Origin of the sequence: Halanaerobium sp. DL-01 (assembly GCF_003338615.1) — a bacterium.
Lineage (GTDB): Bacteria > Bacillota > Halanaerobiia > Halanaerobiales > Halanaerobiaceae > QPJE01.
The window spans coordinates 57672-115342 of sequence record NZ_QPJN01000002.1 but is presented as its reverse complement, the minus strand read 5'-3'; the positions used below and the strand labels follow the sequence as shown (position 1 = coordinate 115342).

Genomic DNA, 57671 nt, shown 5'->3' with positions numbered 1-57671 from the left:
AGAAGTTCCAGAGGGAATGTATCCAGAAGCAGTTAAAGAACATGCTGTTTTAGAGGGCATTGAATATAAATGGCCTATGCTTTTAGGGTATAATAAATTTGCTGCCGATGAAAAAGGAGAAGTACTTGTTGAATATGATGGAGATCCTTTGGTAGTTGTAGGAAAATATGGAAAAGGTCGTACTGCTGCCTTTGCATCTGACTGTGCACCTCACTGGGGTTCACCTGAATTTGTAGAATGGGACAACTACGGCAAATTCTGGGCTCAGCTTATTGGATGGTTAAGAAAAGATATATAAAGATATGATATCTAGAATGAAAATAATATTGTTAAAATGCTTCCATGTTCACAGTTTGCTTTCCCCGGCAAACTGAACTTAAAAAGCCTGGATGATTTATATCCAGGCTTTATAAGTTATATTTTATTCATACAAATTTTTAAAAGATTTTACAATATTTCTAATTAAAACCTGATTTGTTACAGTACCAACTCCACCAGGGACAGGTGTTATCATTTCTGCTTTTTTGCTGGCAGATTCATAATCAACATCGCCCAGCAGTTTTCCATCTACAAAATTTGTTCCGACATCAATAACAACTGTATTCTCGCCCAGCATATCACCGGTAATCATTTCTGGCCTTCCAACAGCTGCAACAACTATATCTGCATGTTTTAATTCCCAGTTTAAATCTCTGGTACGTGAGTGGCACATTGTGACTGTTGCATGCCTCTGCTGAAGAAGAATAGAAACAGGTTTTCCGACAATATTACTTCTCCCTACAACAACAGCTCTTTCACCTTTGAGTGGAATATCATAAAAATCAATAATTTCCATACATGCCTCAGCAGTACATGGAATTAAAGTATCCAGTCCAACAAACAATTTCCCAAGTGAAGCAGAAGTAATACCTTCAATATCTTTCTTGGGATTGATCATTTCAATTGTATCTTTAAGTGAATCAGGTAATGGCTGCTGAACCATTATTGATGTAATTTCATCACTTTCATTTGCATCTTTTAAAGAATTCACAAAAGCCTGTTTATCATCAGTAAATACTTTGTACTCGAATTTTATTCCTGCTTTTTTGCAGTTTTTTTCTATTCTTCCAACATAAGCTTTGCTGGCTGCGTCATCACCATATTGAAGAACACGCAGGTGAGGTACAGCATTTTTTTCTTCTTTAAGTCTTTTTACCTCCGCAATACACCAATTTTCAATTTTCTCTGCTACTGGTTTTCCTTGCAAAATTTTCATTTGAATATTCACCTCTATTAAATTAATTTGCTAAGTTAACGATTTCTTTTTTAAGTTCATCACTTTTTTTGCTCAGCATTGTGTATTCTTTCTTAACTTTGTTTACAAATTTTTTATCATCAACACTGCCGAGATTTATCTTAACATTTGCTATTGCACTGTTAACTGCAGCATCTCCTATGTAAGCTGCTACTTCAAAATCGCTTTTAAGCATTCTATTACCGATTTTGCTAATGGAAAGTGTAAGGTTCATCAGTTCAACAGCTTTTCTGGCCATATCCATAGAAAATTCTACTGCATCTCTACATATTTCTTTTACTTTTTCCTGACTGCCGGATTTGTAACCTTTCAAAATATCTGCCAGTATTTTACTGTCCTTATCTATCATTTCCAGCATTTCTTTCTGTAGTGCAGAAGACTTTTTCAGTATTTCTTTTGCCTCATCCTCTACATCCGCATACTTTTCTTTACCAATTGTTAGGTTGGAAATAAAGCTTACTACAGCAGCATTCAGTGCTCCAGAAAGAGCAGCTGCACTTCCACCTCCAGGGATAGAATTGTTTGAACTTAAATCATCAAGAAATTCATTAATACTTTTTTTTGAATACATAGTATTCTCCTTTCTTAAAAGTTTTAATACTAAAATTTTGCATTTTCCCTACTTAATATCCATTATAACAGAATAAGCAAATATATTAAAAGATTCTGACGATATTTTTAAAAATAATTTAAAAGATTAAATAAAAATTAAAATTTGTCGACTGTATACCACATGCAAAAAATGCTGATTTCTTACGACAAATAAAGGGAATAAAGCAACTTTGTTGAATTTTATACATAACAATAAACATTTAGTTTATTTTTAAACGTATAAGAAATTATAATTGGATGATTTATTGTAGATAAAATTTATGGATTCATAATTTTTGACATCAACAAAATTTTTAATCTTACTGTAATAAAGAAGTCATAAGTAATTTTGTTCTTTTAATATAAGCTGACTATTTTAAGGCGGTTAATAAAAAATGAAACCAAAATTTCTGCACAACATACAGAATAAAATATATTTTATTCCCAGCATTTATGCTGTGTCGGCTGCATTCTTGTCACTATTTGTTATTATTATTGATCGCTATTTTAACACTGTTATTATAAATTATTTGCCTGGATATTTTTTTACTTCTTATGACCTGGCTAAAACGATTTTATCTACACTTGCCGGTTCGCTATTTGCTATGATTACAGTATCTTTTTCTACAATTATGGTTGTTTTGACCATGTATTCTTCACAGTTTTCTCCCAGAACTATGCAGGATTTTCTGAAAAACAGAGTTACATTAAAAGTACTGGGAGTTTTTATCGGTGGTTTTATTTATTCTATTTTAACTCTTTTATTTTTAAATGATAATCTACAGGGAGAACAGGAGGCAGCAATTTTTTCTCCTTTAATTGCGGTTATAGTTGCCATTATTTGTCTTGGCTACTTTGTTTATTTTATACATCATGCTGCTAATTCGGTTCAGGTGAATTTATTAGTAGAAAATCTAAAACAGGAAATAATAGATATTGTTAATAAATTTGAAGAAAGAAATAATAGTAATGATAAAATAAGGAATGTTCCTCCTCCCAATCTTAAGGAGATTACAGAAAAAGAATCTATGACCTTTAAGGCGGACAGAAGTGGTTATATACAATATATTTATGATATTCAGCTTACCAATCTGGCCGATGAACTTGACCTAATAATTAGAGCCGAAAAAATGATTGGAGATTATGTTACAGAAAATACAATTGTATTTTCTGTCTGGCAGCTGAATCCATCAGAAGAAATGAAAGAAACAAAGGAAGTTATTGAGAAAAAAATACTTGATCATCTGGTGATAGATAACGAAAGAAGCAACAAAAATGATATTGAATTTGGGCTTCTCAAATTAACAGAAGTTGCACTGCGGGCTATTTCTCCAGGTATTAATGATCCAAATACGGCAGTCTTTTGTATTAATCAGTTGGGCTGGGTATTATCCAGAATAGCGGTTGCTAATATAGAGAACACTTATTATTATAATGATAAGGACGAATTGTGTTTTATATTAGAAGATATATCTTTCTGGGATCTTCTTTACAAAACTTTTTATCAGCTGCGTCATTATGGGAATCAGGATGTTTCTGTTGCAGGATCTATATTGGATGCTCTTTTAATAATAGCTGAAGGCAGTTCTGAAAAAGTAAAAAAACAGGTCTGGAATTTCAGCCATTATATTTTAGGTGGTTTTGATATAAAAGTACTGGAAAATGAAGATAAAAAGTTTTTGAATCACAAAATATATAAACTGGCTAAAGAAACTAAAAATAGTGATAAAACTGATAATTATTTTCAGGTATAAAATAACAGTTTTGTTGATACTATGGAAGAAATTACTATTATGCAAAAATATTAAAGAATTATTTGATGAATTAAATAAATCAAAAGGTGGTTTAACTGAACAAGGAACTCAAAAACTTTAAAAATACGGAGAAAATAGAAAAATTTTTAAAAAAGAAAGGGGGCGGTTTAATTTGTTTAATTTTGAACTTGACAGGAATGCTGAGCAGAGCCTTTACAGACAGATTTATGAAAAAATAAAAGAGGAAATTCTTGAAAATAGGTTTACACCTGATACCAAAATGCCCTCCATAAGAAAACTTGCATCAGAACTTGAGGTGAATCCTGAAACTGTAGTAAAAGCTTATAATATACTGGAAGCAGAAAATTATATCTATAAAAAAGAAGGAAGCGGAAGCTTTATTTCTCCTGCCAGCTCTGAAATAAAAGAAAACAAAGATATAGACAGAAGATTAAGGGTTCTATCTTCTAAAGAAGATGGGGAAAAATCACTTATAAACTTCAGCGGAATCTTCTCAAATGAAGAAATAATTAAATCTTATGACATAAATACTATTTTTGAAGAAGTTTGGTTTTTAAAATCAGGTGGGATCTTTTCTGCATTAAATTCAGAAGAAAATGAATTGCAGAAGCTGATAGAACAGTTTCCAGTAAAAACAGGCTGTCAGAAAAATCAATATTCTGGGACAGATCAGTTAGATTTAATATTTTTTGATCTTTTTAGTGAAAGTGATTTTATTTTAGTTGAAGAACCAGGAGAAATAGATCTTATTAAAAGACTGTCGAAACAAAATAAATCGCCCAGTATTGAGGGGATTGAGGACATAAATTTTGATAAGTTGATGAGTTATCTGGAAAACAATAAGATTGATTATTTATTTTTAAACAGTGTTCCTTCTTTTGAAAATGTGTGCAGCTGGAGTGCAGACAAAAAGAAGTCACTTTTAGACCTGGCCCACATGCTGAAATTTAAAATAATAGTTGTAGACAGTTATTATTTTTGGGATGAGGATAAGCCAAAAGATGAGAGCTTTTATAAAATAGACAAAAAAAATACTGTTATTCAGATTGTTAGAATGACAAGAACTTTATTTCCCGGGCTGGATATCGGACTGATTGTTTTTCCGGACGGACAGACACAGATAGAAAATAAAGAATTTAATTTAAATTCTGCTGGAGACCATTTAATAAGCCATCTGCTGTCATATTATATTAGTACTTCTTACCTTCAAAAAAGAATAAAAATATTAAAACATACATTAAAAAATAGATCTATCATAAGTAAAAATGAGCTGCTTGCACATATGCCTGAAGAAATAAAACTTGAGACATCTGATTCCGGGTTTTATATAAAGATAATTCTGCCGAAAAAAATTAATATTGAAAACTTTTTAAAAAGAGCCAAAAGGAATGATATTTTGCTTGCTGATCAAAATAACTTTTATTATAACAGGAAAGAAAATAATAATATAATCTTTTCTTATGCAGCTGTAGATGAATTTACAATTAGACAGGGGATTATCAGATTTGCAGAAATTTATAGAAAATTCATTAAGGAAAACAGTATTTAGACTTATCGGCATCTATTTGATGTTAATTTGCAGTTTTAAAAAGTCCTTTTATATACCTGTCTAGTTCTTTTAAAAAAGTTAATTTTTTGGTACAATGTGATTACAGTACTTATGTAAGGAACAGACTTCAATTAGGGGGTTGTATTAATGGATGAAATTAATCTTCAGACACTAAAAAAATTGATAAGTTGTGAGGATGAGCCTTGTATATCAATTTACATGTCAACACAGTCTGTTAAAAAAGGTGAATTTACAAAGCTGAAAATTGAATTTAAAAACTTAATTCAGGAAGTAACAGAAAAATTGAAAAAAAGATGGAGGTTTAACGAAAGAGAAATTAAAAAAATGCTGTCTCGGATAGAGACTTTGGTAGAAGAAGTAGATTTCTGGCAGAATCAGAAAAGTGGATTGGCAGTATTTTTAAATAAAGATATTTTTGAGTATTTTAAACTGCCGGTTGATTTTTCAGATAAAACACATGTAAGCAGATATTTTAATATAAAACAGCTGATTTCTGTTCTCTGGGATAATCCTAAATATTATCTTTTAGCTTTAAGTCCAAATTACAGCAAATTATATAAATGTGATAGAAGTGAAATAAATGAGCTGGAAATAAATGGCCTGCCCAAGAATATAAAAGAATTTCTCAATCTTGATGAAGAGGCTGCTGAATCACCCCTTTCCATGAGCAAAGCAGGAACTTCTTCAATCTATCACGGAGGTGGAGGAGGGGAAGAAGATAATGAAGACCTTCTTCATTATTTGCGTAAGATTAATGAAGTAGTTAATAACCGACTAAAAAATACGAAAGAAAAACTAATTATTGCGGCAGATGACAGTTTGTTTTCTCACTATCAGAATATAAATACTTACCCCCATATGTTAAATAAAAATGTTAATGGTAATCCAGAAAAAATCCCTTCTGATAACTTATACGAAAAAAGCTTACAGTTAATAGAACCACATCTTCATGATTATACAGATGAAGTTCTGGCAAAATACGGTGAACTTAAAAACACTGATAAAAGTTCAGAAGATCTGGAAGATATAATTGAGGCTGCTTATTTTAGTAAGGTAGATACGCTGCTGCTGGATAAAACAGCTAAAAAAGAAGGTTTTTTTGATAAGGATAATAATAAAGTCAAAAAAGACAATTCAATTAGAGACTATGATCTTTATAATTTTGCTGCTCTCAATGTTATTAAAAATGGAGGAAAGGTTTATTCTTTAAATTCAGAAGAAATGCCAGATGGAACATATATAGCGGCAATATACAGATATTAATATTTAGAGTATAAGTTTGAAGATGGAAATAGTCTGGTATTAATACCAGACTATTTCCTCCTGTGATTTTTCTAAAAATATTTAATCAGCTTGATACTACAGAATTTAAATTTTTTGCTTTTTTGAAGGGAGCTTTTCATGAATTTATTATCATATTTACCTTCTGGAATAATAATTTTAAATATAATATTTATAATACTACTTATATTTTTTGAAAGAAAAGACCCAACAGCCACCTGGGCCTGGCTTTTAATTTTAACTTTGATTCCAGTGCTGGGTTTTATACTTTATTTATTTATTGGATTAACGCCAAAAAAGAGAAATCATTTTTTGAGAAAACAGAGAGAAAACGATTTAAAAGAACTTAACTTTGGCGGCGAAACAGGAATTATGGATGTGGATAATTTAGATTTTGATGATCTCGAAAAAAGTGTTATTAGAATTGGTCTCAGATGTGAAAAGCCATCTGTAGTAGGATATAATAAACTTGATATTTATACAAATGGTAGAGATAAGTTTGCCGATTTATTTAAAGATATTGATAATGCAGAAAAATTTATACATGCCAGCTATTATATAATTCAAGATGATAACCTTGGAGACGAATTTATTCATCGTTTGGCACAAAAAGCAGCTGAAGGTGTAGAAGTAAGACTATTATATGATAAGATGGGGTGCAGAAATTTATCCAGATATTCTATTCACAAACTTGAAGATGCAGGTGGAGAAGCTGTTCCATTTGCACCTTTTGTTTTAGATATTAATTACCGCAACCACAGGAAAAACGTCGTTATAGATGGTCAGATAGGATATCTAGGGGGAATAAATGTGGGTAATGAATATTTAGGTCTTTCTAGTCGCTTCGGTCACTGGAGAGATACCCATTTGCGTATTAGGGGAGAAAGTGTTGACAGCATGCAGTACCGCTTTCTTTTAGACTGGAATTTTGCTTCTGGGAAAGATATAAAGAGGGGAGAATATTATTTTCCAAAAAAAGAATTTGAAGGTCATTCACCTGTTCAAATTGTCAGCAGTGGACCGGACTCTAAAGAAACCGAGATTAAATTCTTTTTTCTGAAGATGATTTATGAAGCTGAAAAAACTATTTTTATACAGACACCTTATTTTATACCTGACCAGTCTATACTGGAGGCACTTCAGCTTGCATCAAGATCCGGTGTTGATGTAAGAATTATGATACCAGGCCACTCTGATCATCCTTTTGTATATGGAGCCAATAATTCATTTGTAGGTCAGCTTTTGGAAGCAGGTGCCCGCTGTTATAGTTACAGCAGAGGTTTTCTTCACAGCAAGACTATAAGTGTAGACAGCAGAATTCTATCAGTTGGGACTACAAATATGGATGTGAGGAGTTTTAAACTTAACTTTGAGATAAATGCTTTTATCTATGACAGCGAAATTGCCAGGGGTTATGATGAGATATTTTTAAAAGATATAGAACATTCTAGAGAAATAACTACTGAAAAATACAAAAATAGAGGCTGGACAATGAAGGTTCGAGAATCTATATCCAGACTCTTATCTCCTATATTATAAAATGATGTATAAGAGAATAATTGGCAAAAGAAAGCCTATCTGCTGAACAGATAGGTTTTTTGTTTTAAAAATTAGAATAATTTTTCTGCAATCTGATATACATAAAAAGAATTTCTACTTACCTTAATTTGTAGGTTACTGAGTTAAGATATATAATAATTATGTAGAAAAATTTAACTCAAAAATAAAATAATAGGATTTTATTAGCAAAAAATAAATCTTCAGAAAAGTTAAGCTGAATAAAAACGAATGCCCTGGTATTATATATTGTTGGTAGATAATGACATAACATATAAAAGAGAGACAAATAAAAATTGGATTTAATTCAATTATTGGAGTTGATTTTATGATTAATATAGAGCTACAAAATGATTTTAAAACTTTATTTTTCTTAATCCATGGTTATACAGGAAGTCCAACAGACTTTAATGGTTTACCAAAATATTTATGTAATACTCTTGCTGTAAATGTTAAAGTAATGCTTCTCAAGGGACATGGTAGAACAGTACAGGCCCTTGATAGTACAGGTTTAAAAGATTTTATTAATCAAATTGAAGCTGAACTAAAAAGCGATTTAAAAAAATATGATGAAATTATTCTCGGGGGGGTTTCTTTTGGAGCTCAAATGGCACTGCATTTTGCCAGTAAATTTCCTGTAGATGGAGTGTTTAATGTCTGCTTACCATATAAATTAAAATTTCCCTTTAATATTCCTGGCTTATCACTGCTTGGTTTTTTTAAGAAGTACTGGACAAAACCATTACCAGATGAAGAGGAGAAAATCCGCCAAAACACATTTTATTATAATCAAATGCATGCAAATGGATTAAAAATTATTAAAAAGGCAAATAATTTATTAGAAAAAGAACTCTCTAAAATAACATGTCCAGTTTTTACAATTTATTCAAAAAATGATCCAATAGGAAATTATAAAGCAATTGGGTATATCAGCCGTAAAATTGAAGCTCCTCATTATATAGAAATTATAGATAATAAAAATCATAATCTATTTTTTTCGAAAAAAAGTTCCGAAATTTACAAAAATATTGCAGATTTTTATCAAAATATTAATAAAGAAAAAAATAAGAATGAGGATACAACAGCTGCTATTATTCCAGCTTATAATGAAGCTCAGAATATAGATCGGGTTTTGGATGTCTTAACTCAGGCTGAGCTTTTAAACGAAATTATTGTTATTGATGACGGCTCAACAGATAATACTGCAGAAGTGGTGAGCAGATTTGAAAGAGTTAAATTGATAAAAAATGATACCAACAGGGGGAAGGCTCAGTCAATGCAGCAGGGAGTTGAGAATACTGAGGCAGATATATTATTCTTCTGTGATGCTGATCTAAAAGATTTAACAGTTGAAATTGTTGCTCAGATTATTCAACCTGTTGCTAAAAGAAAATATGATATGTATATTGGGGTAAGAAATAACTTTATGCAGAAAGCAGTAACTTTATTTGCCCTAAACTCTGGTGAGCGTGCGGTAAGGCGTGAACTCTGGAATAAACTACCGGAAAATTTTAAATATCGTTATCGAATAGAAGCAGGCCTTAATTTTATTGCGAAAAGACGAGGTAATGGCTATGGATGGGAGAAATTTGAATACTATCAAACTCTTAAAGAAAAAAAGTACGGATTTCTAAAAGGTACTCTACTGCGCTGGTGGATGAATCTTGATGTTGCTTATGCCTATCTGCTGACTATTTTACAAAGGTTAAAGAGGTAATATTTATGATAAAATCTCTTTTAACTCTAAAAATAATTTTGGGGAAACTCTATTTAATATTTATACTTGCTTTTTTAAAAGTATGGGGCAGGGGATGTTGTTTTGGGAAGACTTATTGGTTGAGTCGGGCTAATTATTCCCTAAAACTAAAAAAATCTCCCAAAAGGAGACTTTAAAAAGTGCTATGATCTCTATTATATAAAGATGGTGCCGAAGGTGGGACTCGAACCCACACGCCCGTGAAGGCAACGGATTTTGAATCCGTCGCGTCTGCCAATTCCACCACTTCGGCATTTATTAACATAAATCATATTATCATAAATTTATTTTAAAAGCAAGATTGATTTTTCAAGAAGTTTCCTGTTTTCATTAGAAATCTTGAAATAATTTGATATAAAACTAATATGTGGGTATTATGAGTAATATTTTTCCAGCCTCATTAACCATAATTATTTTTAGAAGCTTATTAAAAACAGCAAGTACAGAAAAAAGGAAGATAATTTGAACTTTTTATATTTTCATAATATAATATATTTTATAAAACACAATATAATGGAGGTGGATAAATAAAAAATTAATTTAATGTGTTAAAACAACTGATTTTAGATTACACTTGATTTAATTAAAGATTCGAATAAACTCGGTTTAATTATATTTGCTAATATGGAGGATTTACCTCTGCTGACTGAGTTCTATATCTCATTTGAAAGAGAAGAAATTAAGAAAGATGCTCAGAGTATCAGTTTGGATTATATTGAAGTTAAAATGTATCCAAAAAATTATAGAGGTAAATTAACTGCAGTTAATAACCGAAAATATTTAGAAAATTATTTATTTAAAATAATTGCTGGAAAAGATATTAAAAATCATATATTAAGTAGGGAGGAGCTAAAAAATGAGCAAGAAAAATTTAGACTGGGAAAATCTTGGTTTTAAATATCATCAGACAGATAAGAGGTACATAGCAAATTATAAAAATGGTAAGTGGGATAAGGGTAAATTAATTTCTGACCCTAATGTAGTAATCAATGAGAGTGCAGCAGTCTTACAGTACTGTCAGCAGGTATTTGAAGGGTTAAAGGCCTATACGACAAAAGATGGAAGTGTAGTAACATTTAGACCGGATTTAAATGCGGAGCGGATGCTGGATTCGGCAGAGGGATTACAGATGCCGCCCTTTCCTAAAGAAAGATTTTTGGAAGCAGTTGATCAGGTAGTTGAAGCAAATCTAGACTGGGTGCCGCCATATGGCACAGGAGCTTCTCTTTATCTGCGGCCATTTATTTTTGGATCTAAAGAGGTAATTGCTATTAAACCAGCAGAAGAGTTTCAGTTCAGACTTTATGCAACTCCAGTTGGACCCTACTTTAAAGGAGGAGTAAACCCTATTACCATTAGAGTTAGCAAATATGATCGGGCAGCTCCTCGCGGTACTGGCCATCTTAAGGCTGGGTTAAATTATGCAATGAGTTTAAAGACTACTGTAGAAGCTCGTGAAGAGGGATATGATGAAAATCTATTTTTAGATGCTGCCACCAGAACTTATGTTGAAGAAAGTGGTGGAGCCAATATTATTTTCATTACAAAAGATAATGAGCTGGTGTCACCAAAATCAAGCTCAATTTTGCCTTCAATAACTAAAAGATCTATTCTTTATCTGGCTGAAAATTATCTTGATTTAAAAGTTACCGAAAGACCAGTAAAGTTGGAAGAAGTCAAGAATTTTGCAGAGGCAGGTCTCTGTGGTACAGCAGCCGTAATTTCTCCTATTGGTAAGATAGTTAATGGAGATCAGGAAATTATTTTTCCTAGTGGAATGGATGATATGGGCCCAATAATCAAAAAATTATATGAAACCTTAACTCAGATGCAGCTGGGGGTTATTGATGCTCCTGAAGGTTGGATCAGAAAAATAAAATAATAAATTGAAAATTTTCAGAGTTAGAGTAATGAAAATAATTAGAAAACTGGATTTAATTTTATCAATAACTATAGGATATTTAGCTCTATTTTTAGATAAAAAATGAAAGACAAAACTAAGAATCATATTTCAAAAATGGGGGAAGTCTTTTTAGTTAAAATAGGAGTTTCCCCAAAATTTATTTTCAAGCTGCAAAAAGGGGGCTTTAGTCATCAACGAAATTTTTAGATTTATCTAAAACTCAATTCGGGTGTGAAATAGGGCACACTAATCAATGAGTCCTCCTGACTCATGATTAGCTCACTCCATCCTGCAGTTCAACCCTATTTCTTCCTTCATTTCGTTAAGATTCATTGACTAAAAATTTCAATATTCCTGCATCTCCCCTTTTTGCAGCAGTATATAAAAAATGGGGAAAGTCCAGTAGTTAAAAAGTTTGACTTATTTAACGAATTATGATATATTATATTTGCTGGATAGAAAAAAATAGTTTCGTTTATCCAGGTTTAAAATTTAGGAGGAAGATAAATAATATGGTTTACACAGGAAAAGTAAAATGGTTTGATGAGAAAAAGGGTTATGGATTTATTGAAAGAGAAGATGGCGACGATGTATTCGTGCATTTTTCTGCTCTTCAACAAGAAGGTTTTAAAACATTGGAAGAAGATCAGGAAGTAGAGTTCGAAATTGTTGAAGGAGATCGTGGACCACAGGCAGAGAATGTTGTAGTTATATAATTTTCAGTAAATTTTAATATTAGGAAATCAGCCCCTGGCTTTACTGTCGGGGGTTTAATTTTGTTTAACTTGAGAAAAATATAAATAATGATATAATTATATAAAGTAATACAGTATTTTGCTTATAAAATTCTATGAGGTGGAGGTTATCTATCTAATGAATGCAAAAATCATTGTAGACAGCTGCTGTGACTTAACAGAAGAAATTAAAAAAAGATTTGATATCAGTATAGTACCTTTATCCATAAATGTTAACAACAGAACAATAGTTGATGACGAAAAAATGGATAGAGATTATTTATTAAATCAGATGAAAAATAGTGCTGAGGTCCCTAAAACTGCAAGTCCTTCTCCCGAACTTTTTCTGGAAGAATATAAAAATCATGATAATATTTTTGTAGTAACTATTTCCAGTAAATTAAGCAGTTCTTACCAGAATGCCGAACTGGCAAAGAAGTTATTTTTAAATGAAACTGAAGACAAATTTATTCATGTATTTAACTCATTAAGTGCATCTGCTGGTGAAACTATGATAGCAGTTAAAATTGGTGAGCTTATAGAAAAAAATCTGTCTTCAGGAGATATTGTGGCAAAAGTAGAAGAATATATTTCAGAAATGGAGACATTATTTGTTTTAGATTCACTGGATAATTTAATTAAAGCAGGACGTATGAATAAAGTTAAAGGCAAAATAGCATCTTTTTTTAGCATAAAACCAATACTGGGTGGAAATGAAGGGGCTATAGAATTATTTGATAAAGTAAGAGGTTCCAAAAGAGCTTTTAGAAGGCTGGTAGAAATGATCGGGGAAAGAGGTAAAAAACTGGAAGATAAAATATTGGGAATTGCTCACTGTAATGCTGAAGAAAGAGCAGAATACTTGAAAGAAGAAGCAGAAAAGCTGTATAATTTTAGAGATATTGTAATAGTTAAAACAGCAGGAATTAGTACTGTTTATGCAAATGAAGGTGGAGTCGTAATAGCTTTTTGATATTAAGCCGGTGTAGCTCAACTGGTAGAGCAGTGGTATCGTAAACCACAGGCTGCAGGTTCAATTCCTGTCACCGGCTCCATTGATATGAAAGGGATTATATCACTTATAAAAAGACCATATTTAATTATTGACAGCGATTTTACTTCAGTGTCAGAAATTGCTTTTATTTTTGTCCCAGTCTATTAGATTTAAAAACTGATAAAAGGGATTTTTTTGCTTATATAGAATTAATAATATAGGGGTAATTAATAGAGTAATACGGTAAGATATCAAGAGTAAAAAAGATAACCAGATTTAGTCCCTGAAAAACTGAGAGATGGGCAGCCTCGCCATTAGTGTTCACCAGTAAGTTTTGAGTAAAGAGGCAGCTGCCTGCAAGTATATTATACGAGGAGGGGTTAAAATGAAAAAAATCCTGGTAGCTGTTGATGGTTCAGAAAGTTCTAAAAAAGCTGCTCAAAAAGGTGCCCTCATTGCTGAATCTCTGGGAGCTGAAGTGACTTTGATAAATGTAATTTCAGAGGCTGTCACAACTCCGCTAAGTGGTGTTTCGTCCTCGATGCCTATTGAAACGCTGCAGGACCTAATGGAACAAAAAGAGCAGGAACTTAAATACAATGCTGAAAAAATTTTAAGAGAAGATGCACAGTATTTTAAAGAACGCGGAGTAGATGTAGAGAAATTAATTCGTTATGGAAATCCGGCAGATGTGATCTGTAATTATGCGGAAGAAAAAGATTTTGATATGATTGTTATGGCAGATAAAGGTCATGGTGGAGTCAAGCGTTTTCTGCTGGGAAGTATAAGTGATAAAGTTGTGCGTCACGCGCAAATATCTGTACTTGTTGTTAAATAAATACAGATAAGAATATAGATATAAATATAATATTTTGTTTGTTTTAAACCTATCAGGATGTTTTCTGGTAGGTTTTTTAATAGTAAAGATTTTTGATAATAATTTAATAATTAAAATAAGGGAGGAATATTTGTGAAAAAGAAAATTGGTGGAGTAATTGTGGAAATTACGGAAGGAAATATTACAAAACAGCCTGACGTGGAAGCAGTAGTTAATGCTGCCAATGCTCAGCTCAGAACAGGTGGAGGTGTGGCTGGAGCTATCCACAGAGCGTCCGGGCCAGAATTGGCTGAGGCGTGCCGTGATTTTGCTCCCATAAAAACAGGAGAAGCTGTTATTACAGACGCATTTGATCTTAATAATGATTATGTTATTCACTGTTTGGGACCTGTGTATGGAGTTGACAGGCCAGAAGATCAATATTTAGCAAAAACATATAAAAATGCTTTAAAAATTGCAGAAGAAAATAATATTAAGTCAATTGCATTTCCTTCAATATCAACCGGTGCATTTGGATATCCAATTAAACAGGCAGCAGTTACAGCTCTGCGGACAGTAAAAAGCAGTTTAAAAGACTTACAGAGTATAGAAAAAATCAGATTTGTTCTTTTCAGCAGATCAGATTACAAAATTTATAAAGATACAATGAATTCAATATTGAATTTAGAAGAATAATAGGAGTTTCCCCAAAATTTATTTTCAAGCTGCAAAAAGGGGGCTTTAGTCATCAACGAAATTTTTAGATTTAGCTAAAACTCAATTCGGGTGTGAAATAGGGCACACTAATCAATGAGTCCTCCTGACTCATGATTAGCTCACTCCATCCTGCAGTTCAACCCTATTTCTTCCTTCATTTCGTTAAGATTCATTGACTAAAAATTTCAATATTCCTGCATCTCCCCTTTTTGCAGCAGTATATAAAAAATGGGGAAAGTCCAGTAGAAGAATAAATATTGAAATTCAAAAACCGTTTGCTGTATTATTACTTATGCAGGCAGATTTCTATTTATTAATATAAATATTTTTGTTCATTTTTTTGTACAATAGACTACAGAATTAAAAGCAGGTATTAAAGAAAAAGTCAAGAAGATGATAATAAATAAATAGGGAGGAGAAGATTGGTTTGAAGAAAATATTTTATTTAATAGTTTTAATTTCATTCATTTGTTCTTTAAATATTTCTGCTGAAAAATTACCTGCCCTTGTAATAATGTATGATGATGGGTTTAAAGAAGACATGGAACTGGCATATCCTGTGCATAGGGAAAATAATATTCCTGCTGTTGCTGCAGTAAATACTTCAGAAATTGGAGAAAAGGGACGCTTAACCGAAGAAGATATAATTAAACTTTCAGAAAGCGGATGGGAAATTGCCGGACATGGACATTATCATACTGCACTGATATTTCATTCAATAAAAGAAAAAGTAAATTCTGGAGAAAAAGAAATAGCTGTCAGAAATTCTTTTTTAATGGATAGAAGATATGATTACATAATTTTTAATGTATATAGTTCAAAAGGTGAAAAAATCTCAATCAGTAAAATAGAAAGAAAAAATAATAAAAATTATATTATATTAGATTTACCGCTTAAACTTAATTATCCTAAGGAAGGAAGCTATGTCAGGATATCTGATAATTCAATGAAAGATGAGATATTAAAGCCAAAAAATATTTTAAAAGATATGGGACTTGAAGTTTCTACATTTGTTTATCCCTATAATGGGCATTTTAAACTGGCCCAAGATTATGTCAGTCAATATTATGCAGCCGCTAGAGCTGGGCATAGAAAAGGACAAATATTTCCAGAAGCTTTTTTAAATAAAAGTCCTTTTTCTAAATATAATTTAAAAGGAACAGGATTTGAAAAAAACTTGATAACAGATAAAGATTTAAATTATCTTCTTGAAAAAACGGCAGAAGAAAAGGCACTTTTAATATTATATGGACATCCTAAAAATGAGTTTTTTAGTGTAAAAAGGCTCAAACATATAATAGATTATTCCAATAAACTCGATATCAATATTACAACTTTAAATAAAATTTTTAATTGATATCATTTTCAGCGAAAAATCACCTATAGAAATGAATAGATAAAATTTATTCAAAAATTTAAAAATATTTTGTTATAATAATTTTAGGAGGTAAAAATATGTTTTCAATTTGTGCCTGGTGTGAAGAAAAATCATGTGAAAAAGAAAATGAAAAATATCCAGAATGGTGTATGATTCCAGGAATAGTATACTGCCAAAACAGCTATTACAGTGATTTAGACTAGAAGATAATATATTTTGGGTGGTGAAAAAATTGTTTATAGAAACACTTAAAGACCGCTGTCATGAATGTTATGCATGTGTACGCAACTGTCCTGTTAAGGCCATAAAGGTAAGCGGCGGCCAGGCAGAAGTAGTGGAAGAAAGGTGTATTTTCTGCGGGAAATGTGTGGAAGTATGTTCACAGGGAGCAAAAAGAATAATAAGTAATGAAAAACAGGTAGAAAAATGGCTGGAAAATAGTGAAGATGTTTCTATAGGACTTGCACCCAGTTTTCCGGCTTATAAAAAGGAATGGATTTACGGTGATTGGGGAAATTATTTATACAGTTTTGGATTCAAAGAAATTTACGAAGTGTCTTTTGGAGCAGAACTTATCAAAAAAGAATATAAAAATATTTTACAGAAGACAGAAAAGACTATTATTAGTTCTACCTGTCCGGTAATTGTATCATTGGTAGAAAAATATTATCCAGAACTGATAGATAATTTGGGGAAAATAGTTTCTCCTATGCAGGCATTAAAAAAATATTTTAAACACATTAAAAATAATGATTCAAAACTGGTGTTAGTTGGACCATGTCATGCCAAAAAAATTGAATTCCAAAATGACAGCTCAACAGCTGTACTTACTTTTAGTGAACTGTTTTCTTTAGGAGAAAAACTAAAAATAGAACATGATAATATGGCAGATGATCATAAAAATGATAATACACAAAGCCATAAAGCTGATGAAAACAATACAGTTATAAGTTATGAAGCAAGAAATCTTCCTATTGCCGGAAATCTTCTTAAAGCAGTAGACAGCAGCTCAAAAAAATCTATAAATGTGGAAGGAGAAAATCATACTGTAGGGCTTTTAGATCTTCTTTTAAATCAAAAAATTTCTTATAAATTTGTAGATATTCTTTTTTGTGAGGGATGTATTGATGGTGTAGATTTAAAAAAAGGCAACTACTACAGCAAAAAATCAGCTGTAGAAAATTATACAGAAAAATTCAAATATTTTTCTCAATATAATTTGGAAATTGCTGCTGACCTTGATTTAAGCAAAAAATTTACAGAACAGGAAATAAAAGTTAGTATTCCAGGCGAAAAAGAGATATGGAAAGTTTTAAATAAGACTGACAAGTATACAGAGGATGATCTTCTGGACTGTGGTGCCTGTGGTTACAAATCCTGCTGGGATAAAGCAGTGGCAGTTTGTCAGGGGTTGGCTGAGGTAAATATGTGTCTTCCCTATCTTTTAAGTGAAAAAAGATCAGAAGTAAAAAAAGAACAGGAAATTAATAAAGAACTGGATCTGATAATAAACTCTTCTTATGATGGTATTATGGTTGTAAGCAGGAAAGGAAAAGTAGAACAGGTAAATGAAGCATATCTTAAAATGCTAAATATGGAAAAACAGCATCTTTTAGAAAAATCTGTATCTTATCTGGAAAAGAAAAGGATTTTATATCCATCAGTATCTCTGCTCAGTTTAAATGAAGAAAAAGAGATGACAATAGTTCAAAATACATATACAGGGAAAAGATTACTGGTGACAGCAAATCCAGTAATTAACAGCGGTGTTCTGGAGAAAATAATTATAAATGCAAGGGATTTAAAAGAATTAAATCAGGTGATAGAAAAAACAGATTATAAAGATGAAGATATACCAGGACACATTATCAGCAGATCTGAAGAAATGAAAAATATACTAAAACTGGCACAAAAAATTGCTAAAACTGATTCCACCATTCTTATTACCGGAGAATCTGGAGTTGGAAAAGAAGTTGTGGCCAAATATATTCATGAACAGAGCGAGGAAAGGGTAAAATTTGTTAAAATAAACTGTGCTGCTATACCAGAAACCCTGCTGGAATCAGAACTTTTTGGTTATGAAAAGGGTGCATTTAGTGGTGCCAGAAAAGAAGGTAAACGCGGACTTATAGAAGAAGCTGATCAGGGAACACTTTTTCTGGACGAAATAGGTGAACTGCCTTTAAACATGCAGGCAAAGCTGCTGCAGGTACTTCAGGAACACAGAGTGAGCAGAATTGGAGGAGTAGAGTCTAAAAAGGTCAATTTTAGGCTGATAGCTGCCACAAATAGAGATCTGCATAAAATGGTGAGAAATGGGGAATTTAGAGAAGATCTTTTTTACAGATTAAATGTTGTTCCAATTATGATTCCACCACTAAAAAGCAGAAAAGAAGATATAATTCCGCTAATAAAGCATTTCACCTCAATCTTAAATGAAAAGTATAGTAAAAATATTAACTTCAGCCGCGAATGTTTAGATTATATGCTGAGATATGACTGGCCCGGTAATGTACGGGAGCTGAATAATATCCTGGAGAGGCTTATTCTAACTGCAGAAGAAAGCTTAATTGATAGAGAAAACATTAGAAAATTGATAAACATAAAAGAACAAAAAAATAAAATAGAAGTAAAAGAGATTTTGCCTTTAACAGAGGCAGTGGAAGAAGTGGAGAAAAAAATTCTCATGTTGGCTAAAGAAAATGATAGGTCAACATATGAGATGGCAGAACTGCTGGGAGTTAATCAGTCAACTATTGTAAGAAAACTTAATAAATATTTTGGCTAAAACTGTTTATAATGCATTTCCGCATTAGAGCAATGCAGCAGTGCATTATTTTAAAAATCTTAATTGTGCAGTATATCACTAAAGATAAAAACTAATTTCTAACAATAAACAGATATTTTTTAATGCAGTACTGCATTGGAGAGGGATATTTATACCCTCTCTTTTTTTATTTATTTATTTTAATTTTTTAAATTATCCCTTTTATGGCCGCGATAGTAGGATTTTATAAAGAAAAATAATAAAGTGGAACAATTAATGCATAATTATATACGTAGAAATATTGTGAAATATTTCTCTATATTATGGGTAAAAAGGAGATGATAATACTGTAAAATCTAAAAAATGCAAAAATTAGAGAAAAATATCACATTTTATTTTATTAAAAAGGAGGGCAATTATGAAGGTTGTTGAGAAGAAAAATGAATGGCAGGAAAAAACAGAAGAGATTGATAATATTCTAAAAAATTATAAAGATGATTCATCTTCACTAATTGAGGTTCTGCATAAAGTACAAAATTTAGTTGGTTATTTGCCCAAAGAGCTGCAGAAAAAGGTTGCCAATAGTCTTAATACAGTACCAGGTGATGTAAGCAGTGTTATTTCTTTTTATTCTCATTTTAGTGAATTTCCCAAAGGGGAATATCAAATTGCTATCTGTAAGGGAACAGCCTGTTATGTTAAAGGATCTCAAAAAATAATAGAAAAAATAGAGGATAAATACGGTATTTCTGCCGGTGAAAGTACTGAGGATGGAAAATTATCTCTGGAAGTAGTTCGCTGTCTTGGTGCCTGTGGACTGGCCCCCGTAATGACAATTAATGGTAGAGCACATGGATTATTAAATCCAGAGAAAGCAGTTGGAATTATTGAAAAATATTTGAATGGAGAAATGTAAAACATATTTTATATAAAAAGGAGGTAAATAATGGTATCATATCATGAACTAAAAACTATGCAGAAAGAAATGGCAGATAAATATTCTCAAAATGAGAATTATAGAATAATAATAGGTATGGGGACCTGTGGACTTGCTGCAGGTGCACAAAAAGTATGGGATACAGCTGCAGAAGAATTAAAGAAACTGAATCTGGACAAAGAAGTTGATCTTGATCATACTGGATGTATAGGGTTTTGTGCTAAAGAACCTCTTATGGAAATTAGAGATAAAAATAAAAGATATATTTATGCCAATGTTAATTCTGAAAAAACAAAAGAAATAATAAAACAGCATCTAAAAGAGGGAAATATTATCTCCAGATGGCTGGTAGATTTAGAAGGTGATTTTTTTTCAAAACAGGAAAGAATCGTTCTCAAAAACTGTGGGAATATAAATCCAGAAAATATTGAAGAAGCCTTGGCAAATGGTGCCTATCTTGGGCTTGGTAAGGCAGTAGAAAAACTTTCTCCAAAACTGGTAAGAGAAGAAATATTGAATTCTAATTTGCGCGGCCGGGGTGGAGCCGGTTTTCCAACAGGGTTAAAGTGGAAGCTGGCTGCAGAAGCATCTGGAACAGAGAAATATGTAATATGTAATGCAGATGAAGGTGATCCTGGAGCATTTATGGATAGAAGTATTTTAGAAGGTGACCCACATAAACTGCTTGAAGGAATGGCTATAGCTGGTTATGCTGTAGGTGCTGAGCAGGGATATATTTACTGCAGAGCAGAATATCCGCTGGCTATTAAACGCCTCAAAAGAGCAATAAAAGATGCAGAAGACCTGGGAGTTTTAGGTGATAATATTTTCGGTTCAGATTTTACCTTTAAAATAGATATTCGCCTTGGAGCTGGAGCTTTTGTCTGTGGAGAAGAAACTGCACTTATTGCGTCTATTGAAGGAAGACGTGGAGAGCCGAGAGCAAAACCTCCATTTCCTGCTGATTCTGGACTGTGGTACAAGCCAACAGTTATAAATAACGTAGAAACACTGGCAAATGTAGGAGAAATTATTAGAAATGGCAGTGAATGGTTTAATAAAATAGGAACTGAAAAAAGTTCTGGCACAAAGGTATTTGCGCTGGCCGGGAAAATCGAAAATAATGGTCTGGTAGAAGTTCCGATGGGGACAAAAGTGGGAGAAGTAATTTTTGATATTGGTGGTGGTCTGGAGAATGATGGTAATTTCAAAGCAGCTCAAACCGGTGGACCATCAGGAGGATGTATTCCCATTCAGCACCTGAATGTACCAATTGATTACGATTCTCTGCAGGAGCTGGGTACAATTATGGGGTCAGGTGGAATGATAATTATGGATGATCAGACATGTATGGTAGATCTTGCAAAATATTTTATAGATTTCTGCAAAGATGAGTCATGTGGCCAGTGTACTCCCTGCAGAATAGGTACAACAAGAATGCTGGAAATTCTTAATAAAATTGCAGTTGGTAAAGGGAGTATGGAAGATCTCAAACTGCTTACAGAAATGGGAGAAAAAATAAAAGATTCTTCCTTTTGTGGATTGGGCCAGACAGCTCCCAATCCGGTATTGAGTACTATAAGATATTTTAAAGATGAATATATAGATCATATTAAAAATAAGCACTGCAGTTCATCTGTCTGTGCAGCACTATTTAATTCTCCATGTCAGAATGCATGTCCTGCAAATGTAGATATTCCAATTTATATAGATTTAATTAGGCAGGGAAAATACAAAGAAGCATACAAAGTAGTTCAAGAGGAAAATCCACTTGTCTTAGTATGCGGCCGAGTGTGCTATAATCTTTGCGAAAAATCATGCAACAGGGGATCAATGGATGAGCCGCTTGCAATTAGAGAATTGAAGCGTTTTGTAAGTGATTATCTGTTAGAAAAAGAAGGCAATTTTCCGACACCAGAAATAAAAGAAGAAAAAGATAAAAAAATAGCAGTTGTTGGATCAGGGCCATCAGGACTTACAGCAGCATTTTACCTGCGTAAAAAAGGTTATCAGGTTACCATTTTTGAAGCAGAATCTGAGGTAGGAGGAATGCTGGCCCTTGGTATTCCGGAATATCGGCTCCCTAAAAAACTGTTAAATGAAGAAATAGCAGTATTAACAACTATGGGAGTAGAGATATCTGTAGATACTAAAATAGGTGAAGATATTAAATTAGAAGATTTAAAAGATGAAGGGTACTGGGCAGTATATATGGCTGTAGGTGCACAAAAAGATAGAAATTTAGGTATAGAAGGAGAAGATCTTGAGGGAGTATATTCCGCACTTCAGATGCTGAGAGATATTAATAATGACACAGAAATTGATATGAAAGGCAAAAAGGTATCTGTCATTGGTGGAGGTAATGCAGCAATAGATGTGGCGCGTAATCTTGTGCGCCTTGGAGCAGAAGAAGTAAATATTATCTACCGAAGAACAAAAGAAGATATGCCAGCACACAGAGAAGAAATAGAAGAAGCAGAATATGAAAAAGTGAATATATATACACAGGTTAATCCTGTGAAAATAATAGGAGAAAATGGGAAAGTAAAATCATTAGAATGTATAAAAATTTCAGGAGGAAAATTTGATGAAAGCGGAAGAAGAAAACCAGTGGAGATTGAAGGCTCAAATTATACTTTAAAAACAGATGTTGTAATTTCTGCAGTTGGACAGAGTGTGGAAGATGAGTTTAATAGTGGAAAATTTAAAATCGAACTGGAAAATGAAACTCTAATATCGGTTGACAGCGCTCACCGCACAAATATTCCCTGGATATTTGCCGGTGGAGACTGTGTAACAGGTCCATCAACAGTTATAGAATCTATTCAGCAGGGAAAAGAAGCAGCAGCATCAATAGATAAATATCTCGGAGGAGATGGCCAAGTAGTAGAAAAAGCAGAAAGAGAAAGAAAGCTGACTGCCCCGATTATAGAAGAGGAAAAGCCAAGGATAAAAATGCCGACAATACTACTTTCAGAAAGAAAAAAAGGATTTACAGAAGTAGAAAAAGGATATTCTGCAGATCAGGCAGTTGAAGAGGCAAGCAGATGTCTTCGCTGTGATGTAGAAGAGAAAGAGGAGGTATTATAATGAATGGAGATAAAGTTACAATCTGGATAAATGATGATGAATATTCTGTAGATCCAGAAATGACAGTACTGGAAGCAGCACAGGAAGCAGGCAAAGATATACCGACTCTTTGTTATTTAAAAGATATTAATGAAATTGGGGCCTGTAGGTTATGTTTAGTAGAAATAGAGAATACAGGCAAACTGGCAGCTTCCTGTATTACACCTGTTTCTGATGGAATGAAAATTAAAACAAATACTTCCAGGGTAAGAAATACTAGAAAACTCAATCTGGAATTTCTTTTGTCAAATCATAAAATAGATTGTCCTACCTGTCTTAAAAATGAAGATTGTGAACTGAGAAAGATAGCAGAAAAGCTAAAAGTTAGAGAAAATAGATTTGAAGGTAAAAAAAGCTCATTTGCAGTAGATGACTCTACTCCATCACTTTTTCGTGATTCAGAAAAATGTATTCTCTGCCGCCGCTGTGAAAATGTATGCAGAGAAGTTCAATCTGTAAGAGCAATAATGGCAGAAGGAAGAGGATTTGACACAGTAATAGATACGGCATTTTATGATAACTTGGCCGAAAGTCCATGTGTAATGTGTGGACAGTGTTCACTTGTCTGTCCAACTGGTGCTATTACAGAAGTCGAATATATAGATGAAGTATGGGCTGCAATTGCAGATCCAGACAAACATGTTGTTGTACAGACAGCTCCAGCAGTAAGGGTGGCATTATCTGAAGCATTTGGCAATAAGCCTGGTACTATATTTACAGGTCAGATGGTTGCTGCCTTGAGAAAACTGGGTTTTGATAGAGTATTTGATACAAACTTTACCGCTGATCTGACTATTATGGAAGAAGGCACAGAACTTATTAAAAGAATTAAAGATGGCGGCAAGCTGCCCCTCTTTACTTCCTGCAGTCCTGGGTGGATAAAATTTATTGAACATTATTATCCTGAATATCTGGATAATTTATCTTCCTGCAAATCTCCACAGCAGATGTTTGGTGCTGTTGCCAACAGTTATTATGCAGAAAAAGAAAATATAAATCCTGAAAACCTGGTAGTTGTTTCCATTATGCCGTGTACTGCAAAAAAATACGAAGCTCAGCGGCCTGAAATGGAAGGTGAAGTAGATTATGTTCTAACAACCAGAGAACTGGCAAGAATGATTAATGAAGCAGGTTTTAATGCCAATGAACTCAAAGAGGAAGAACACGATCAGCTGCTGGGAGTATCTTCTGGAGCGGGAGCTATATTCGGCAGTACAGGTGGAGTTATGGAAGCTGGCCTCAGGACAGCCTATGAGATAATAACAGGTGAAGAGCTAAAACAGCTGGACTTTACAGAAGTTAGAGGTTTTGATGGTATTAAAAAAACTTCTGTGCAGATAGGAGATTTAAATTTAAAAGTGGCAGTTGCAAATGGCTTGAGTAATGCACGCAAAATAATGGAAATGATTAAAGAAGGAGAAGAATTTCATTTTGTAGAATTTATGGCCTGCCCGGGCGGATGTCTTGGTGGAGGTGGACAGCCGCTTCCAGCTACAGAAGATGTTCTTAAAAGACGCATGGATGCAATATACGAAATAGACAGCAGTAAAAAATACAGAAAATCACATGAAAATCCATATATAAAGAAAATATATGAAGAATATTTTGAAGAACCCGGCAGCCACAAAGCACATGAACTTCTGCATACAACTTATATTTATAGAGGTATATAATCTGTTCAATAAACTATATATGCAGCTATATAAGTGAAATATGTGTGTACTTACTGTAGGTAAAATATATGTTCTGGTTATAAGTGAAATTATAAATACTACAGCAGAGGTCTGAAGATATGTGTTTCTTCAGACCTTTTTAAATTTTATCAAACTGCTTGACTTAAAGATTAATTTCTGTTATAGTTAAATCAAATAAAAAAAGAGGTCCTTTTAAATTAGTCCAGAGAGGCTAGTAAGGGAAAGAGATATAATTGTACCTTCTTACTGGCTGTAAGAAGGTTTTTTTATGCAGTAATTGCTGCAGGACCTTGTAGAAAGGGGGTAGCATTCTGAATGGAAGAAGGAATGAAAGTAAAAAAGGAAATAATGGATTCATCCGGTATGGATAGAGCTATAACCAGAATCGCTCACGAAATACTTGAGAAAAATAAAGGAACAGATGATCTGGTTTTGATTGGAATTAGGACAAGAGGTGTTCCTCTGGCAAATCGACTGGCCGGGAAGATTAAAAAGATAGAAGATGTTGAGGTGAAGACAGGTATATTGGATATAACACTTTACAGAGATGACCTTTCTACTGTATCTCAGCAGCCGATTGTTCACAGAACAGAGATTCCGTTTGACATCAGCAATAAAAAGGTTGTACTTGTAGATGATGTTCTTTTTACAGGAAGAACTGTTAGAGCTGCGCTGGATGCTTTAATAGATCTGGGCAGGCCAAGACAGATTCAGCTGGCTATTATGGTTGACCGCGGCCATAGAGAACTTCCCATTAGAGCAGATTTTGTCGGCAAAAATTTACCTACTTCACTTTCCGAAGTTGTTAGTGTCAATCTTAAAGAAATAGATGGAGAAGATTCAATTTTATTATTAGAAAAAGAATAAATAAGTCCTTTAAATCGGTCCAGAGAGGCTGATAAGGAGCTCTAAGGTTTTTATACCTCTTAGAGAGTAGCTAACTTCTTATCAGCTGTCTGGTGAGAAGTTTTTTAAATTAATAAGGGAGGTATAAGATGAGTTTAATAAAACAAACACAGGAAAACCTTGAAAATCTTAACAAAGATGGTATTAAGAATAACGAAAGATTTATTCTCGCCTTACAGCATATGTTTGCAATGTTTGGTTCAACCGTTCTGGTTCCATCACTGACAGGTTTAAGCCCAGCAGTGGCATTATTTACATCAGGACTTGGTACACTTATTTTTCACTTTATAACAGGGGGTAAAGTTCCAGCTTATCTCGGTTCTTCATTTGCATTTATCGCACCGATTATTGCAGCCAAAAGTCAGTTTGGAACCGATGGAGCAATGCTTGGTATTATAACTGTCGGTATTGTTTATTCTATTATGTCGGTAGTGATAAAATATGTAGGGACAGATTTTTTCCGCAAACTGCTTCCTCCGGTTGTTGTCGGTCCTGTAATAATTACCATTGGATTGGGTCTGGCTCCCACTGCTAAAGGTATGGCTTCAGAACATCTTTTAACAGCATTTGTAACTCTTTCTATAGCAGTTGCCATTAGTGTTTTTGCAAAAGGAATAGTAAAAGTAATTCCAATACTCTTAGGAATAATAGGTGGATATATATTTGCGGCATTTATGGGTTTGGTTGACTTTACTCCTGTAATGGAAGCATCCTGGATAGCATTTCCCAAATTTGCGCTTCCCCAGATAAATGGAAATTTAAAAGCTATTACACTTATAGCACCAATAGCACTTGTCACAATGGTTGAACATTTAGGAGATATTTTAGCAATAAGCAGTACAACTAAAAATGACTATATAGAAGATCCAGGTCTGCACAGAACACTGCTGGGTGATGGTATTGCAACACTTATGGCCGGACTTTTTGGCGGCCCACCAAACACAACATATGGAGAAAATGTAGGAGTACTGGCAATAACAAAAGTTTATAACCCTTTTATAATACAGATGACAGCTGTCATAGTAATCCTAAGCAGTTTTGTTCAGAAGCTTGGAGCAGTAATTAGAACAATACCTGTTCCAGTAATGGGTGGAATAGTGTTTCTGCTTTTTGGTATGATAGCTTCAATTGGATTGAGAACCCTTGTCGAAAACAAGGTAGATCTTTCAAAAAACAGAAATTTGGTTATAGTATCTGTAACTCTGCTTGTAGGTATAAGTAATCTGACCATTTCGATTGCAGGACTTGATTTTGCTGGTATGGGACTTGCTGCACTGGTCGGTATAATAATGAACCTGATACTGCCTGATGCTGAAAAGAAAAATGCATCAGCTGAAAAAGTAGAAAAAGACAATCTAAAAATTAAATCAGAATTGAGTTATGAAGCAAATTAATTATACAGGGCCGCTGATGCGGTCCTTTTTTTGAATAAAACTTTAGGGAGGTTATGAAATGACACTGACCAAAAAAGATTTTTTGGTCCTTTATGATACTGATGCAGAAGAAATTGAAGAGATTTTAAATACTGCCAGAGCAATGAAAGATATTTTAACAAGATCTGTAAAAAAAGTTCCCACATTAAGAGGAAAAACTGTAATAAATCTTTTTTATGAGCCGAGCACAAGAACAAAATTTTCTTTTAATCTGGCTGCTAAAAGGCTTAGTGCAGATGTAATGAGTATTTCTAAATCAACCAGCAGTATAACAAAAGGTGAAAGTCTGCTGGATACAGCTAAAACGATGGAAGTTATGGGTTCAGATGTTGTTGTAGTAAGGCACAGCAGTCCGGGAGCAGCTAAATTTCTGGCAGAAAATATTAGTGCTGCAGTGTTAAATGCAGGAGATGGAGCACATTCTCACCCAACACAGGCACTGCTGGATATGTATACTATCAGAGAAAAGCTGGGCAGACTTGCAGGACTGAAGGTTCTGATTGTAGGAGATATTGCCCACAGCCGGGTGGCAAGATCAAATATATGGGGATTAAAGAAGATGGGAGCAGAGGTGAGTGTTGTCGGCCCTTTGACTTTAATTCCAACAGAAATAGAGAAAATGGGTGTTAAAGTTTATTCAAATCTGGATAAGGCCTTAGAAGGTGCAGATGTAGTAAATATTTTAAGAATACAGATGGAAAGACAGGAGAGTGGATTATTTCCATCTATAAGAGAATACAGGGAACTCTATGGAATGAATAAAGAAAGACTTAAAAAAGCCGGAAAAGATCTACTTGTAATGCATCCTGGACCTATGAACAGAGGTATAGAAATTGAAAGCAGTGTTGCAGACAGCAGTCAGTCTGTTATAACTGAACAGGTAAAAAACGGTGTAGCAATCCGGATGGCTCTGCTTTACTTACTTGCCGGGAGGGAGATAAAAAATGAAGATATTGATTAAAAATGGAAGAACAGTAGACCCAAAAAATAATCTTGACGGTAAATATGATATATTAATCAAAGATGGAAGGATTGAAGAAATTGCAGAAGAAATAAAAATTCCCGGATTAACTACAGATAGCTCTATAGAAATTATCAATGCAGGAGGAAGAATTATAACTCCGGGTTTAATTGATATGCACACTCATTTGAGAGAACCGGGATATGAAGAAAAAGAAACAATTAAAACCGGCTGTGAAGCGGCAGCTGCAGGTGGATTTGCTGCAGTAACTGCAATGCCAAATTCCAATCCGGTAGCAGATAATCCTGCAGTTGTAGAACATCTTAAATTAAAATCAACCAGATCAGCAGTAAAAGTATATTCTGTTGGCAGTATCACCAAAAAAAGTGAAGGAAAAACATTAGCAGAAATTGGAACACTTGCAAAAGCAGGAGTTAAGGCATTATCAGATGATGGTCAGCCGGTAATGAATTCGGAAATAATGAGGAGAGCCATGGAATATGCCAGGGCATTTGATTTACCAATATTAAGTCACTGTGAAGATTTAAATCTGAGCGGTGATGGAGTAATGGGTGAAGGATATTATTCAACACTATTTGGATTAACCCCAATACCAAAAGCATCTGAAGAAGTTATGGTAGCAAGAGATATTATACTGGCTGAAATGACCAGAATTCACCTCCATATCTGCCATATGAGTACAGAAGGAAGCCTGAGTTTAGTAAGAGATGCCCGCAAAAGAGGTGTTAATGTTACCTGTGAAGTTACACCACATCATTTAATACTGACCGATAAAGCCGTTAAGGATTATAATACAGATACAAAAGTTAATCCACCACTGAGATCAAAAAAAGATGTGGAAGCTTTAAAACAGGCTCTGTCAGAAGGAGAAATTGATGCAGTTGCAACAGACCATGCTCCACATACTTATGAAGATAAACTGGGAGAATATGATCAGGCTGCTTTTGGGATATCAGGATTAGAAACAGCAGTTTCACTTATATACGAAAACTTTATAAAAACAGGATTGATAGGATGGAATGAACTCGTAAAACTGATGTATGTAAATCCGGCGCGAATATTGAGACTTGAGGTAGAAGGTTTAAAGGCCGGATCCTGTGCTGATATAACAGTATTTAATCCTAATAACAGTTGGACAGTGGAGAAAGAAAAACTTAAATCAAAAGGGAAAAACACTCCTTTTGCAGGTTTTGAATTAAGCGGCAAAAATGAAATCACTATAGTTGAAGGAAAAATTGTTTATGATGATAGAGGTGGAAAAGATGAAATACTTTATTGATAAGCTGGTAGAAAAAATAGAAGAAAAGAACTCGAGAATATGTGTTGGACTTGATCCACACTTAAATTTACTTCCTGAACACCTTCTGGCAGCAGAAATCAGGAAAGATTTGGAATCAAATCAAAAAGAAACAGCTGCAGCAGTGCTGAAATTCAATAAAAATTTAATCGATGCGGTTGCCGATATGACAGCAGCTGTAAAACCACAGATGGCTTTTTACGAAAAAATGGGAGCTGATGGAATCACCTGCCTCTGGCAGACTGTAGAATATGCTAAAAGCAGAGGGCTGATTGTTATAATGGATGGGAAGAGAAATGATATTGGCTCAACTGCTATTGCATATGCACAGGCATATCTGCAAAATAAGAAAACTTCAGTAGATGCAATTACAATAAATCCATATCTCGGAAGAGATGGCATTCTTCCTTTTCTGGAAAACAAAGAAAGAGGAGCTTTTGCTCTGATTAAAACCTCCAATCCATCTGCAGGTGACCTTCAGGATCTTAAACTAAATGATGGTAGAAAAGTGTATCAGGCTGTAGGAGATTTACTAAAAAAGCTGGGCAGTGATTACACAGGAAACTGTGGATATTCTAATCTTGCGGCAGTTGTGGGAGCAACCTATCCAAAAGAACTTAAAGAAATTAGAGCACAGCTGGAATCAGTATTTTTTTTGATACCCGGCTTTGGAGCACAGGGTGGGAAAACAGAAGATATTAAAGCTGCTTTTGATACTGACGGCAGAGGAGCTGTAATTAATTCCTCGCGGGGTATAGATTTTGCCTTCAGAAGAGAAAAATATGCTCATTTTGGAGCAGAAAATTATGCTAAAGCAGCAAGAGCTGCAGCATCTGATATGAAAGAAGAAATTAACAAAGCACTCAGTTAATTTACAAAAATTTGATAGGTGTTGATTGATGCCTGACACCAAAATAAGAAGAGGCACCTAAAACTCAAAACCAAAACTGGGGTGAAAAAAATGTTTGAAATACTAAAGAATAAAGAAGTTGGACCGGATATCTTTTATCTAGTTTTAAAGTGTGATGAACTATCCGAACAGCCAAAACCAGGTCAGTTCTTTAATGTTAAAATCAGCAGAAAACTCAGTACTGATCCACTTTTGAGGAGACCTTTTAGCGTTTTTGACTTTGATGAAGATCAGAATATTCTTGAGCTTGTTTATAGAAAAGTCGGCAGAGGTACCGAAATTTTAAGCAAATATAAAGCAGGTGAAAAACTTGATGTTATAGGACCACTGGGCAATCCATTTTCAACAGAAAAAAGAAGTGGATTAATACATCTTGTTGGAGGTGGTATGGGAATAGTACCCCTGCATTACCTTGCCAGAACTTTGGAAAAAGGAGAGAAAAAAGTTTTTCTGGGAGCTGAAAATTCAGATGAACTTGAGTTTTTTACAAAAAGATTCAAAAAAATGAATGTTGAAATTCATAGGGCAGCTATGACAGAAAAAATGGAAATTAAAGGTTCTGTACTTGTATTATGGATGAATTATCTTGATCAGGAAAAACCTCTTTTTGTCTATACCTGTGGGCCAGAAAAAATGCTCTCTGCAGTAGAAAAAGAATGTTTAAAAAGCAGTATACAGGGCCAGCTTTCAATTGAGAGAAGAATGGGATGTGGAATAGGAGTCTGTCTTTCCTGCAGCTGTGAAACAACAGAAGGTAATAAAAGAAGCTGTGTGGATGGACCGGTTTTTACACTGGGAGAAGTAGTTTTAAATGCCTGAAAAAAATGCATCAGAAAAATTTGATCTGAGTATAGACTTAGCAGGTTTAAAGCTAAAAAATCCTTTAATTACTGCTTCCGGAACCTGTGGAAATGGAAAAGAATTAGACAATTATTTTGATATCAACAAACTGGGAGCATTTACACTAAAAGGTATTACAGTAAGCCCCAGAAAAGGAAATAAATCTCCCCGTATAGCAGAAACGCCTTCGGGAATAATAAATTCCATTGGGCTGGAAAATCCGGGTATAGATCAGTTTATAAAAAAAACAATACCAGAAATAGCAGAATACAGGCTTCCTTTTTTCTGCAATATATCAGGTTATTCTGAAGCAGAATTTTTAGAACTGGCAGAAAAACTGTGTGGTAGAAAAGAAATTGCAGGAGTGGAAGTAAATTTATCCTGTCCTAATATTGAAGGTGGTGGTCTGGCTTTTGGAACAGATCCGAAAACAGTATACAGTATAACAAAAAAAGTCAGAAAAATTTATGATAAATTATTGATTGTAAAGCTGACTCCAAATATTACAGACATAACTGAAATTGCTGAGGCCGCAGAGTCAGGTGGAGCAGATTGTGTGTCCATGATCAATACTATTTCTGCAATGAAAATAGATATAGATAAGCAGAAACCACTTCTCGGCAGCCTTACAGGCGGACTTTCCGGGCCAGCCATTAGACCGGCAGCAGTAAAAATGGTATATGATACATTCAAAAAAATTAATATTCCCATTATAGGAATAGGTGGTATAAGAAATGGAAGAGATGTAATAGAATTTATGCTTGCCGGTGCATCAGCAGCAGGAATTGGAACAATTAATATGATAGAAGCAGATGCTGCTCTGAGAATAATTGGAGAAATAAAAGATTATCTTAAAAAACACAATATTAAAAGACTCAGTTCTTTGATTGGAAAAGCACATATTTGAAATCATAAATTATTTTTTAATGTAAATGAATTAGAGACGCAAATAACCTTTTTGTGGGAGAACCAATAAATAAATCGGAAAAGTTTATTTCGGTTTTAGAAAATAGGTATTAATAATCTCTAATAAAATGAGTGGTTAAAGTATATATCTGAGCTGAAACCGAAATTGAAGGAGGGAATAAAAATCATGAAAAGAGAAGAAATAGAAAAAATGCTGAAAGAAACAGGTGTAATCCAGGAAGGTCATTTTGTGCTGACTTCAGGCAGACATGCAAATATCTATATGCAGTGTGCAAAAGTACTACAATATCCAGAATATGCAGCAAAACTTGCTGGAGAAATAGCAGAAAAATGGAAAGATACTGAGATAGATGTTGTTATAGGGCCTGCATTAGGTGGAGTGGTACTCTCATATGCTGCTGCAGAACAGATTGGAGTCAGGTCACTTTTTAGTGAGAGAAAAAACGGCAGTATGCAGCTCAGAAGAGGGTTTGATATTAAAAAAGGAGAAAAAGTTTTAATTGTAGAAGATGTAGTCACAACAGGTGGGTCAGTAAAAGAAGTTATAGAATTGATGGAAGAAAAAAAGGCAGATATAGTAGGAATAAGCTCTATAATAGACAGAAGTTCTGGAAATGCAGATTTTAAATACCAGTTTAAGCCACTGCTTAAGGTAGATATAAAATCCTACAAGGCTAATGAGTGTGAACTCTGTCAAAAAGGAATTCCAGTGACAAGACCGGGAAGCAGAGCTTAAAAACTATATTATAATAAAAATTACTCAAATAAAGATCATAAAGATCAAATAATAAAATTAAAAAAGGGGGAGCTCCCCCTTTTTTAATCTAAGCCTTAAAAGAATTTGCCATTGTCAGATGTTCAATTTCAATATCGGAAAGAGCTCTAAATATCTGCTGAACTCTTAATTCAGGTGCTCTTCTGGCAGCTTTAAGATAAAAATCGATCGCTCTTTTTTCATGCTTATTTGCCTCTTCAAAGCGATCATAATCATTATCAGGAATATCCGGATCAGGAAGTTCATCAGTTTCAATACCCAGCATATCCTCCAGCAGCGAAGCATGTTCGGCTTCCTGTTTTTTAAGCCGCTTAAAAATAGATTCTGATACCTGATTTTCAGCAGCTTCTGCACATTTGCCGTAAAAAACCGTATTATCATTTTCCAGTTCAAGTGCATGTAAACAGTCTTTGCGGCTCTGTTCACTCATTTCTACAACACCATAATCAAGATAATGAGCAGCAGCTTTTAGATTTTCACCATCAGCACCACAGAAAGGACAGCGGTCAGCAGCTTCACTGCCGAAATATGTTTCTCCACAAATTTGACATCTCCACGGTTTAATAAAAATCACCTCCCCATCATTAGAAATTTAAATTAAAGACCATTTAAGATTTATTCCAAAATAAAGATCTTTAAAATATGTAAAATATTAAAGCAAATTAAAATAAAATATTCTTTATATAAAATATTCTCTGTAATATTTTATTATCCTGCTTTTTTTAAACTCTGAAAAAAATTTATTTTCAAAATTTATCTTTCTTAATTTTTTCTTAATAAATAAAAAATATTCAGATGAGCTAACTTCCAAATTACTTCATTTGCATTTTTATTGGAGAAATTGTATTATTATAAAGTAAGAAAAAAAAATATACAAGGGGGTGTAGAATATGCAGGAATATAATTTTATCCATTCATGTATTAGGGTAATGGATTTGGAAAAATCTCTTGATTTTTATAAAGGAGCCTTTAATTTAAAGGAGTCAAAAAGGAAAGATTTTCCGGAAGATAAATTTACACTTGTTTATCTAACAGATGCTGAAGAAAATTTTGAGCTGGAGCTAACCTATAATTATGATCAGGAAGAACCTTATACTATTGGAAACGGTTACAGCCATATAGCAGTATCTGTAGATGATCTGGAAACCTCTCACAAAGAGCACATAGAAGCAGGTTATAACGTGGGAGAACTGCGCAGCCTTTCTGATAGTTCTAGTGGCTATTATTTTATAACAGATCCTGATGGTTACAGAGTAGAAGTTATAGGTAAATAATTCACCATATTTGTGAGAAGGGAGAAAATCATGATTAAACTTATAGGTGTTGTAATTATATTAATCGGATTTATATTTAAATTAGATACAATAGCTGTAGTTTTAGCTGCTGGAATTGTGACAGGTCTTGTAGGAGGATTGAGTTTTAATGAGATCCTTTCTACCCTTGGTGAAGCATTTATAGCAAATAGATATATGTCTTTATTTTTAGTAACCTTACCTGTTATCGGTATACTGGAAAGATATGGTTTAAGAGAAAGAGCTGCCGAATTAATTAAAAGCATTAAGGCAGTAACTACCGGGAAAGTTTTAACAACATATATGCTGGTTAGAGAACTGGCAGCAGCTTTTTCACTGAGATTGGGTGGGCATGTTCAGTTTATCAGACCACTTGTCTATCCGATGGCAGAAGGTGCAGCAGAGATTAATTTTGAAGAAGTTGGAGAAGAAGAGCTTGAGATTATAAAAGGTTATTCTGCATCTGCAGAAAACTTTGGTAATTTCTTCGGACAGAATGTATTTATCGCCGCAGGTGGAGTTTTACTTATTGTTGGTACATTAAGTGAACTTGGAGTAGAGGTTACACCACTTGCTGTATCAAAATCATCTATTCCAATAGCAGTGACAGCATTTATATTTGCATTGATATATTACAGAATGCTGGACAGCAGATTATCCAAACGGCTTGCTGAAAAAGAGAACAAAACAGGAAGAGGTGATCAATAATGGGAGCAATTTTACTTGAAGGATTATATGTTATGGCCGGTCTGGTTTCTTTAGTCACTGCTTTTATGGCATTTAAAGATTCCAAACATCCCACAAGGATAGGAACAACTATTTTCTGGTCACTTCTTGCTTTAGTATTTATTGTTGGTAAATATGTGCCAGCTCAGCTGATTGGAGTAATTCTTTTAGTAATGGGAGTTCTGACAGCAACCAAACAGGTTAATTTTGGTTCACAGACAAATGCAGAAGAAAGTGTAAGAGAAGAGCGTTCAAAACAGTTTGGAAATAAACTTTTTGTTCCCGCAATGTCTATAGCGGTAATTGCTTTTGCAGTTGCACAGTTTACACCTTTAAGTGGACTTGTGGGGCTTGGTTTTGGTGCAATTACTGCAACTGTAATTGCACTGATGATGACAAAAGTAGAAGTAGGGTATATTGCATATGACGGCAGCAGACTCCTACAGCAGGTAGGTTCTGCAAGTATACTGCCTCAGCTTCTGGCAGCATTGGGTTCACTCTTTGCAGCTGCAGGAGTTGGAGAAGTAATTGCAGCAGGTATTTCTGGAGTTATTCCACAGGGTAATATACTGGCCGGAGTAGCAGCTTACTGTATTGGTATGGCAGTATTTACTATGATAATGGGTAATGCTTTTGCTGCTTTTGCTGTAATAACTGCCGGTATTGGTATGCCTTTTGTCTATTCTCAGGGAGCCGATCCTGCAGCAGCAGGTGCACTGGCTTTAACAGCCGGATATTGTGGAACACTGATGACTCCAATGGCAGCCAACTTTAACATTGTACCGGCAGCTATACTGGAAACAAAAAATAAGAATAGAGTAATAATCAGTCAGGTACCTTTTGGTATTGTTCTTCTGGCAGCTCACATTGTGCTCATGTATGTGATCGCTTTTTAACTAAAATCAAATAAAAAAACTAATTGTATAATTTAATTTGGAGGTGTTATTTTATGAAAGTACTAATGACAGCGTTTGATCCATTTGGTGGAGAATCAGTCAATCCAGCTTTTGAAGCAGTAAAACTTATGTCAGACAAAATTGCTGGTGCAGAAATTGTTAAACTTGAAGTTCCTACTGTTTTTCATAAATCAATAGAAAAAATGGAAAAAAAGATTGAAAATGAAGATCCGGATATTATAATATGTGTTGGTCAGGCAGGTGGAAGATTCAATATGACAGTAGAAAGAGTTGCTATCAATGTTGATGATGCCAGAATTCCTGACAATGAGAATAATCAGCCAATAGATGAAAAAATATTTGCAGATGGGAAAAACGCTTATTTTGCAAACATTCCTATAAAAGCAATAGTAAAAGAAATTAAAGATAATGACATTCCCGCTTCTGTTTCCAATAGTGCCGGTACATTTGTCTGCAATCATATTTTTTATGGTCTGATGTATTTAATAGATAAGAAATTCTCATATAAACGAGGAGGATTTATTCATGTACCATATATTCCTGCTCAGGTAGTGGGAAAGAAAAATCAGCCCAGTATGTCTGTTGATGATATAACTAAAGCTTTAGAACTGGCAGTAAAAGCATCTGTTGAAAATAAAGACGATATAAAAGAGATTGGTGGAGAAATAAGTTAAAAATTGGGAAAATAAGTTACATTGAACTGGTGTTTATTTGCCCCGGTTTTCCCGGGGCTTATTTATTACAAAAAGTAATATTACAAACAAACCAAGTAATATATATCATAAATTTATAAATTCTGCAGGTGAATTAAAATATGTCAAATATAATTTCCAGTAAAGAAATAATCCTATTTATTAAATCAATACCAATCGGGATGGCCAATACACTGCCTGGTGTAAGTGGAGGTACAATTGCACTTGTGGTAGGAATTTACCAAAAATTATTGGAAGCTGTAAAAAAATTCAGGTTTAAAACACTTATTCTGGTTGGTTCCGGGATGGCTTTGGGAATATATGTTGGGGCGAGTTTTATAAGTGAGTTTTATACTGCCAAACCTCTGCTGACAGCTTATTTTCTATTTGGCCTTGTCCTTACATCAGCCAGGACAACATATAAAAATATAGGCAGCTTAAAATTTTTAAATCTTTTTTTTATAGTGGCTGGACTTATTACTGCTCTGTATTTTTCAGCCGGAAGCAGCACACTTTTTTTGAGCAGCAGCAGATATATTTTGTTTTTTGTAGGAGGCTTTTTTGGCAGTATTGCCATGGTGCTGCCTGGAATCAGTGGGGGTACACTGCTTATTTTAATTGGACTGTACCAACCACTTCTAAATGCAGTTAACAGTTTGGATTTTTTGCTTATTGGAATCTACCTTACAGGTGTGGTAAGTGGGCTGATTTCTTTTGCCTGGGCTTTTTCCTTTTTACTGAACAAATTTAGAGCAAATATTATGTCACTTTTAACCGGACTTATAATTGGATCTTCAGCAGCTGTATTTCCAGAACAATTTGTGCTGGAAGGAGTTATATATTTCATTTTTGCTGTAGCTTTAATTATTTTGCTGGAAGTGTCTGCTAAAAAATTCAATTAATATTGATATAGAAGGTTTGAGATTTTTTATTTAAAATTAAAGTTTGCAATTAGTTCAATTTAAAATTGCAATTTAAGAATTTTTGTTTTTTTAAAAAGAGGTGGAAATATGGATTTTCATTATTATTCCTATCAGGATGATTTGTTCAAAAAAATATCTGATCAGACCGGAACATTATTTTTATTCGACAGCTACAGCAGCATGCAGCATATGCTGCAAAATTATTATAATCCTTCTTTTTTGCAGGGAAACAGTATTTTTATAACAATTGAAGAATTTAGAGAGAGAATTCTGGCAGATGATAGCATTTTGCTTAAAGAAGAAAAACTACCTATTTTGCTTTATTCTGTATTAACTGAAGAGGAGAAAGAAGAATTGAAAATCAGCAGTTATCAGGACATATATAGTTTCTCCTCTCAATTTTTTCGGTTTTTTAGGATGCTGGAAGAATATCAGGTAGAACAGCTGAAATCTCTGGCTGATTGGCAGCAGGAAAGATATACACTGTTGACCGGTATCAGGCAGCGTTTTGAACAAAAAATGAATAAATTAAACTGTAAAGATAAAACTATGCTTTATAGAAATGAAATTAATAATATAAATTTTATTAAAGATATGAAAAGGATAGTGTTTGTCAATACAGCTGAGTTCAGCCCACTTTTTAAAAAAACATTGAACTCTCTGCAGAAATACTGTAAAATTGAACTCCACCTCCAGCTTGAAGAAGAAGATTTTGATGAAAAAAATCTGCAGCTTAAACAGCTGAATTATCCAGCACTTAAAAATTTTCAGCAGAAGATAAAAATATATGAGAGTTCAGATGAGTTAAAAGAGCTGGCTGGGGTACTGAGTATTGAAGAAGGTGCTGATAATAGTACAGATATAATTGACTGCAGAGAAGAAAACTCTAATTTCAAAAATTTATTAAATTCCAGTATTGACTTTGCAGAGAGCAGAAGTATAAAAGATACGGCTCTTTATCATTTCTTAACTGCATTTTATGAAGTATATTTATCTGCTTTCAAAAAGGGAAATATCAAGTTAAATTTAAAATCAGTTTTAGATTTTGTTAACATTAAAATGAGTTCTAAAATTTTAGAATTGGAGGAAGATAGTTATTATAAGTTAGTTGATTTATATAATGATGATTATTTTTATCTTAATAGAGATATAATTGAGGCAGAAATACCTGTAATTTATCCACTTTTTGCTGCTGTTGAAAAGTTGAAATCTATTAGTTCACTTAAAGAGTTGACAGCATATATAACAAAAATTGTAGATTTTCCGCTGGAATCGAAATTTTTAGATCTCGAAGAAAAGTTTTTTGATACTGTTATAGAGTTAAATACAGCAGAAGATATGAATCTACACAAAAACTGGTATAAATATTTTGCTGATAAAGCTGGTGGATTTTTTAGGCTTTTTCTTGACTATTTAGGTTATAAATCTTTAAGAACAGAAAATGAAGATAGGGAAAATAGACTCAGCTGGTCCTACCTCAGCAGTTCACCAACAAAAAAAAGGGCCAGCCTTATTCTAACAGGCTGTACTCAGAGCAATATGTCGGTAAATAGCAGTGGTTTTTTCTTTTTAAATGAAAAACAGCTGTCTTTAAACAAGCTCCCCACCTCTGAAGATAAATATTTATTAAAAAAATACCGATTTTTACGTCATGTCTTTAATGCCGAAAAAGTCAGTATATTTACTATCAACAATAGAGAAGAAAACATATATCCTGCGTCTGTACTTGAAGAGTTAAAGATGAATTATGACATAGAGTTTAAACAAAATAAATTTAAAAATATTGATGAATCAGACCTGCTGAAAAACTTTTTTAACTTAAAAAATAGTGGAGATAATAATGATATAGAAAGTGATAAAGCAGATGGAGAAATACCACTTGTCCGGTCTGACTTTAGAGAACAGTTTTCTATTACTTTTTATAAATATAGTCAGCTGAAACGATGTTTTTACAGATTTTATCTGGAGCAGATACTTCACCTTCAGCCCGGCTTTAGTGGTGGTGATAATTCTCTTTCTTTCCTATCTCTGGGAATTCTTGTGCATCAATCTTTTTCTAATCTTACTGCAACTTTACTTGAAGGTAGTAATTTTAGCGAAAAGAAAGCTGAAGAAATAATTTTTGGAAATATAAAAAAACTTGAGTTAAAGATTGATGAGGATTTGAAACCATTTTATAAAAATATAATGACAAAAAAAATTGCTGAATCTTTTAAATTTTTCTGGAAAGAAATGAGTAATATCATGACAGATGAAAATACAGAAGTACTGATAGAATGGCCTTCCAAAACAGTAAATAGAGAAATATTTTTAAAGCTTATGGAAGTAGAATTTTATTTATCCGGAAGAATAGATCTGCTTCTTATGGGAGAGAATGCAGATCATATTATTGACTTTAAAACAGGTAGTGGAGATAAACTTCAGCTTGATTTTTACAATTTAATGTTGAGAGAAAACTCTGCTGATAAGGATATTTCTAAAAAATGCAAAAAAGCAATTTACAGTGTTTTTGAAAAAAAGTTTGATCTTTCTTATAGAAATAGAGAAGATGAACTGTTTTTAGAGATAAAAAAACTGCTGAAAGAACTTTTTGAGAAAAAAGAATTCAGCAGAATATCAAGTTATGACTGTGACAGATGTCCATATTATGATTTCTGCAGGGTGGATGATAAAATATGAAAAAAATTATAAAAGCAAGTGCAGGTACAGGTAAAACTTATAGACTTTCGCTTGAATATATAGCCTCACTTATTAAAGGTGTTGATTTTGAGGAAATTATAGTTCTTACATTTACCAAAAAAGCTACAGCTGAGATTAGAGAAAGAATTTTTCTCCACCTGGAGACAATAATAAGTGGTGGCCTAGAAAAGGAGCAGTTAGTTAATAATCTAAAAGGAATTTATCCTGATTTAGGAGTCAGCCGAAGCAAATTGAAGAAAATCCATAATAAAATGCTTTTAGAGCCAGAAAATGTACATGTTTATACAATCGATAGCTTCAGTAACCGGATATTTTCCCAGTCTATTGCTCCATATCTGGGAATTTATAATTATGAGATAATAGACGAAAATGAAAATAAGACATTTATTGACAATATACTGAGAAAAATATTAAATAATGAAAAATATTTCAGCAGGTTGGAAAAGTTTCTATCTCAGAATGCAGGCAGAAATCTCGAAAATTATTTTGAACTCATCAAATTAATTGTAGATAATTACTGGAAATTTATAATTGTAGACAATAAAGAAAAAGATAAAATTCCAGCAGAAGATTTAACCAAATCATTTGATGGGACAGTGGAAATATTAAAGGAAGCTGCTGCACAAAAAGGAGAAGAGCTGGGAAACAAATATTTTGTTTCCGGCAGCAGGCAGCTTTTAAATAGTTATTTAAACTGCCGTGATGAGGAAAAAAAACTTTCACTATTGTTAAAAAATAAAGATCTGTTATTTGATAAAACATACTGGAACGGTAATCAGCTGAAGGGCAGGAAAAAAGCCCATTTTAAAAAAGAATTAAATGACAAATTCCAGCTGTTCAGAAAAAATCTGGCCGCCCATATTTTTAATAATGAAGTAATTGATTTTGAAAAGGAACTTTTTTCATCTGCAGAGCTGATATTAAAACTCTATGATGAAGAAAAATTTAAAAGTCAAAAGTTTACACATGCTGATATAAGCAGCTATACATATAAATATCTCTTTGATCCTGAATTAGATCTGATCAATGATGGTGAAATTAGCGAATATTTTATAGATCTGCTGGACAGTGATTTTAAAGCACTATTTATTGATGAATTTCAGGATACCAGTATTCTGCAGTGGAAAATACTAAAACCTCTGATTGATGGGGCGGTGCATTTTATAGCAGTTGGTGACGAAAAACAGTCTATATACGGCTGGCGAGGTGGAGAAAAAAAACTTTTTGCTGATTTGGAAAATATTATTGATGGCGAGGTAGAAACACTGTCAGACTGCTACAGAAGTGATAGATGTATTATTGAGCTGGTAAATCGATTTTTTTCCAGCATAGATGCTGGAAATTGGGAATATAGGGATGTAAATTCAATTTCAGATTCTTATGGCCACAGCAGCATGATAGTTGGAGGTAGTTCTGCAGAATATGATACTACTACCAAAAAATTTGAAAATCTGGCAGAAGAAAAGCAGAAAGAAATAGAAAAAATGAATAATTTTATTATTACAGATCTACCTGGGGAAATTGCCAGAAAGATAAAAAATGATTATACTAATTATGGAGATATAGCAGTGCTGGCCAGGACTGGGAATGATCTGGCAGAAATTGCAGCCGGGCTGAAAAAATTTGACATACCATATATTTTAGAAAATAGAAGCAGTATGCTTGAGCATCCAGTTATTAAATCATTTTACAGTTTTTTAAAATTCTCTTTTTCAAAAGATATATTTGAGTTATTAAAATATTTAAGAAGTGATCTTGTTGGTTTAAAACAGCAGGATATGAAAACTATTTTTAATAATCTTAATCAAATTCGTACTTTCTTTTTTCAGGATGAGGAAAAAAGGGAATTTAAACTGCAGAATGAAAAAATAAAATCAATATTTTTTGAAATTAGAAATATAATAAATAGTGATTACATTTCTATAATTTCTTACCTTTATCAGAAACTGGAGGACAGAAGTCAGTCTGACCCAGTAACTTTAAAAAATATATATTCTTTTTACAAAATACTGAACTCTTTTACTTCAATAAGAGAACTTCTGAATTATCTGGAGAAAAATAAAGAAAGTGATTTACTAAAACAGGAAAAGGTTAAAAGCAGCAGTGCTGTTAATTTAATGACAATTCATAAAGCAAAAGGACTTTCAATACCTGTAGAATTTTTTTACTGGAAACCCGGCAAACGCGGAAACAGCAGTAGTGACAGGCTGGAATTTTATCTGGACTTTGATGATAAATTTTCTAAAGTTAATAAATATTTATTTACAAAAGGTGATTATCTTAAGATACTTGATTGGCTTAATTTTGATTTTAAATCAAGACAGGAAACAAAAGAACTGATGGAAGAGATTAACAATGTATATGTTGCTCTGACAAGGGCAGAAAAAGATTTGAATATATATATAGAAACTCCCCGAAAACTTATTCCACATAAAAATTTGATGTGGGAGGGAAGTAATTATGATTTTTATGAAAAAGCAGTTATTAATTCTGCCTGTGCAGATAAGCTAGTTGATCTGATTAAGTATTCATCCTGGGGAGAGCCAGAAAAAACAGAACAGGAATCTTCAGCTGATAAAATATTTATTTCTGATATGAGCAGATATTTTCTGAAGGATAAAAAAGCTTCTCAAAAAACTTCCAGCAGCAGTTTTAAAGATAAAAACAGATTTAAATTGGCTGAAAATAGGATTAGAGGACTGGCGCTTCACTATTATCTGGAAAACATATATTATGGAGAAAAGGAAGAAAAAAAAGAAGCCAGAAATCTGCTTACAGCTAAATTTGTAAATATAATTGGCTCATCTGTTTTAAGAGAAATTATAGAAGCTGCAGATTTGTTTATAGATAATAATCCTGAACTCTTTTCCAGGGAGTGGACAGTTTATACAGAATATCTGCTTAAAAGTGGTAAACAGAGTTTTCGCATAGACCGTCTGCTGGTTGATAAAAAAAGTAAACAGATTAAAATAATTGATTTTAAAAGTGGTTTTTATAGAGAACAGGAACAGCTTATAAAATATAAGACGCTTATAAAGGAAATTGTGGGTTCTGAGTGGAATATAGAAGCAGAATTTATTGATATTTAATCTTTTTTTCTTATCTTTTCTGTCTATAAAAATTTGGAAGAAAAAGAAGTTGAAATCCCCGGCTGGGCTTCAATAGATAAGTCATTAAAAAAGATAATAGAACAGGCCGAAAAAAATTATAAAAAACTGCAGAGGAATGATTATTATGGGTATTTTAAGTGGACTGCTGGGTAATGCATCAGAAGTAGATGTAGAAAAGGTGGAGGACAATCTGGAAAAGATATTAATTGAAGATGAAAAACTGGTCAAAGCTTTTAAAGTTTTAAGAGATCTGATGGTTTTTACAGATCTGCGTTTAATTCTTGTTGATAAGCAGGGAATGACAGGCAAAAAAATGGAATATCATACTATTCCTTATGAGAGCATCAGGCATTTTAGTGTTGAATCTACTGGACATTTTGATATGGAAGCAGAACTTAAGATATGGACGGCAGGGGCATCTGAACCTATAATCCGCAATTTTAAAAAAGGAGAACACATTTTTTCTGTACAGAGAACTCTGGCTGAGATGAAGCTTAAAAATTATGATTTAAATAGGTTTTGAGATGAATATATTGATAAAAAATATGAATAAATTAAATTAATTATTGAGGCAGCAGAAATGTTTATTAGAACAAACACTATAAAGCTGTAATCAAATTAATTTGATCGGAAAGAGAATTAATTGTTAAACATTTTATAGAAAAAAACTGGTAAAAGAGAGAAAATAAATTTTAAAGAGATGGGGTGGTAAAAATGAAATTAGTTTTATTGAGACATGGAGAAAGTGAATGGAATCTTGCTAATAAATTTACCGGCTGGATAGATGTTGATTTAAGTAAACAGGGTGTAAAAGAAGCTGAAGCAGCAGGCAGACTTTTAAAAGAAGAAGGTTACAAATTTGATATAGCCTACACATCTTATTTAAAGAGAGCAATAAAAACCTTAAATATAGTGCTGGATATCATGGATTTACACTGGATTCCTGTAATCAAGTCATGGAGGTTAAATGAGCGTCACTATGGGGCTCTGCAGGGTTTGAACAAGGCAGAGACAGCCAAAAAAGAAGGGGAAGAACAGGTTCATATCTGGAGGCGGAGTTTTGACACTCCACCACCTGCCTTAAGCAAAGATGATCCCAGACATCCCGGTCATGAAGAAAAATACAGTAATTTATCTGAAGACGAACTGCCGGCAGCAGAAAGTTTAAAAATGACAATTGACAGAGTTTTACCGTACTGGCAGGAAGAAATTGTCCCAAAAATTAAATCCGGCAAAAAACTAATCATTTCAGCTCATGGAAACAGCCTTAGGGCACTTGTAAAACATCTTGATGGTATTTCTGATGAGGAAATCAGCAGCCTTAATATTCCAACAGGAAGACCGCTGATTTATGAGTTTGATGATCAGATGAATGTTCTGGATAAGTATTATCTTGGTGATAAGGAAACGATAGAAAGAGAAATGGAAAAAGTAAAAAATCAGGCAAAAAAATAATTCTAATCTAATTTTAATCATCATTTAATTAGTTTTTAATATTTTTCTGCTATACTTAGTCTGAAGTTGTTTGTTCAGTAAAGTTTTTTGTGAATTATAATCAACTTAAAATTAAACAAAAGGTAGGTGCTAAAGATGGTCAAGTTTTTAAGAAATAAAAAGAGTATAATTAAGAAAACAATTATTTCTGCAGTGCTTGTAATGTTTATTCTGTCCTCATTGTCTGCAGTATTATATGCACAGGATAAAAATAATATCATAGTAAACAACCATTTTGCTGATATTGCAGAAAAGGTAGATAATGGCGTTGTAAAAGTTACTTCTACAGTTGAAACAGCAGGGAGTCAGGAGCTTCCACATATATTTAATGATCCATACTTTAGATTCTTTTTTGGTGATAAACTGCCGCTTCCGGAACAGCAGCCCAGAAAAAGACAGGGATTTGGTTCAGGTTTTATAGTATCTGAAGACGGATATATTGTTACTAATCAGCATGTAATAGACGGTGCTGATAAAGTAGAGGTTTCAATAAATGGAATAGAAGAACCTTTAAAAGCTGAGATTGTCTGGTCGGATTTTAGTCTTGATCTTGCTGTTTTAAAGGTAGATACAGATGCAGATCTAACACCAATTAAACTTGGTGATTCCGAAAAAATACGTCCCGGAGAATGGGCAATTGCCATAGGTAATCCCTTTGGATTTGAACATACAGTGACAGTTGGTGTAATTAGTGCACTTGGTAGGCCGATTCAGATACCAACAAATGATAGACAGGTTAGAACTTATCAGAATTTAATACAGCTTGATGCTGCAATTAATCCCGGTAACAGTGGTGGACCCCTGCTCAATATTAATGGAGAAGTCATTGGAATTAATACAGCAGTAAGTGCTGTAGGACAGGGGATTGGTTTTGCAATACCTATTAATGAAATTAAAGGTATTGTAGATCAGCTAAAAACAAAAGGACAGGTAACACAGCCGTGGCTTGGTATTGCATTTAGTGAAATCAGTAAAGATATGCAGGATTATTTCAGACTGGAAAACAGAGAAGGAGTTATTGTTATTGAAGTTTATCCTGACAGTCCTGCAGAAAAAGCTGGTTTAAAACCTTATGATATAATTAAAGAAATTGATGAGAAAAAAATTAAATCAACTTCTGATGTTGCAGATATAATACAAAATAAAGAAGTCAATGACAGAATAATGATTAAAGTTATTAGAAATGGAAGTCCAAAAATTATATTTGCTCGGATCGGAAACAAACCAAATGATATAAACCGCTAAAATAGGTTATATAAAAATAAATAAATTATGATGTTTTAAATAAACACAATTTATAAAAATAGATTCTAAAAAATCATTTTACAATCAAATAAAAGATATATAAATGCTGTCAATAAATATAGTGACTATAAAAAAATGGTTATTATAAAGAATGATTTAACAGGGGCTCAGAAATGAGCCCATCTTTTTTTATTTTAAATTACTCCATATTATTGGTATAATATATTAGATAGGCAAAAGAGGTGAAATAATGGCTCAGAAAATACTAATTATAGAAGACGATACACAGATCGCAAGGTTTATAGAGCTCGAGCTGGAACATGAAGGATATTCAGTAAAAAAAACAGACAGTGGTCTGGAAGGGATCAGGCTTATCAGAGAAGAATTGTTTAATTTAGTGCTGCTGGATTTAATGCTGCCGGAAATAGATGGGATAGAAGTCTGCAGTAGAATCAGAAATTTTTCTGAGATACCAATAATAATGATTACAGCACGCTCAGAGCTGGATGATAAAATAAAAGGTCTTGACACAGGAGCTGATGATTATCTAACAAAACCCTTTGCTATTGAAGAACTTTTGGCCAGAATCAGAGCACTGATGAGGAGAAATGCAGATGAGAAAGAGGGAGATGATAATCTGCTTCAGGTTTCTGATCTTACAATTGATAAATCAAGACATATTGTAAAAAGATCTGGAGAACAGATAGAACTCACAAAAAAGGAATATGACCTGCTCACATACCTTATGGAAAACAGAGATATAGTTTTATCCAGAGAAAAACTTCTTAATAATGTCTGGGGTTATAATTACACCGGAGAGACAAATATTGTAGATGTTTATATAAGGTATCTGCGGTCCAAAATAGATGAGCCTTTTTCCGACAGGTTAATACATACAGTCCGCGGTGTTGGGTATGTTTTGAGAGAGAATAAAAATGTTTAATTTTTTTAAAGAACGCGGAAAATTGTCCTGGAAGATTACAGTAGTCTACACCCTGATGTTTATACTTGTCATTTTGCTTGTAAATGCAGCTGTTTATCTATTTTTATCAAATTTTATAGCAAACAGTATAGAAAACAGCATCAGCAATACTGGAGAATTTGTCATGTCACAGATAAAGGGGATAGATGGTTCAATAAATGTTTTTGATGCAGAAATTCTTCAGGAGATCAGCCGAAGTGAGGGAAATATATTTTTTAGAGTGCTGAACAGTAGAGCTGAGATTACAGCACAGTCAAAATATCTGGAAAATATGGAGATTCCGTTAAACAGAGAACTAACAGAATTCAGCATCAGCGGCCGAAATCTTGCTGTAAAAACTATTGATTTAAATCAGTCATTTTTTTTTAATGGATATATTCAGATCGTAAGAGATATTACTTTTGAAAAAAACTTTTTGGATGTTCTCATAATTGTTCTGACTGCTGCCGGATTTATCGGCACACTTGCCTCTCTTATAGTTGGCTATATAACTACCAAAAGAATGCTTAATCCCATTAAAAAAATCACAGAAACAGCCCGCGAAATTAGCCTTAGTGATCTTGGAAAAAGACTTTCTGTTACAGGTGCTGATGACGAACTACAGCAGCTGGCAGAAACCTTTAATACAATGCTGGGAAGGCTGGAAAAATCTTTTAAAAGAGAAAAACAATTTATTTCGGATGCTTCACATGAACTGCGCACACCACTATCTGTTATTAGAGGTTATATAAACCTGCTGGATAGATGGGGTAAAGAGAAAAAAGAAGTGCGAGATGAAGCAATTACAGCCATTAAAAATGAAGTTGAAGGAATGAATCATCTGCTGGAAAATCTTCTTTTTCTGGCTAGAGGTGATGATTCGCGGTTTAATCGAGAAGAAGAATTGTTTTCTTTTTCTGAACTGCTTTTAGAAATTGTAAAAGAAATCAAGCTTGTTAATAAAGAAATCAGAATTGACTTTAATATAGAAGATGAAGTGGAATTTTATGGAGACAGAAAGCTTTTTAAACAGCTGATTAGAATTTTTGTGGAAAACAGTATTAATTTTACAGATAAAGATGGTCAAATAAATATTCTGCTCAAAAAGGAAAAAACAGAAAACAAAAACATGGTAAAGATTATAGTAGAAGACAATGGGCGCGGTATACCTGAACAAGATCTGCCGCATATTTTCGAAAGATTTTATCAGGCCGATAAGTCGAGAAGCCGCCAAAAGAACAGTTCTGGACTGGGCCTTGCGATTGCAAAACAGATTGTAGATAGTTATGATGGAAAAATAAAAGTTGAGAGTGAAATATCAGAGGGAACTAAAATTGAGGTACTGCTGCCGTTTAAATCCAGCAGAATTTCAGTTTAATCAGCTAAAAAAATTTAATGATACCGGGAGATGATTAGTTTGAGTAAAAAAAAATCGATATTTCTTTTAGATGGGCACAGTCTGGCACATAGAGCTTTTTATGCACTGCCGCTACTTACCAATGATAAAGGGGAATATACAAATGCTGTGTTTGGTTTTGTAAGGATGTTATTTAGTTTGATAGATGAATGGAATCCGGACAGGTTGGTTGTTGCCTTTGACCGCAAAGAACCAACATTTAGACATGAAGAATATGATGATTATAAAGCAAATCGAAAAAAAATGCCTGATGAACTGGTCACACAGATAAAACTTCTTCAGGAGACACTGGATATACTAAAAATACCTATGATTTCAAAAGAAGGATATGAAGCCGATGATCTGCTTGGAACAATGGCCAAAGATGCCGAAAGAGCAGGTTATCAGGTATATATAGTAACAGGAGATAGAGATGCACTTCAGCTTGTTTCTGATAATATTAGGGTAATGTATACCCGCAGAGGAATTTCTGACATAGTGCTGTATGATATTGAAAAGATAAAAGAAAAATACGAAATACAGCCGGGAAAATTGATAGATATGAAGGGCCTTATGGGAGATAGTTCTGACAATATTCCGGGAGTACCGGGTATTGGTGAGAAAACTGCCATTAAGCTTTTAAAACAGTTTAATTCTATAGAAGAAATTTTGAACAATATAGACAAAGTTTCAGGAAAAAAACGTAAAGAAAATCTGGAAGAATATGCAGATCAGGCCAGAATGAGCTACCGGCTGGCTGAAATAAAGACCAATGTTCCTGTAGAAATGGATTTCTCCAGCTGTAAACTAAATCTTCAAGATGACCGGAAAGCAGCCGAACATTTTAAAAAGCTTGGCTTTAACAGTCTGCTGTCTCGTTTTGAATATAAAGAAAAACTGGATATTGATCAGCTTGATATAGAAACAGCTTCTGCTTCAGATATGAACTCCTTTTTTGAAATGATACTTGAGGAAGAGGGAGAAATTGCGTTATCAGTTAAAAGAGAAGCAGGCAGCAGTGCACGTAATGGATTAATAAAAGAAATAATAATTAGTCTATCAGATGGGAAAACCAGAAGAATTAAAATAGATGAAGATGATCTCCCTGATAAATTAAAAGAAATACTGGAATCTAAAAAAATAGATAAGCTCTTTTTTTCTGCAAAAGAAGGTTCATTATCCCTTATGTCATATGAAGTTATTGTAAATGGTCTTGTTTTTGAACCACTGCTGGCAGCATATCTGCTTCAGCCATCAGCTACACTACCTGATCTTGACGAAATATTCAGCAGAGAACTTAATATTTCGCTGGCAGAGCTGGACGAAGTAGAGAAAGAAGCTTTAAAAACCGCAAAATTATTTGAGTTAAAAGAAATCTATCTAGAAAAACTAAAGGAAAACTCTCTGCTGGAGCTCTACACTGAAATAGAACTGCCTCTGATTAAAATTCTGGCTCTTCTGGAGTACAATGGTGTTAAAGTTGATAAAAAATGGCTGCAAAAACTATCACAAAAGCTGGAAAAGAGGCTGAAAATAATAACAGATAAAGTATATGAGCTGGCAGGTGAAGAGTTTAATTTGAATTCACCCAAACAGCTTGGAGAAATACTGTTCCAAAAACTGGGACTTCCAGTTATAAAAAGGACAAAAACAGGTTATTCTACCAATGCAGATGTTCTGTCACAGCTGGAAGACAAGCATCCAATAATCCCACTTATAACAGAATATAGACAGCTTGCAAAACTAAAATCAACATATATTGATTCTCTGCCAGCACTGATAAATGAGGAAACAGGTAAAATTCACACAAGCTACAATCAAATGGTGACAGCAACAGGTCGTCTGAGCAGTACAGATCCCAATCTGCAGAATATCCCCATTAGGACAGAAGAAGGACGAGAAATCAGAAAGGCATTTCTTCCTTCGGAAGACGATATGCTGCTGCTTGCAGCAGATTATTCGCAGATTGAGCTCCGGGTTTTTGCTCATCTCAGTGGAGATCAAAGACTTAAAGAAGCTTTCAGTAAAGGTAGGGATATTCACACAGAAACAGCTGCTGAAATATTTGAAGTAAATAGTGAAGAGGTTTCTCCAAATATGAGGCGGCATGCAAAAGTAATTAATTTTGGTATAGCATATGGTATGAGTGCTTATGGGCTGAGCCAGGATCTTGATATTCCTGTGGAAGAAGCACAGGATTATATAGATAAATATTTTGAGGAGTTTTCTGGAGTAAAAGAATATATGGATAAAAGTATTAAAGAGGCTCAGGAAAAAGGCTATGTTAAAACACTTTTTAATAGAAGAAGATATATCCCAGAAATAAACAGTAAAAACTATCACAGGAGATCATTTGCAGAAAGAACAGCAATTAATACTCCGGTTCAGGGAACAGCAGCAGATATAATGAAAAAAGCCATGATCGATGTGTATGAAGCTCTTAAAGATAAAGAGCTAAAAGTAAATATACTGCTTCAGGTTCATGATGAGCTAGTATTTGAAGTAGCAGAATCTGATCTTAAAGAAGCTGCCTGTTTAATTAAAGAAAAGATGGAAAATACCTGTAAACTGGATGTACCGCTTATTGTTGATCTGCAGATAGGAAAAAACTGGCGGGATAAAGAAGATTATGAGGTGGACTGCAGTGCCTGAACTACCAGAAGTAGAAACTATAGTTAAAGGTTTGAGACCACTTATAAAAGATCGATATATAACAGATATAACAATCAGTGAGAAAAAAATAATTGCTCATCCTGCGGCAGATGAATTTAAAAACGAAGCTGTCGGTCGGAAGATTGTAGATATAACCAGAAGAGGCAAGTATATTATCATTGAACTGGAAAATGATAAAGAAATGATTATCCATCTCCGGATGACAGGTAAACTGCTTGTTAAACAGTGCGAAAAATTTCGAGATAAACATACACATGTAGTTTTTCATCTCGATAATGGACAGGAGCTTAGATTTAATAATATAAGAAAATTCGGCAGGATTTATTTGATCGATAAAGATCAGCCGGGAAAAGCCGGAGGTTATGCTGAACTGGGGCCAGAACCTCTCTCTGATGATCTGAGTCTGGATGATTTTAAAGAAATGTTCAAAAACAGGCGTGGTGTTATAAAATCACTGCTTATGAATCAAAAATTTATTGCTGGAATAGGTAATATCTATGCAGATGAAATTTTGTTTAGATCCGGTATAGATCCGGAGAGAAAGGCTGATACACTGACAGAGCCAGAAATAGAAAAAATCTACCGCAGTATGAGAGAAATACTAAAAAAAGGTATCATATATGGAGGGACCACTTTTAGTGATTATGTAAATGCATTTGGGGAAAAGGGTTCATTTCAGGAAGAACTGCAGATATATCAGAAAGCAGGGGAAAAATGCTGCAGATGTGGCAGCACAATTAAGAAAAAAAAGGTTGGCGGGAGAGGCAGCTATTACTGTCCCAACTGTCAGAAGTAAATTATTTTCACAGGAGTGAATAAGATGATAATTGGTCTTACAGGTGGAATTGCTTCCGGCAAATCGACAGCTGCAGAATATTTGTCCACCAAAAATGCTGAAATAGTTGATGCAGATAAAATTTCACATCAGATTACAGCAAAAGGAGAAAAAGGCTGGGAGCAGATAAAAAATAAATTTGGAGAAGGAATTTTAAAAGAAGATGGAGAAATAGACCGCAGAAAGCTGGGAAATATTATTTTCAGCTGTAGAGAAAAAAAAGAACTATTAGAATCTATATTACATCCCCTTATTATTTCAGAAATGAAAAATAAAGCAGAAAAAATTATTTCTCATGGAAAAATAGTAATTTTTATGGCTCCACTGCTATATGAAACCGGTCTTGACAGCTACTGTGATAAAGTCTGGGTGATTAATACTGAGCGCAAAAAGCAGATAGAGAGGATCAAAAAAAGAGATAATCTTACTGTTTCAGAAGCTGAAAGCAGAATCAATTCTCAGCTTCCTCTGAAGGAAAAGATTAAGAAGGCAGATACTGTTATTGACAACAACAGCAGTATCAGCGATTTGAAGGAAAAACTGGATTATTACTGGGAAAAGGAGGTGGATTTAAATGACAAGAATAGCTTTAATAGCCCATGATAAAAAGAAAAAAGATATTATAAATTTTGCTAAAAAACATAAAAAGATTCTCGAAAAAATGGATTTAATAGCCACCGGTACAACAGGTAAAAGGCTGATCGATGAAGTCGGTTTGAACATTGAAAGGATGGCTTCTGGTCCCCTGGGGGGAGATCAGATGATAGGAGCAGAAATTGCCAAAGAAAGACTGGATGGTGTAATATTTTTGCGGGATCCGCTGACTGCTCAGCCGCATGAGCCGGATGTTAGTGCACTGCTTAGAGTCTGTGATGTGCATGCAGTTCCCCTTGCAACAAATTTATCTACTGCAGAAATGATCATTAATTCACTTGCTGAAAAAAATATCTAATCAACCTCTGGGAGGAAAGGTTTTGTATATAAGCAAATATGTCAAATCAAATATAATATCACTTGTACTACTTGCTGTCTGTATTTTATTGTTATTTTCACAGCCATATTATTTTAAATTGTATTTTCAGCCTATTAAATACAGAGAAATTATCTCTAAAGAAGCTGAAACCAGCTCCGTTGATTCCGATCTACTGGCTGCACTTATATTTGTAGAAAGCGGTTTTAATTCAGATGCTCTATCCAGCCGTGGTGCTGTGGGCCTGATGCAGATAATGCCCGAGACAGCAGGATGGATAGCGGAACAAAAAGATTTAGAAAATTTTGTTGTTTCTGATCTTTATAATCCCAAAATTAATATTGAGTTTGGAAGCTGGTATTTTGCTCATTTATTGGAAAAATTTGATAATAAATTAAATTTGGCACTGGCTGCATATAATGCTGGACAGGGCAATGTCAGTAAATGGATAGAATCCGGCTGGGATGGAAAAATGGGGGAAGAGTACAGTGTTCCGTTTGAAGAAACAGATGATTTTATACGTAAAGTACTAAAAACAAGAAGTTTTTATCAAAAATTTAATAAAATAAAATGAAGAAAATTCCTGCTGGTGCCAATCTTGACAATATTTAATATACATAATATAATTAATTCATATACTTTTAGCTAGATTACTTGAATAAAGTTGAGTTATCCAACTTTTATTGGCCTTTTTTGGAGGGGGAGTATCATACAAAAGGAAATATTGAGAAATCTTTTTCTGTATGTACCAATAAGGTACCCAGCAGAGTATTTAAAATTTAAGAGGAGGAAAGTATTTTATGAAAAAAAAATTAATTAGCATTATATTGACTGCTGTTCTGATTGTTGGACTTTCTGCAGCTGTAATGGCTGAAACAGATAAATATGGTGGTGTATGGAAGGATGCACTGCAGAGTAATCCACCCCAGATGGATCCGGCACAGTCTACAGACACCAAATCTGCAGAAATGATATATCAGCTTTTTGAAACATTAGTTGAATATGATTCAGAAGGAAATATAAAACCACTGCTTGCAGAATCCTGGGATATTAGTGAAGATGCTCAAACCTATACATTTCATTTGAGAAAAGGAGTTCACTTTCATGCAGAAACAGAAGGTGGAACCCCAACTGCTAATGGAGGCCGTGAAGTAACAGCTGAAGACTGGGTATGGACATTTAATCACATTACTTCTCCAGAAACAAAATCACCACGTGCATATTTTATTGATATGATTAAAGGGTATGATGCATATCGTAATGGTGAAACAGATAAGCTGGCTGGTGTTAGAGCAGTTGATAAATATACCCTTGAAGTTGAACTGGAAAAACCTTTTGCACCTTTTTTAGGTACACTTGCATATAATACTTTTGTTGTAATGCCAAAAGAGGATGTTAATAAGTGGGGAGAAGACTGGAACTTTCATCCAGTTGGGACTGGTGCATTTAAATTTGAATCATGGGAACAGGATTCAGTTGTTAGAATGTCCAGAAATGATAATTACTGGATGAAAGATGAAGATGGTAATCAGCTGCCTTATTTGGAGGCTCTAGAATTCCGTATTATTCCTGATTATACAATGATGTGGGAAGAATTCCAGATTGGAAATATTTATCAAACATATGTTGATGATCCTTTCTATCTTGATGCTAAAGAAAACTATCCTGATACATTCTTTGAACTACCACAGCTTGGAACATACTACTATGGTATGAATGTGGAAAAAGAGCCTTTTGATGATAAGCGTGTGCGCCAGGCTATGAATTATGCTATCAATCGTGAAATGATGATTGAACTGGTTCAGAATGGAAGGAATACACCTGCTAAAGGTATTATCCCCCCCACCATGTTTGGATATAATGAGGAATTAGAAGGATATAGTTATAATCCAGATAAAGCCAGAGCACTGCTGGCAGAAGCTGGATATCAAGATGGATTTGAAGTAACACTTCAGTATAATACTTCAAAAGGACATAAACGTGTGGCCGAAGCACTGCAGGCTCAGTACAGACAGGTTGGAATAGATGTAAAACTTCAGAATTTAGACTGGGGAAGCCATCTTGATTCTGTTGAGCGTGGAGAAGCTGCATTCTTTAGAATGGGCTGGGTGGCTGATTATAATGATCCTGATAACTTCCTGTATGTTCTTCTGCATTCCGATAATATTGGTCCAGAAGGAAATTATGCACGATTCAGCAATGAAAGGTTTGATACATTAACTGAGTATGCCCGTCTTGAAACAGATCCAGAAAAACGCAAACAGGCATATCAGCAGGCAGAAAAAATAGCAGTTGAAGAAGCACCATGGGTATTTATTTATCACTATACAACTCACTCACTGGTACAGCCATATGTCAACAATTATGAGCTGCCGGCCTTTGGTCAGCATGCCAATCTATTTAGAGATGTGTGGATTAGTAAGTAATCTAGCGTGAAAATTAAATAATATATTCAGGGCAGATTTTGGTTCCCATTAATGGGAACCAAAATTATGCCTTTTTTATCAGTATATATTTAATTTTGATTAATAAATTTATATTTACTACAATAGGAAAGGAAAATGGAGGTTTTTACTGATGTTTGCATATTTTATTAGGAGGACACTAGGGGTCATTCCGGTTATTCTTGGAGTAATATTAGTTGTTTTTATATTAACAACTATTGTACCTGGTGATCCGGCCAGGATAATGATGGGCCAGAGAGGTGATCCAGAAACACTGAAGTTGATCCGAAAAGAGATGGGTCTGGATGAACCAACACATGTTCAGCTGGTTAAATTCTATAAAGATGTTTTTACATTAAATCTGGGGAGATCTTATAGAAATAATATGACAGTTATAGAATCAATAAAAAGCCGGCTTCCTGTTACAGCAACACTTGCTATTGGAGCTATGATTATAGCTGTTGTTTTAGGAGTTTCGATTGGTATATATTCTGCAACCCATCAATATACGTGGCAGGATTATCTGAGTATGATTTTTTCCCTGCTGGGAATAGCCTCACCTGTATATTTTGTAGGATTAATTATGGTTATTATATTTGCTCGAAAATTGGGCTGGGTGCCCGGCACTGGACTTGGGAATGGAGAATGGATTTATTATGTACTTCCAATTTTAACTCTTGGGGTCAGACCAATGGCACTTATAGTTAGATTAACCAGGTCTACTATGCTGGAAGTTGTTCATCAGGATTATGTAAAAACTGCCCGTGCAAAAGGATTAAAAGAAAAAGCAGTAATTTATAAACATGCATTAAAAAATGCTCTTATTCCTGTTATTACAATTATAGGCCTGCAGACTGCCAGCCTTTTAAGTGGTGTAATGCTTACTGAAACTATTTATTCTCTGCCTGGACTGGGCAGACTTTCTATTCAGGCTGTTACAAATAGAGATTTTCCAATAATAAGAGGGGTAGTATTATTCATGGCTCTAGTATTTGTGCTGGCAAATCTATTAGTTGATCTATCATATGGATTTTTTGATCCAAGGATCAGGTATGAATAATAACTGCTTAATTAATCTATTTAACAAAATGATAGGAGGTCCAATATTTTGAGTGATAAAAATTTAAATAAAAAAAGCAATTTAAAAAGTGAAGGATTAAAAGAAACTTCTGATACATTATTAAAGGATTCATGGAGAAAATTAAAGCGAAATAAACTTGCATTAGTGGGTATGAGTATAGTAATATTATTTATAATAGTTGCTATTTTAGCTCCATATTTAACTCCATATGATCCAGTGGAACAGCTGATATGGACAGAAGGGGCAGCTGTAAAGCTAGCTCCACCGTCTGCTGACCACCTATTTGGAACAGATTTATATGGAAGAGATATTTTAACACGGGTTATTTATGGTGCTCGTATCTCACTGCAGATATCTATTGCTGCCATGTCAATTTCTGTTTTAATCGGTATTATTTTGGGTACACTTGCCGGTTATTATGGTGGGATAATAGATGATATAATAAGCTGGATTATCAATGTTTTATATGCATTTCCATTTCTGCTGTTTGTTATTGCAATTGTGGCTTTTTTCCCACCCAGCTTAATTTTAACTTTTTCCGCTATTAGTCTTGTTTACTGGATGTCTATTGCTAGAGTTGTAAGAGGGCAGGTTCTCTCAATTAAAGAAAAGGAATTTGTTGAAGCTGCTCGTGCACTTGGTGTTAAAGATTGGAAGATAATGTTCAAACATATTTTGCCTAATATTATTGCTCCTGTAATTGTCCAGGCAACACTTGGTATGGGAAGTATTATTATGATTGAGGCGTCATTAACATATCTTGGATTTGGAACACAGCCTCCTACTCCCAGCTGGGGATATATGATTTCTGCGGGCCAGGGATATCTGGCACAGGGGCAGTGGTGGTGGGGAGTATTTCCGGCCATTGCTATTATTTTAACAGTGCTTGGATTCAATCTTTTCGGTGATGGACTCCGAGATGCTCTTGATCCAAAAAGTAGGTAGAAGTTTAGAATACAAAAGGGTAGGTGAAAAATTTTGGCAAATAAAAATAAGGAAAAACTTGTAGATGTTAAAAACTTAAAAACATACTTCTATACAGAAGAAGGAGTAGTTAAAGCCGTTGATGGGATAGATTTCGAAATTTATCCTGGAGAAACTCTTGGTATAGTTGGAGAATCAGGCTGTGGTAAGAGTGTAACATCACTTTCAATAATGGGACTGGTTGAATCTCCCCCAGGAAAAATTGCTGAGGGGGAAATTTTGTTTGAAGGAATAGATCTTACAAAACTGAGCCAGGCCGAAATG

The 57671-nt window shown here is 33.8% G+C and carries 50 protein-coding genes and 2 tRNA genes (2 of these 52 cut by a window edge); 48 read left to right on the top strand and 4 right to left on the bottom strand.

Annotated elements, in window-relative coordinates:
• A protein-coding gene (locus DER71_RS01625; protein WP_114458646.1) for a glutamine amidotransferase crosses the window boundary here: on the top strand, positions 1-298 show its 3' portion. The gene continues 449 nt to the left of window position 1, outside the view; only the last 298 of its 747 coding nucleotides appear in the window; its start codon lies beyond the left edge, outside the window; the stop codon is at positions 296-298.
• 123 nt (positions 299-421) lie between these two features.
• Here DER71_RS01625 and DER71_RS01620 read toward each other — a convergent pair whose 3' ends face one another.
• Positions 422-1255, bottom strand: coding sequence for a bifunctional 5,10-methylenetetrahydrofolate dehydrogenase/5,10-methenyltetrahydrofolate cyclohydrolase (locus DER71_RS01620; protein ID WP_114458647.1), 834 nt, complete (start codon positions 1253-1255; stop codon positions 422-424).
• 22 nt (positions 1256-1277) lie between these two features.
• Positions 1278-1865, bottom strand: coding sequence for a cyclodeaminase/cyclohydrolase family protein (locus tag DER71_RS01615; protein ID WP_114458648.1), 588 nt, complete (start codon positions 1863-1865; stop codon positions 1278-1280).
• 415 nt (positions 1866-2280) lie between these two features.
• Between DER71_RS01615 and DER71_RS01610 the strand changes: the two genes are divergently transcribed.
• The 5 genes from DER71_RS01610 to DER71_RS01590 all read left to right on the top strand — a co-directional run bounded on the left by DER71_RS01610 (position 2281) and on the right by DER71_RS01590 (position 9785).
• Positions 2281-3639: a DUF2254 domain-containing protein gene (locus DER71_RS01610; protein WP_114458649.1), complete on the top strand. Its 1359-nt coding sequence runs from the start codon at positions 2281-2283 to the stop codon at positions 3637-3639.
• Positions 3640-3811: 172 nt separating this feature from the next.
• Complete coding sequence (locus DER71_RS01605; RefSeq protein ID WP_158531779.1) at positions 3812-5209, top strand: GntR family transcriptional regulator; 1398 nt, start codon at positions 3812-3814, stop codon at positions 5207-5209.
• Positions 5210-5356: 147 nt separating this feature from the next.
• Positions 5357-6493 carry a hypothetical protein gene (locus DER71_RS01600; RefSeq protein WP_114474218.1) on the top strand — a complete coding sequence of 379 codons (1137 nt, stop codon included), beginning with the start codon at positions 5357-5359 and terminating at the stop codon, positions 6491-6493.
• Between the two features lie 138 nt (positions 6494-6631).
• Positions 6632-8050, top strand: coding sequence for a cardiolipin synthase (cls, locus tag DER71_RS01595; protein WP_114458652.1), 1419 nt, complete (start codon positions 6632-6634; stop codon positions 8048-8050).
• A 346-nt stretch (positions 8051-8396) separates the two neighbouring features.
• Positions 8397-9785 carry a glycosyltransferase gene (locus DER71_RS01590; protein ID WP_114458653.1) on the top strand — a complete coding sequence of 463 codons (1389 nt, stop codon included), beginning with the start codon at positions 8397-8399 and terminating at the stop codon, positions 9783-9785.
• 205 nt (positions 9786-9990) lie between these two features.
• Here the strand turns inward: DER71_RS01590 and DER71_RS01585 are convergent.
• Positions 9991-10077: transfer RNA gene (locus DER71_RS01585), tRNA-Leu, on the bottom strand.
• Between the two features lie 452 nt (positions 10078-10529).
• Between DER71_RS01585 and DER71_RS01580 the strand changes: the two genes are divergently transcribed.
• The 21 genes from DER71_RS01580 to pyrE all read left to right on the top strand — a co-directional run bounded on the left by DER71_RS01580 (position 10530) and on the right by pyrE (position 32925).
• Positions 10530-10721 carry a hypothetical protein gene (locus tag DER71_RS01580; RefSeq protein WP_147267750.1) on the top strand — a complete coding sequence of 64 codons (192 nt, stop codon included), beginning with the start codon at positions 10530-10532 and terminating at the stop codon, positions 10719-10721.
• The gene (locus DER71_RS01575) at positions 10681-11706 is read left to right on the top strand and encodes a branched-chain amino acid aminotransferase (RefSeq protein WP_114457781.1); all 1026 of its coding nucleotides are present in this window, start codon (positions 10681-10683) and stop codon (positions 11704-11706) included. Before DER71_RS01580 ends, DER71_RS01575 begins: the two co-directional genes overlap by 41 nt.
• 533 nt (positions 11707-12239) lie before the next feature.
• Positions 12240-12443 carry a cold-shock protein gene (locus DER71_RS01570; protein WP_114457780.1) on the top strand — a complete coding sequence of 68 codons (204 nt, stop codon included), beginning with the start codon at positions 12240-12242 and terminating at the stop codon, positions 12441-12443.
• Between the two features lie 157 nt (positions 12444-12600).
• Complete coding sequence (locus tag DER71_RS01565) at positions 12601-13434, top strand: DegV family protein (protein WP_114457779.1); 834 nt, start codon at positions 12601-12603, stop codon at positions 13432-13434.
• 6 nt (positions 13435-13440) lie between these two features.
• A tRNA-Thr gene (locus DER71_RS01560) sits at positions 13441-13516 on the top strand.
• 324 nt (positions 13517-13840) lie between these two features.
• The gene (locus DER71_RS01555) at positions 13841-14293 is read left to right on the top strand and encodes a universal stress protein (protein WP_114457778.1); all 453 of its coding nucleotides are present in this window, start codon (positions 13841-13843) and stop codon (positions 14291-14293) included.
• A 132-nt stretch (positions 14294-14425) separates the two neighbouring features.
• Entirely contained in the window at positions 14426-14968 is a 543-nt protein-coding gene (locus DER71_RS01550) for a macro domain-containing protein (protein WP_114457777.1), read from the top strand.
• Positions 14969-15416: 448 nt separating this feature from the next.
• Complete coding sequence (locus DER71_RS01545; RefSeq protein ID WP_114457776.1) at positions 15417-16346, top strand: polysaccharide deacetylase family protein; 930 nt, start codon at positions 15417-15419, stop codon at positions 16344-16346.
• 98 nt (positions 16347-16444) lie between these two features.
• The gene (locus DER71_RS12320; RefSeq protein WP_255416527.1) at positions 16445-16570 is read left to right on the top strand and encodes a hypothetical protein; all 126 of its coding nucleotides are present in this window, start codon (positions 16445-16447) and stop codon (positions 16568-16570) included.
• A 29-nt stretch (positions 16571-16599) separates the two neighbouring features.
• On the top strand, positions 16600-19155 hold the full coding sequence (locus tag DER71_RS01540) for a sigma 54-interacting transcriptional regulator (RefSeq protein ID WP_147269403.1): 2556 nt from the start codon (positions 16600-16602) through the stop codon (positions 19153-19155).
• Positions 19156-19552: 397 nt separating this feature from the next.
• Entirely contained in the window at positions 19553-20050 is a 498-nt protein-coding gene (locus tag DER71_RS01535) for an NAD(P)H-dependent oxidoreductase subunit E (RefSeq protein WP_114457774.1), read from the top strand.
• 30 nt (positions 20051-20080) lie between these two features.
• Positions 20081-23161 (top strand): NADH-quinone oxidoreductase subunit NuoF, encoded by a 3081-nt coding sequence (gene nuoF, locus DER71_RS01530; RefSeq protein ID WP_199505631.1) that lies wholly within the window; start codon positions 20081-20083, stop codon positions 23159-23161.
• Positions 23161-24873: an NADH-dependent [FeFe] hydrogenase, group A6 gene (locus DER71_RS01525; protein ID WP_114474216.1), complete on the top strand. Its 1713-nt coding sequence runs from the start codon at positions 23161-23163 to the stop codon at positions 24871-24873. Before nuoF ends, DER71_RS01525 begins: the two co-directional genes overlap by 1 nt.
• Positions 24874-25209: 336 nt before the next feature.
• On the top strand, positions 25210-25761 hold the full coding sequence (pyrR, locus tag DER71_RS01520) for a bifunctional pyr operon transcriptional regulator/uracil phosphoribosyltransferase PyrR (protein ID WP_114457772.1): 552 nt from the start codon (positions 25210-25212) through the stop codon (positions 25759-25761).
• Between the two features lie 128 nt (positions 25762-25889).
• Positions 25890-27194 (top strand): uracil-xanthine permease family protein, encoded by a 1305-nt coding sequence (locus tag DER71_RS01515; protein ID WP_114474215.1) that lies wholly within the window; start codon positions 25890-25892, stop codon positions 27192-27194.
• 58 nt (positions 27195-27252) lie between these two features.
• Positions 27253-28194 carry an aspartate carbamoyltransferase catalytic subunit gene (locus DER71_RS01510; protein ID WP_114474214.1) on the top strand — a complete coding sequence of 314 codons (942 nt, stop codon included), beginning with the start codon at positions 27253-27255 and terminating at the stop codon, positions 28192-28194.
• On the top strand, positions 28178-29494 hold the full coding sequence (locus DER71_RS01505; RefSeq protein ID WP_114457769.1) for a dihydroorotase: 1317 nt from the start codon (positions 28178-28180) through the stop codon (positions 29492-29494). Before DER71_RS01510 ends, DER71_RS01505 begins: the two co-directional genes overlap by 17 nt.
• Positions 29478-30383 (top strand): orotidine-5'-phosphate decarboxylase, encoded by a 906-nt coding sequence (gene pyrF, locus DER71_RS01500; protein ID WP_114457768.1) that lies wholly within the window; start codon positions 29478-29480, stop codon positions 30381-30383. The genes DER71_RS01505 and pyrF overlap by 17 nt, the downstream gene beginning before the upstream one ends.
• A 90-nt stretch (positions 30384-30473) precedes the next feature.
• Positions 30474-31241 carry a dihydroorotate dehydrogenase electron transfer subunit gene (locus DER71_RS01495; protein WP_114457767.1) on the top strand — a complete coding sequence of 256 codons (768 nt, stop codon included), beginning with the start codon at positions 30474-30476 and terminating at the stop codon, positions 31239-31241.
• The gene (locus tag DER71_RS01490) at positions 31234-32169 is read left to right on the top strand and encodes a dihydroorotate dehydrogenase (protein WP_114474213.1); all 936 of its coding nucleotides are present in this window, start codon (positions 31234-31236) and stop codon (positions 32167-32169) included. Before DER71_RS01495 ends, DER71_RS01490 begins: the two co-directional genes overlap by 8 nt.
• Positions 32170-32355: 186 nt before the next feature.
• Positions 32356-32925, top strand: a complete 570-nt coding sequence (gene pyrE, locus DER71_RS01485) for an orotate phosphoribosyltransferase (protein WP_114457765.1) — start codon at positions 32356-32358, stop codon at positions 32923-32925.
• 88 nt (positions 32926-33013) lie between these two features.
• Here pyrE and DER71_RS01480 read toward each other — a convergent pair whose 3' ends face one another.
• Entirely contained in the window at positions 33014-33538 is a 525-nt protein-coding gene (locus tag DER71_RS01480) for a rubredoxin-like domain-containing protein (RefSeq protein ID WP_199505554.1), read from the bottom strand.
• A gap of 316 nt (positions 33539-33854) precedes the next feature.
• Between DER71_RS01480 and DER71_RS01475 the strand changes: the two genes are divergently transcribed.
• The 21 genes from DER71_RS01475 to DER71_RS01375 form a co-directional block, all read left to right on the top strand.
• Entirely contained in the window at positions 33855-34238 is a 384-nt protein-coding gene (locus DER71_RS01475) for a VOC family protein (RefSeq protein ID WP_114457764.1), read from the top strand.
• Positions 34239-34268: 30 nt separating this feature from the next.
• Positions 34269-34964 carry a DUF969 domain-containing protein gene (locus tag DER71_RS01470; RefSeq protein WP_114457763.1) on the top strand — a complete coding sequence of 232 codons (696 nt, stop codon included), beginning with the start codon at positions 34269-34271 and terminating at the stop codon, positions 34962-34964.
• Positions 34964-35878, top strand: a complete 915-nt coding sequence (locus DER71_RS01465) for a DUF979 domain-containing protein (protein WP_114457762.1) — start codon at positions 34964-34966, stop codon at positions 35876-35878. Before DER71_RS01470 ends, DER71_RS01465 begins: the two co-directional genes overlap by 1 nt.
• Positions 35879-35931: 53 nt before the next feature.
• Complete coding sequence (gene pcp, locus DER71_RS01460; protein WP_114474212.1) at positions 35932-36573, top strand: pyroglutamyl-peptidase I; 642 nt, start codon at positions 35932-35934, stop codon at positions 36571-36573.
• Between the two features lie 140 nt (positions 36574-36713).
• Positions 36714-37493: a DUF368 domain-containing protein gene (locus DER71_RS01455; protein ID WP_114474211.1), complete on the top strand. Its 780-nt coding sequence runs from the start codon at positions 36714-36716 to the stop codon at positions 37491-37493.
• A 108-nt stretch (positions 37494-37601) separates the two neighbouring features.
• Entirely contained in the window at positions 37602-40193 is a 2592-nt protein-coding gene (locus tag DER71_RS01450) for a PD-(D/E)XK nuclease family protein (protein WP_114457759.1), read from the top strand.
• A complete protein-coding gene (locus DER71_RS01445) occupies positions 40190-43303 on the top strand; it encodes an exodeoxyribonuclease V subunit beta (protein WP_114457758.1) in 3114 nt (1037 codons plus the stop codon). The genes DER71_RS01450 and DER71_RS01445 overlap by 4 nt, the downstream gene beginning before the upstream one ends.
• A gap of 145 nt (positions 43304-43448) precedes the next feature.
• Positions 43449-43847: a PH domain-containing protein gene (locus DER71_RS01440; protein WP_114474210.1), complete on the top strand. Its 399-nt coding sequence runs from the start codon at positions 43449-43451 to the stop codon at positions 43845-43847.
• Between the two features lie 191 nt (positions 43848-44038).
• On the top strand, positions 44039-44779 hold the full coding sequence (gene gpmA, locus DER71_RS01435; RefSeq protein WP_114457756.1) for a 2,3-diphosphoglycerate-dependent phosphoglycerate mutase: 741 nt from the start codon (positions 44039-44041) through the stop codon (positions 44777-44779).
• Positions 44780-44914: 135 nt separating this feature from the next.
• Positions 44915-46063 (top strand): S1C family serine protease, encoded by a 1149-nt coding sequence (locus tag DER71_RS01430; RefSeq protein ID WP_114457755.1) that lies wholly within the window; start codon positions 44915-44917, stop codon positions 46061-46063.
• 250 nt (positions 46064-46313) lie between these two features.
• Positions 46314-47006, top strand: a complete 693-nt coding sequence (locus tag DER71_RS01425; protein WP_114457754.1) for a response regulator transcription factor — start codon at positions 46314-46316, stop codon at positions 47004-47006.
• The gene (locus DER71_RS01420; protein ID WP_114457753.1) at positions 46999-48402 is read left to right on the top strand and encodes a cell wall metabolism sensor histidine kinase WalK; all 1404 of its coding nucleotides are present in this window, start codon (positions 46999-47001) and stop codon (positions 48400-48402) included. The genes DER71_RS01425 and DER71_RS01420 overlap by 8 nt, the downstream gene beginning before the upstream one ends.
• 39 nt (positions 48403-48441) lie before the next feature.
• Positions 48442-51072 carry a DNA polymerase I gene (polA, locus tag DER71_RS01415; protein WP_369834922.1) on the top strand — a complete coding sequence of 877 codons (2631 nt, stop codon included), beginning with the start codon at positions 48442-48444 and terminating at the stop codon, positions 51070-51072.
• On the top strand, positions 51065-51889 hold the full coding sequence (mutM, locus tag DER71_RS01410; protein WP_114457751.1) for a bifunctional DNA-formamidopyrimidine glycosylase/DNA-(apurinic or apyrimidinic site) lyase: 825 nt from the start codon (positions 51065-51067) through the stop codon (positions 51887-51889). The genes polA and mutM overlap by 8 nt, the downstream gene beginning before the upstream one ends.
• Positions 51890-51913: 24 nt before the next feature.
• Positions 51914-52531, top strand: a complete 618-nt coding sequence (coaE, locus tag DER71_RS01405) for a dephospho-CoA kinase (RefSeq protein ID WP_114457750.1) — start codon at positions 51914-51916, stop codon at positions 52529-52531.
• Positions 52503-52880 carry a methylglyoxal synthase gene (gene mgsA, locus DER71_RS01400; RefSeq protein WP_114457749.1) on the top strand — a complete coding sequence of 126 codons (378 nt, stop codon included), beginning with the start codon at positions 52503-52505 and terminating at the stop codon, positions 52878-52880. Before coaE ends, mgsA begins: the two co-directional genes overlap by 29 nt.
• A 22-nt stretch (positions 52881-52902) precedes the next feature.
• Entirely contained in the window at positions 52903-53472 is a 570-nt protein-coding gene (locus DER71_RS01395; protein WP_114457748.1) for a lytic transglycosylase domain-containing protein, read from the top strand.
• Between the two features lie 226 nt (positions 53473-53698).
• Positions 53699-55324 (top strand): ABC transporter substrate-binding protein, encoded by a 1626-nt coding sequence (locus DER71_RS01390; RefSeq protein ID WP_114457747.1) that lies wholly within the window; start codon positions 53699-53701, stop codon positions 55322-55324.
• A 151-nt stretch (positions 55325-55475) separates the two neighbouring features.
• On the top strand, positions 55476-56402 hold the full coding sequence (locus DER71_RS01385) for an ABC transporter permease (RefSeq protein ID WP_114457746.1): 927 nt from the start codon (positions 55476-55478) through the stop codon (positions 56400-56402).
• A gap of 48 nt (positions 56403-56450) precedes the next feature.
• On the top strand, positions 56451-57368 hold the full coding sequence (locus tag DER71_RS01380; RefSeq protein WP_199505553.1) for an ABC transporter permease: 918 nt from the start codon (positions 56451-56453) through the stop codon (positions 57366-57368).
• A gap of 33 nt (positions 57369-57401) precedes the next feature.
• Positions 57402-57671, top strand: the start of a protein-coding gene (locus tag DER71_RS01375; RefSeq protein WP_114457745.1) for an ABC transporter ATP-binding protein. The gene runs 762 nt beyond the window's last position; the window shows 270 of its 1032 coding nt (coding positions 1-270); it begins with the start codon at positions 57402-57404; its stop codon lies beyond the right edge, outside the window.

What these genes read in the sequence shown, in the direction of transcription:
- DER71_RS01620 (WP_114458647.1), bottom strand. Translation starts at nt 1,255, where the DNA reads ATGAAAATTTTGCAAGGAAAACCAGTAGCAGAGAAAATTGAAAATTGG.
- DER71_RS01615 (WP_114458648.1), bottom strand. Translation starts at nt 1,865, where the DNA reads ATGTATTCAAAAAAAAGTATTAATGAATTTCTTGATGATTTAAGTTCA.
- DER71_RS01610 (WP_114458649.1), top strand. Translation starts at nt 2,281, where the DNA reads ATGAAACCAAAATTTCTGCACAACATACAGAATAAAATATATTTTATT.
- DER71_RS01600 (WP_114474218.1), top strand. Translation starts at nt 5,357, where the DNA reads ATGGATGAAATTAATCTTCAGACACTAAAAAAATTGATAAGTTGTGAG.
- cls (WP_114458652.1), top strand. Translation starts at nt 6,632, where the DNA reads ATGAATTTATTATCATATTTACCTTCTGGAATAATAATTTTAAATATA.
- DER71_RS01590 (WP_114458653.1), top strand. Translation starts at nt 8,397, where the DNA reads ATGATTAATATAGAGCTACAAAATGATTTTAAAACTTTATTTTTCTTA.
- DER71_RS01575 (WP_114457781.1), top strand. Translation starts at nt 10,681, where the DNA reads ATGAGCAAGAAAAATTTAGACTGGGAAAATCTTGGTTTTAAATATCAT.
- DER71_RS01570 (WP_114457780.1), top strand. Translation starts at nt 12,240, where the DNA reads ATGGTTTACACAGGAAAAGTAAAATGGTTTGATGAGAAAAAGGGTTAT.
- DER71_RS01565 (WP_114457779.1), top strand. Translation starts at nt 12,601, where the DNA reads ATGAATGCAAAAATCATTGTAGACAGCTGCTGTGACTTAACAGAAGAA.
- DER71_RS01555 (WP_114457778.1), top strand. Translation starts at nt 13,841, where the DNA reads ATGAAAAAAATCCTGGTAGCTGTTGATGGTTCAGAAAGTTCTAAAAAA.
- DER71_RS12320 (WP_255416527.1), top strand. Translation starts at nt 16,445, where the DNA reads ATGTTTTCAATTTGTGCCTGGTGTGAAGAAAAATCATGTGAAAAAGAA.
- DER71_RS01535 (WP_114457774.1), top strand. Translation starts at nt 19,553, where the DNA reads ATGAAGGTTGTTGAGAAGAAAAATGAATGGCAGGAAAAAACAGAAGAG.
- nuoF (WP_199505631.1), top strand. Translation starts at nt 20,081, where the DNA reads ATGGTATCATATCATGAACTAAAAACTATGCAGAAAGAAATGGCAGAT.
- DER71_RS01525 (WP_114474216.1), top strand. Translation starts at nt 23,161, where the DNA reads ATGAATGGAGATAAAGTTACAATCTGGATAAATGATGATGAATATTCT.
- pyrR (WP_114457772.1), top strand. Translation starts at nt 25,210, where the DNA reads ATGGAAGAAGGAATGAAAGTAAAAAAGGAAATAATGGATTCATCCGGT.
- DER71_RS01515 (WP_114474215.1), top strand. Translation starts at nt 25,890, where the DNA reads ATGAGTTTAATAAAACAAACACAGGAAAACCTTGAAAATCTTAACAAA.
- DER71_RS01510 (WP_114474214.1), top strand. Translation starts at nt 27,253, where the DNA reads ATGACACTGACCAAAAAAGATTTTTTGGTCCTTTATGATACTGATGCA.
- DER71_RS01505 (WP_114457769.1), top strand. Translation starts at nt 28,178, where the DNA reads ATGAAGATATTGATTAAAAATGGAAGAACAGTAGACCCAAAAAATAAT.
- pyrF (WP_114457768.1), top strand. Translation starts at nt 29,478, where the DNA reads ATGAAATACTTTATTGATAAGCTGGTAGAAAAAATAGAAGAAAAGAAC.
- DER71_RS01495 (WP_114457767.1), top strand. Translation starts at nt 30,474, where the DNA reads ATGTTTGAAATACTAAAGAATAAAGAAGTTGGACCGGATATCTTTTAT.
- DER71_RS01490 (WP_114474213.1), top strand. Translation starts at nt 31,234, where the DNA reads ATGCCTGAAAAAAATGCATCAGAAAAATTTGATCTGAGTATAGACTTA.
- pyrE (WP_114457765.1), top strand. Translation starts at nt 32,356, where the DNA reads ATGAAAAGAGAAGAAATAGAAAAAATGCTGAAAGAAACAGGTGTAATC.
- DER71_RS01475 (WP_114457764.1), top strand. Translation starts at nt 33,855, where the DNA reads ATGCAGGAATATAATTTTATCCATTCATGTATTAGGGTAATGGATTTG.
- DER71_RS01470 (WP_114457763.1), top strand. Translation starts at nt 34,269, where the DNA reads ATGATTAAACTTATAGGTGTTGTAATTATATTAATCGGATTTATATTT.
- DER71_RS01465 (WP_114457762.1), top strand. Translation starts at nt 34,964, where the DNA reads ATGGGAGCAATTTTACTTGAAGGATTATATGTTATGGCCGGTCTGGTT.
- pcp (WP_114474212.1), top strand. Translation starts at nt 35,932, where the DNA reads ATGAAAGTACTAATGACAGCGTTTGATCCATTTGGTGGAGAATCAGTC.
- DER71_RS01455 (WP_114474211.1), top strand. Translation starts at nt 36,714, where the DNA reads ATGTCAAATATAATTTCCAGTAAAGAAATAATCCTATTTATTAAATCA.
- DER71_RS01450 (WP_114457759.1), top strand. Translation starts at nt 37,602, where the DNA reads ATGGATTTTCATTATTATTCCTATCAGGATGATTTGTTCAAAAAAATA.
- DER71_RS01445 (WP_114457758.1), top strand. Translation starts at nt 40,190, where the DNA reads ATGAAAAAAATTATAAAAGCAAGTGCAGGTACAGGTAAAACTTATAGA.
- DER71_RS01440 (WP_114474210.1), top strand. Translation starts at nt 43,449, where the DNA reads ATGGGTATTTTAAGTGGACTGCTGGGTAATGCATCAGAAGTAGATGTA.
- gpmA (WP_114457756.1), top strand. Translation starts at nt 44,039, where the DNA reads ATGAAATTAGTTTTATTGAGACATGGAGAAAGTGAATGGAATCTTGCT.
- DER71_RS01430 (WP_114457755.1), top strand. Translation starts at nt 44,915, where the DNA reads ATGGTCAAGTTTTTAAGAAATAAAAAGAGTATAATTAAGAAAACAATT.
- DER71_RS01425 (WP_114457754.1), top strand. Translation starts at nt 46,314, where the DNA reads ATGGCTCAGAAAATACTAATTATAGAAGACGATACACAGATCGCAAGG.
- DER71_RS01420 (WP_114457753.1), top strand. Translation starts at nt 46,999, where the DNA reads ATGTTTAATTTTTTTAAAGAACGCGGAAAATTGTCCTGGAAGATTACA.
- coaE (WP_114457750.1), top strand. Translation starts at nt 51,914, where the DNA reads ATGATAATTGGTCTTACAGGTGGAATTGCTTCCGGCAAATCGACAGCT.
- mgsA (WP_114457749.1), top strand. Translation starts at nt 52,503, where the DNA reads ATGACAAGAATAGCTTTAATAGCCCATGATAAAAAGAAAAAAGATATT.
- DER71_RS01390 (WP_114457747.1), top strand. Translation starts at nt 53,699, where the DNA reads ATGAAAAAAAAATTAATTAGCATTATATTGACTGCTGTTCTGATTGTT.
- DER71_RS01385 (WP_114457746.1), top strand. Translation starts at nt 55,476, where the DNA reads ATGTTTGCATATTTTATTAGGAGGACACTAGGGGTCATTCCGGTTATT.